Annotated in this window: 54 protein-coding genes (1 of these 54 running past the window's edge); 37 read left to right on the top strand and 17 right to left on the bottom strand. The window is 60.5% G+C overall.

Translation table 11 applies throughout. The annotated features are described in order from the left end of the window. The 3 genes from PY649_RS28060 to PY649_RS28050 all read left to right on the top strand — a co-directional run. A protein-coding gene (locus tag PY649_RS28060) for a pseudouridine synthase (protein ID WP_285872170.1) crosses the window boundary here: on the top strand, positions 1 to 1,190 show its 3' portion. 835 nt of this gene lie to the left of the window's left edge; the window shows 1,190 of its 2,025 coding nt (coding positions 836–2,025); the start codon falls outside the window, past its left edge; its stop codon occupies positions 1,188 to 1,190. A 6-nt stretch (positions 1,191 to 1,196) separates the two neighbouring features. Continuing rightward, complete coding sequence (gene rsmD / locus PY649_RS28055) at positions 1,197 to 1,763, top strand: 16S rRNA (guanine(966)-N(2))-methyltransferase RsmD (RefSeq protein WP_285872169.1); 567 nt, start codon at positions 1,197 to 1,199, stop codon at positions 1,761 to 1,763. 131 nt (positions 1,764 to 1,894) lie between these two features. Further along, entirely contained in the window at positions 1,895 to 2,761 is an 867-nt protein-coding gene (locus PY649_RS28050) for a patatin-like phospholipase family protein (RefSeq protein WP_285872168.1), read from the top strand. On the opposite strand, the gene PY649_RS28045 is transcribed toward PY649_RS28050, so the two are convergent. After that, positions 2,758 to 4,578 (bottom strand): monovalent cation:proton antiporter-2 (CPA2) family protein, encoded by a 1,821-nt coding sequence (locus PY649_RS28045; RefSeq protein WP_285872167.1) that lies wholly within the window; start codon positions 4,576 to 4,578, stop codon positions 2,758 to 2,760. The genes PY649_RS28050 and PY649_RS28045 overlap by 4 nt on opposite strands. Before the next feature lie 149 nt (positions 4,579 to 4,727). On the opposite strand from PY649_RS28045, the gene PY649_RS28040 reads away from it, so the two are divergent. From PY649_RS28040 to lpxK, 6 genes are all read left to right on the top strand, one after another. Continuing rightward, positions 4,728 to 6,077, top strand: a complete 1,350-nt coding sequence (locus tag PY649_RS28040) for a TldD/PmbA family protein (RefSeq protein WP_285872166.1) — start codon at positions 4,728 to 4,730, stop codon at positions 6,075 to 6,077. A gap of 21 nt (positions 6,078 to 6,098) precedes the next feature. Next, on the top strand, positions 6,099 to 6,908 hold the full coding sequence (locus PY649_RS28035; RefSeq protein ID WP_285872165.1) for a 3'(2'),5'-bisphosphate nucleotidase CysQ: 810 nt from the start codon (positions 6,099 to 6,101) through the stop codon (positions 6,906 to 6,908). 61 nt (positions 6,909 to 6,969) lie between these two features. Then, on the top strand, positions 6,970 to 7,215 hold the full coding sequence (locus tag PY649_RS28030) for a DUF4170 domain-containing protein (protein ID WP_285872164.1): 246 nt from the start codon (positions 6,970 to 6,972) through the stop codon (positions 7,213 to 7,215). Between the two features lie 179 nt (positions 7,216 to 7,394). Then, complete coding sequence (gene waaA / locus PY649_RS28025) at positions 7,395 to 8,714, top strand: lipid IV(A) 3-deoxy-D-manno-octulosonic acid transferase (protein WP_285872163.1); 1,320 nt, start codon at positions 7,395 to 7,397, stop codon at positions 8,712 to 8,714. Between the two features lie 13 nt (positions 8,715 to 8,727). Next, entirely contained in the window at positions 8,728 to 9,456 is a 729-nt protein-coding gene (locus PY649_RS28020; protein ID WP_285872161.1) for an HAD family hydrolase, read from the top strand. A 195-nt stretch (positions 9,457 to 9,651) separates the two neighbouring features. After that, positions 9,652 to 10,695: a tetraacyldisaccharide 4'-kinase gene (lpxK, locus tag PY649_RS28015; protein ID WP_285872160.1), complete on the top strand. Its 1,044-nt coding sequence runs from the start codon at positions 9,652 to 9,654 to the stop codon at positions 10,693 to 10,695. A 12-nt stretch (positions 10,696 to 10,707) separates the two neighbouring features. On the opposite strand, the gene PY649_RS28010 is transcribed toward lpxK, so the two are convergent. After that, positions 10,708 to 10,938 (bottom strand): DUF2093 domain-containing protein, encoded by a 231-nt coding sequence (locus tag PY649_RS28010; protein WP_104822141.1) that lies wholly within the window; start codon positions 10,936 to 10,938, stop codon positions 10,708 to 10,710. Positions 10,939 to 11,021: 83 nt separating this feature from the next. Further along, entirely contained in the window at positions 11,022 to 12,848 is a 1,827-nt protein-coding gene (mutL, locus tag PY649_RS28005) for a DNA mismatch repair endonuclease MutL (RefSeq protein WP_285872159.1), read from the bottom strand. A gap of 342 nt (positions 12,849 to 13,190) precedes the next feature. Between mutL and PY649_RS28000 the strand changes: the two genes are divergently transcribed. Next, a complete protein-coding gene (locus PY649_RS28000; protein WP_285872158.1) occupies positions 13,191 to 14,924 on the top strand; it encodes a response regulator in 1,734 nt (577 codons plus the stop codon). Between the two features lie 109 nt (positions 14,925 to 15,033). Next, a complete protein-coding gene (locus PY649_RS27995; RefSeq protein ID WP_285872255.1) occupies positions 15,034 to 16,392 on the top strand; it encodes a putative bifunctional diguanylate cyclase/phosphodiesterase in 1,359 nt (452 codons plus the stop codon). A 104-nt stretch (positions 16,393 to 16,496) separates the two neighbouring features. On the opposite strand, the gene PY649_RS27990 is transcribed toward PY649_RS27995, so the two are convergent. From PY649_RS27990 to PY649_RS27970, 5 genes are all read right to left on the bottom strand, one after another. Beyond that, a complete protein-coding gene (locus PY649_RS27990; RefSeq protein ID WP_285872157.1) occupies positions 16,497 to 17,111 on the bottom strand; it encodes a PRC-barrel domain-containing protein in 615 nt (204 codons plus the stop codon). 352 nt (positions 17,112 to 17,463) lie between these two features. Continuing rightward, complete coding sequence (locus PY649_RS27985) at positions 17,464 to 18,351, bottom strand: SMP-30/gluconolactonase/LRE family protein (RefSeq protein ID WP_285872156.1); 888 nt, start codon at positions 18,349 to 18,351, stop codon at positions 17,464 to 17,466. Between the two features lie 5 nt (positions 18,352 to 18,356). Next, positions 18,357 to 18,992 carry a 2-dehydro-3-deoxy-6-phosphogalactonate aldolase gene (locus PY649_RS27980; RefSeq protein ID WP_285872155.1) on the bottom strand — a complete coding sequence of 212 codons (636 nt, stop codon included), beginning with the start codon at positions 18,990 to 18,992 and terminating at the stop codon, positions 18,357 to 18,359. Further along, on the bottom strand, positions 18,992 to 19,924 hold the full coding sequence (locus PY649_RS27975; RefSeq protein ID WP_285872153.1) for a 2-dehydro-3-deoxygalactonokinase: 933 nt from the start codon (positions 19,922 to 19,924) through the stop codon (positions 18,992 to 18,994). Before PY649_RS27975 ends, PY649_RS27980 begins: the two co-directional genes overlap by 1 nt. Beyond that, the gene (locus PY649_RS27970) at positions 19,924 to 20,694 is read right to left on the bottom strand and encodes an SDR family NAD(P)-dependent oxidoreductase (protein ID WP_285872151.1); all 771 of its coding nucleotides are present in this window, start codon (positions 20,692 to 20,694) and stop codon (positions 19,924 to 19,926) included. The genes PY649_RS27975 and PY649_RS27970 overlap by 1 nt, the downstream gene beginning before the upstream one ends. A 153-nt stretch (positions 20,695 to 20,847) precedes the next feature. Between PY649_RS27970 and PY649_RS27965 the strand changes: the two genes are divergently transcribed. The 12 genes from PY649_RS27965 to PY649_RS27910 all read left to right on the top strand — a co-directional run bounded on the left by PY649_RS27965 (position 20,848) and on the right by PY649_RS27910 (position 33,070). Further along, positions 20,848 to 21,633 carry an IclR family transcriptional regulator gene (locus tag PY649_RS27965; protein WP_285872254.1) on the top strand — a complete coding sequence of 262 codons (786 nt, stop codon included), beginning with the start codon at positions 20,848 to 20,850 and terminating at the stop codon, positions 21,631 to 21,633. A 322-nt stretch (positions 21,634 to 21,955) separates the two neighbouring features. Further along, positions 21,956 to 22,696, top strand: a complete 741-nt coding sequence (locus tag PY649_RS27960) for a helix-turn-helix transcriptional regulator (protein WP_432761420.1) — start codon at positions 21,956 to 21,958, stop codon at positions 22,694 to 22,696. Positions 22,697 to 23,410: 714 nt separating this feature from the next. Continuing rightward, a complete protein-coding gene (locus PY649_RS27955; RefSeq protein WP_285872149.1) occupies positions 23,411 to 24,559 on the top strand; it encodes an Mrp/NBP35 family ATP-binding protein in 1,149 nt (382 codons plus the stop codon). A 411-nt stretch (positions 24,560 to 24,970) separates the two neighbouring features. Next, the gene (locus PY649_RS27950; protein ID WP_285872148.1) at positions 24,971 to 25,948 is read left to right on the top strand and encodes a magnesium transporter CorA family protein; all 978 of its coding nucleotides are present in this window, start codon (positions 24,971 to 24,973) and stop codon (positions 25,946 to 25,948) included. A gap of 17 nt (positions 25,949 to 25,965) precedes the next feature. Beyond that, positions 25,966 to 27,867, top strand: a complete 1,902-nt coding sequence (locus PY649_RS27945; RefSeq protein WP_285872147.1) for a potassium transporter Kup — start codon at positions 25,966 to 25,968, stop codon at positions 27,865 to 27,867. 169 nt (positions 27,868 to 28,036) lie between these two features. Further along, complete coding sequence (locus PY649_RS27940; RefSeq protein WP_285872146.1) at positions 28,037 to 29,215, top strand: cell wall hydrolase; 1,179 nt, start codon at positions 28,037 to 28,039, stop codon at positions 29,213 to 29,215. Between the two features lie 305 nt (positions 29,216 to 29,520). Next, entirely contained in the window at positions 29,521 to 29,865 is a 345-nt protein-coding gene (locus PY649_RS27935) for an AtpZ/AtpI family protein (RefSeq protein WP_285872145.1), read from the top strand. Between the two features lie 78 nt (positions 29,866 to 29,943). Further along, a complete protein-coding gene (locus PY649_RS27930) occupies positions 29,944 to 30,696 on the top strand; it encodes a F0F1 ATP synthase subunit A (protein WP_285872144.1) in 753 nt (250 codons plus the stop codon). A 69-nt stretch (positions 30,697 to 30,765) separates the two neighbouring features. Further along, complete coding sequence (locus PY649_RS27925; protein WP_028750571.1) at positions 30,766 to 30,993, top strand: F0F1 ATP synthase subunit C; 228 nt, start codon at positions 30,766 to 30,768, stop codon at positions 30,991 to 30,993. Between the two features lie 79 nt (positions 30,994 to 31,072). After that, positions 31,073 to 31,666, top strand: a complete 594-nt coding sequence (locus tag PY649_RS27920) for a F0F1 ATP synthase subunit B (protein WP_285872143.1) — start codon at positions 31,073 to 31,075, stop codon at positions 31,664 to 31,666. A gap of 3 nt (positions 31,667 to 31,669) precedes the next feature. Next, complete coding sequence (locus PY649_RS27915) at positions 31,670 to 32,161, top strand: F0F1 ATP synthase subunit B (RefSeq protein WP_285872142.1); 492 nt, start codon at positions 31,670 to 31,672, stop codon at positions 32,159 to 32,161. 135 nt (positions 32,162 to 32,296) lie between these two features. Beyond that, on the top strand, positions 32,297 to 33,070 hold the full coding sequence (locus tag PY649_RS27910; RefSeq protein WP_490385308.1) for a phosphotransferase enzyme family protein: 774 nt from the start codon (positions 32,297 to 32,299) through the stop codon (positions 33,068 to 33,070). 16 nt (positions 33,071 to 33,086) lie between these two features. Here PY649_RS27910 and rnhB read toward each other — a convergent pair whose 3' ends face one another. Then, positions 33,087 to 33,746, bottom strand: a complete 660-nt coding sequence (gene rnhB, locus PY649_RS27905) for a ribonuclease HII (RefSeq protein WP_285872140.1) — start codon at positions 33,744 to 33,746, stop codon at positions 33,087 to 33,089. 202 nt (positions 33,747 to 33,948) lie between these two features. Beyond that, on the bottom strand, positions 33,949 to 35,106 hold the full coding sequence (locus tag PY649_RS27900) for a PA0069 family radical SAM protein (protein WP_285872139.1): 1,158 nt from the start codon (positions 35,104 to 35,106) through the stop codon (positions 33,949 to 33,951). A gap of 239 nt (positions 35,107 to 35,345) precedes the next feature. Here PY649_RS27900 and PY649_RS27895 point away from each other — a divergent pair, with 239 nt between their 5' ends. Together PY649_RS27895 and PY649_RS27890 are read left to right on the top strand one after the other, a co-directional pair. Further along, positions 35,346 to 35,864 carry a glycosyltransferase family protein gene (locus PY649_RS27895; protein ID WP_285872138.1) on the top strand — a complete coding sequence of 173 codons (519 nt, stop codon included), beginning with the start codon at positions 35,346 to 35,348 and terminating at the stop codon, positions 35,862 to 35,864. Positions 35,865 to 36,045: 181 nt separating this feature from the next. Continuing rightward, positions 36,046 to 36,360, top strand: coding sequence for a hypothetical protein (locus PY649_RS27890; protein WP_285872137.1), 315 nt, complete (start codon positions 36,046 to 36,048; stop codon positions 36,358 to 36,360). Positions 36,361 to 36,403: 43 nt separating this feature from the next. Here PY649_RS27890 and moaB read toward each other — a convergent pair whose 3' ends face one another. From moaB to PY649_RS27870, 4 genes are all read right to left on the bottom strand, one after another. After that, positions 36,404 to 36,958, bottom strand: a complete 555-nt coding sequence (gene moaB / locus PY649_RS27885; protein ID WP_285872136.1) for a molybdenum cofactor biosynthesis protein B — start codon at positions 36,956 to 36,958, stop codon at positions 36,404 to 36,406. Then, a complete protein-coding gene (locus PY649_RS27880) occupies positions 36,958 to 37,869 on the bottom strand; it encodes a 4-(cytidine 5'-diphospho)-2-C-methyl-D-erythritol kinase (protein ID WP_285872135.1) in 912 nt (303 codons plus the stop codon). The genes moaB and PY649_RS27880 overlap by 1 nt, the downstream gene beginning before the upstream one ends. Before the next feature lie 8 nt (positions 37,870 to 37,877). After that, positions 37,878 to 39,737, bottom strand: a complete 1,860-nt coding sequence (locus PY649_RS27875) for a tetratricopeptide repeat protein (protein ID WP_285872253.1) — start codon at positions 39,735 to 39,737, stop codon at positions 37,878 to 37,880. 121 nt (positions 39,738 to 39,858) lie between these two features. Next, entirely contained in the window at positions 39,859 to 40,875 is a 1,017-nt protein-coding gene (locus PY649_RS27870; protein WP_285872134.1) for a polyprenyl synthetase family protein, read from the bottom strand. Positions 40,876 to 40,983: 108 nt separating this feature from the next. Here PY649_RS27870 and PY649_RS27865 point away from each other — a divergent pair, with 108 nt between their 5' ends. Further along, entirely contained in the window at positions 40,984 to 41,214 is a 231-nt protein-coding gene (locus PY649_RS27865; RefSeq protein ID WP_285872132.1) for a putative signal transducing protein, read from the top strand. A gap of 8 nt (positions 41,215 to 41,222) precedes the next feature. Beyond that, entirely contained in the window at positions 41,223 to 41,999 is a 777-nt protein-coding gene (locus PY649_RS27860; protein WP_285872131.1) for a tRNA1(Val) (adenine(37)-N6)-methyltransferase, read from the top strand. Between the two features lie 8 nt (positions 42,000 to 42,007). Here the strand turns inward: PY649_RS27860 and PY649_RS27855 are convergent, their stop codons facing one another. Together PY649_RS27855 and gltS are read right to left on the bottom strand one after the other, a co-directional pair. Continuing rightward, positions 42,008 to 43,342: an Nramp family divalent metal transporter gene (locus tag PY649_RS27855; protein ID WP_285872130.1), complete on the bottom strand. Its 1,335-nt coding sequence runs from the start codon at positions 43,340 to 43,342 to the stop codon at positions 42,008 to 42,010. 483 nt (positions 43,343 to 43,825) lie between these two features. After that, complete coding sequence (gltS, locus tag PY649_RS27850) at positions 43,826 to 45,031, bottom strand: sodium/glutamate symporter (RefSeq protein WP_285872129.1); 1,206 nt, start codon at positions 45,029 to 45,031, stop codon at positions 43,826 to 43,828. Between the two features lie 362 nt (positions 45,032 to 45,393). On the opposite strand from gltS, the gene PY649_RS27845 reads away from it, so the two are divergent. From PY649_RS27845 to PY649_RS27800, 10 genes are all read left to right on the top strand, one after another. Next, on the top strand, positions 45,394 to 46,485 hold the full coding sequence (locus PY649_RS27845; RefSeq protein WP_432761419.1) for a helix-turn-helix domain-containing protein: 1,092 nt from the start codon (positions 45,394 to 45,396) through the stop codon (positions 46,483 to 46,485). Positions 46,486 to 46,678: 193 nt separating this feature from the next. After that, positions 46,679 to 47,728 (top strand): alpha/beta hydrolase family protein, encoded by a 1,050-nt coding sequence (locus PY649_RS27840; protein ID WP_285872127.1) that lies wholly within the window; start codon positions 46,679 to 46,681, stop codon positions 47,726 to 47,728. 188 nt (positions 47,729 to 47,916) lie between these two features. Beyond that, positions 47,917 to 48,777, top strand: coding sequence for a S49 family peptidase (locus PY649_RS27835; protein ID WP_285872126.1), 861 nt, complete (start codon positions 47,917 to 47,919; stop codon positions 48,775 to 48,777). A 16-nt stretch (positions 48,778 to 48,793) separates the two neighbouring features. Next, positions 48,794 to 48,985 (top strand): NfeD family protein, encoded by a 192-nt coding sequence (locus tag PY649_RS27830; RefSeq protein ID WP_285872125.1) that lies wholly within the window; start codon positions 48,794 to 48,796, stop codon positions 48,983 to 48,985. A gap of 123 nt (positions 48,986 to 49,108) precedes the next feature. After that, positions 49,109 to 50,068, top strand: coding sequence for a glycine--tRNA ligase subunit alpha (locus PY649_RS27825; protein ID WP_285872124.1), 960 nt, complete (start codon positions 49,109 to 49,111; stop codon positions 50,066 to 50,068). A gap of 107 nt (positions 50,069 to 50,175) precedes the next feature. After that, a complete protein-coding gene (locus PY649_RS27820; protein WP_285872123.1) occupies positions 50,176 to 50,727 on the top strand; it encodes a LemA family protein in 552 nt (183 codons plus the stop codon). 83 nt (positions 50,728 to 50,810) lie between these two features. Next, entirely contained in the window at positions 50,811 to 52,067 is a 1,257-nt protein-coding gene (gene aroA / locus PY649_RS27815) for a 3-phosphoshikimate 1-carboxyvinyltransferase (protein WP_285872122.1), read from the top strand. A gap of 81 nt (positions 52,068 to 52,148) precedes the next feature. Then, on the top strand, positions 52,149 to 54,089 hold the full coding sequence (locus PY649_RS27810) for a DUF2207 domain-containing protein (RefSeq protein ID WP_285872121.1): 1,941 nt from the start codon (positions 52,149 to 52,151) through the stop codon (positions 54,087 to 54,089). 86 nt (positions 54,090 to 54,175) lie between these two features. Continuing rightward, positions 54,176 to 56,290, top strand: a complete 2,115-nt coding sequence (gene glyS / locus PY649_RS27805; protein WP_285872120.1) for a glycine--tRNA ligase subunit beta — start codon at positions 54,176 to 54,178, stop codon at positions 56,288 to 56,290. A 14-nt stretch (positions 56,291 to 56,304) separates the two neighbouring features. Further along, positions 56,305 to 56,799: a 2-thiouracil desulfurase family protein gene (locus PY649_RS27800; protein ID WP_285872119.1), complete on the top strand. Its 495-nt coding sequence runs from the start codon at positions 56,305 to 56,307 to the stop codon at positions 56,797 to 56,799. Between the two features lie 76 nt (positions 56,800 to 56,875). On the opposite strand, the gene PY649_RS27795 is transcribed toward PY649_RS27800, so the two are convergent. Continuing rightward, positions 56,876 to 57,671 (bottom strand): methyl-accepting chemotaxis protein (locus tag PY649_RS27795; protein ID WP_285872118.1); only part of this gene is annotated, 796 nt, incomplete at its 5' end.

Genomic DNA, 57,671 nt, shown 5'->3' with positions numbered 1-57,671 from the left:
TGCGTGATCAGCTCGGCCCCCGTCTGGTCGAAGACGCAAAGGCGAATTTCGACGCGCCGCTTTACAATACCTCGGCCGCTGCCGCCGACGATGAGATCGACGCCAAGCCGGCACGTGCCGCGAAAGAGGAGCGCCCGCGGCGCGAGCGGCCCGAGGATAAGCGCGAGCGGGCTCTGAGCCGCCTCGACACCAAGCGCGATGATCATCGCGAAGGCGGCCGCCGCGCGGACGACCGTCGGGAAAGTGCTCGCCACGGAGAAGACGACCGTCCGAAGCGACAGCCCCTCGGCCCGCGCCGCAGCGCCAACGTTTGGATGGCGCCCGGTGCCCGGCCGCTCGGCGAAAAGGCTGCGCTGAAGGCTGCCAAGAATGCGAGGACTGCTGCCAAGCGCGGCGAGACCGAGCGCCCGCAGCGCAGCGGCTTCGACCGCCCGGATGAAGGCCCGCGCGTTCGCGTCAATCGCGTCGACGAGGCGGACGGCGAGTGGATTCGCTCGAGCGAGGTTACGCCGCGCAAGTCTCGCGGCGATGACGAGGGTTTCGACCGCAAGCGCTCCCGAGGAGATCGTCCATTTGGCGATCGTCCCCGTGGAGATCAGCCGCAGGGCGATCGTCCCGCTCGTGGGGATCGTCCATTCGGTGACCGTCCCCGCGGCGATCGACCGTTTAGCGATCGTCCCCGCGGCGATCGAGCGTTTAGCGATCGTCCGCGTGGCGAACGTGGTTCGCGCACTGAAGGCGGCGACCGCCCCCGTACGAAATCCTTCCAGGGCGAAGCCCGCTCCGAGCGGCCCCGAGGCGAGCGCCCATTCGGTGATCGTCCGCCGCGCGGTGACAAGCCTTTCGGCAGCAAGCCCCGTGGCGATCGTCCGTATGGCGACCGGCGGCCGCGCGCTGAGGGAGATGAGCGTCCGCGCGCCAGGTCTTTCGATGGCGAGCAACGTTCCGAACGCCCCCGCAGCGACCGTCCGCAAGGCGAGCGTTCCTATGGCGAACGCCCGGCGGGCAAGCCCGCCGGCAAGAAACCGGGTGGCAAGTCCTTTGGCGGCAAGCCGGGTGGAAAGCCCGGTGGGGCACGCGGTTTCTCGGGCAAGCCCGGCGGAGCTGGTCGCCCATCCGGTGGTCCTGGCCGCGGTGGCCCAAATCGCGGCGGTTCCGGCAGGGGTGGCCCAAAGGGCGGAAGGGGTTGATGCGCGGTGCGGATCGTCGGCGGTGAGTTTCGCGGTCGGTCGCTTGCGGTGCCGAAGTCGAACGACATTCGTCCGACGGCGGACCGCACGCGCGAGAGCCTGTTCAATATCGTGAGCCATGCCTATCCCGAGGTCGTCGACGGCACGCGGATGATGGACGTTTTTGCCGGCACCGGCGCCGTTGGCCTGGAGGCTGCCTCCCGCGGCTGCCGTCATGTTCTATTCGTTGAAAGCAGCGTCGAGGGCCGTGGCCTGCTTTGGGAAAATATCGACGCGCTCGGCCTGCACGGCCGCACGCGCATCCTGAGGCGCGACGCCACCGATCTCGGCAGCGTCGGCAATCTGGAGCCCTTCGATTTTCTCTTCGCCGATCCGCCCTATGGCAAAGGTTTGGGCGAGAAAGCCTTCGCGGCTGCCGCAGCCGGCGGCTGGCTTGTGCCGGGAGCCTTGGCTATTCTCGAGGAGCGCGCCGACGTCACCGTTGCCGTTGCGCCGGATTTTCTCTTCCTTGAAGAGCGGACTTTCGGCGATAGCAAAATGCATTTCTTCCGTTATCAACCTCGGCAGGACTAGAGCGGGATGCCGAAAAGTGTGTGCGGTTTTCGGGCGACATCCCGCTCTAACTTTTTGATTTAGAGACGGATTCAGATTTCAGGTCGATTCGACCTGAAATCATCCGGCTCTAGCGGCGGAGGAAGAGAAATATGGGCGACTATGCCGATTTTGTTGGGAGCGATTATCCGCTCGCGACATCCAGCACGCCGAGTGTTGCGGTCGCCTTCGGTTGCGGCGGCGCGCGTGGACTTGCCCATATCCACATCATCGAAGCCTTGGACGAGCTTGGCATTCGCCCGGTCGCGATCGCCGGCGCCTCCATCGGCTCGATCATGGGCGCAGCGATGGCAGCCGGCATGAGCGGTGCGGAAATCCGTGATTACACGCTCGCCACGGTCGGCAACCGCCCGGCTGTGCTGAACAAGATCTGGAGCCTCAGGCCCGCGAACATGCGCAGCTTCCGGATTGGCCAGTTCAATCTCGAACGCATCCTGCGCGCTTTCATGCCTTCAACCTTTCCGCAGGATTTCTCCGAACTGCACATCCCGCTGAAGGTCGTAACGACGGACTACTACGATCAGGCGGAAGTCGTCACCGAAAAAGGCGAGCTTTTCCCGGTGCTTGCGGCCTCCGCGGCCATCCCCGCCGTCTTCATGCCGGTCAAGGTCGGTGAACGCGTGATGATCGACGGCGGCATCATGAATCCGGTCCCCTACGAGCACCTGGCCGGGCTTGCCGATATCGTCATCGGCATCGACGTCGTCGGCGGACCGGAAGGCGACGGCGCCCATATTCCGAACCGCATCGAGAGCCTGTTCGGCGCCGGCCAACTGACGATGCAGTCCAACATCGCCCTGAAGCTGCGGCTGCTGGCGCCGCAAATCTTCTTGAGGCCGTCCATCGGCCGCACTGGCGTGCTCGATTTCCTGAAGGCCCGCGAAATCCTCGCAATGTCCGCAGGCGTCAAGGACGAGCTCAAATTTGCCCTCGACCGTGTGATAACCGCGAAGAACTAAGCCCGTTCCGGTTCCTCTTCCGGCAAGGCAGAGAGATCGTCGTCGTCGCTGAAAACGTCGGCGCTGCGCTTCGGTTTGATCAGCGGTTCCGGCTTGACCGGTCGTGAATAGAGCATGTCGCGGCCGGCCTGCAGCCCTTGGCTCGTCTGCAGCACCAGCCGTTGTTCGTCGCGCTTGCGGATATCTTCGCCGATCTCGAAGGCTTCGGTCTCGCCGACGCCGAGGGCTTCCAAAGTACGGCGGCCGAAGAGCAGGCCAGATTCCAAGGTTTCGCGCAACTCATAATCGACACCCTTGTTGCGCAGTTCGATCGAGTGAACGCGGTCGTAGGAGCGGACGAAAATGCGGGCGTGTGGATAGTCCGTCTGCACCAGCTCGACGATCTTGTCGGTGATTTCGCGCTGATGCGTGCAGACGACGACGACCTTGGCGCGGTCGATGCCGGCCGAGCGCAACACATCCTTGCGGGTGCCGTCGCCGAAATAGATGCGGAAGCCGAAGTTGGAGGCCTGACGGATACGATCGGCGGAAAAGTCGATGACGGTGACGTCGCGGCCGCCGGCAAGCAGGATCTGCGCGGCGATCTGGCCGAAACGCGAGAACCCGATCATCAGCACGTCGGAACCCGCGCCCTCGAAATCCTCGTCCAACTCCTCATGCGCGTCGCCGGTCAGAAGACGTTTCGAAAGTGCCACACCCAACGGGGTTAGCGCCATGGAGAGCGTTACGATCGCGATCAGCAGTGATGCCGTGCTTCCAGGGAACAGCCCGCCGCTGATGGCAGCCGCGCTGAACAGCACGAATCCGAATTCACCGCCTTGGGGTAGCAGGAAGGCGATACGGATAGCGTCGTTATGCGAGGAGCCGGTCACGCGGCAGAGCGCATAGATAATCACGCCCTTGATGACCATGACCACCGGCACAGCGAGCACGATCAGCACCCAATTGTCGACAATAACGTCCAGCTTCAGCGACAGGCCGACGGCGATGAAGAATATGGCGAGAAGCACGCCGCGGAAGGGCTCGATATCCGCCTCCAGCTCATGGCGATAGGACGATTCCGCCAGCATCACGCCGGAGAGGAAGGCCCCCATTGCCATGGAGAGGCCGGCAAGCTGCATCAACGTCGCCGATCCCATGACGACGAGCAGGGCGGCGGCGATCATCGCCTCACGTGCGCCGGTCCGAGCGATGACCTGGAACAGCGGCGTCAGCAGGTAACGTCCGGCAACGATCATCGCCGCGACGGCGCCGACGGCGACGGCAAGGTCCAAGATCGGGTTGGAAGCCTGCGTCGGTCCGCCGAGAACCGTGACCAGGGCGAGCAACGGTACGATCGCCAGGTCCTGCAACAGCAGCATCGAGAAGGAACGCTGTCCGTATTTCGTATTGACGTCGCCGTCCTGCTCCAGGATCTGCATGGCAAATGCTGTCGAAGACAGCGCCAGGCCAAAGCCAACGATGATGCTGCCGCGCCAGCCGGCGATGCCTGCGAAATCGGCGGCGAGCGTCAGTGCCAGTCCGCACAAGATTACCTGCGCCGTGCCGAGACCGAAAATGTCGCGTCGCATCTGCCACAGCCGCGACGGCTTCAGCTCCAGGCCGATAATGAACAGCAGGAAAACAACACCGAGTTCGGCGACGGCAAGCACGGATTCGCCATCGCCGATGCTGTGCAGTATCGGGCCGATGACGACGCCGGCGGCGAGATAGCCGAGCACGGTGCCGAGCCCCAATTTCTTGAAAATTGGTGCCGTGACGACGGCGCCTCCGAGCAGCATCAGGGTTTCGGTAAAGAGAGCATTAGGCGCGGACATCGTCTGTTTCTTTCTTTGGGCAGGCGGTGTTGCAGCGCATAGTCGTCAGAAACGACCATGCGTGAAGACATTCGGACAAGAATCGGCGTAGCCGCCCTTGATGCTTTATGTAGTGCACAATAAATGGAACGCGAAGGAAAGGCCAAATCATGTCCTCAGAAATCGATTCCGCCACTCTGCTTTCCCGTGCCAGCCAGTTGATCGACCTCGCCCGGAAAGCCGGCGCGGATGCGGCCGATGCCGTCGTCGTGCGCTCGCGGGCCCAATCCGTCAGCGTTCGCCTCGGCAAGGTCGAGGGCACAGAATCCTCCGAAAGCGATGATTTTTCGCTGAGGGTATTTGTCGGCAACCGTGTCGCCAACGTCTCGGCCAATCCCGGTTTCGATCTGCAGGCGCTTGCCGAGCGGGCGGTCGCCATGGCCAGGGTCTCGCCGGAAGATCCGTTCGCCTGCCTTGCCGACGAAGCCGATCTCGCCAAGACCTACCCCGATCTCGAACTTTTCGACCCGACCGAGGTCTCGTCGGTTCAATTGCGCGATGCGGCCCTTGCGATGGAAGAGGCAGCACTCGCCGTCCCCGGCGTCAGCAATTCCTCGGGCGCGGGTGCATCCGCCGGTATGGGGGGCATGGTGCTCGTGACGTCACATGGTTTTGCCGGTCACTATATGGGCTCACGCTTCGGCCGCTCCGTCAGCGTCATCGCCGGCGAGGGCACCGGCATGGAGCGGGATTACGATTTCGACAGCCGCCTCTATTTCGCCGAGCTGGACGCCGCCGAGGACATCGGCCGCCGCGCTGGCGAGCGGGTGGTCAAGCGGGTCAATCCGCGTCAGGTTCCGACCGGAAAGGATCTGACCGTCGTTTTCGATCCGCGCGTGGCGCGCGGCTTCGTCGGGCATATCGCGGGGGCCATCAATGGTGCGTCCGTCGCACGCAAGACCAGTTTCCTGCGCGACAAGATGGGCCAGAAGGTGCTGAAGGCCGGCCTGTCGATCACGGATGATCCCTTGATCGTGCGCGGCCCCGCGTCGCGGCCCTTCGACGGCGAAGGCGTTTCGGGCAAGCGGCTGGTGATGATCGAGGACGGCGTGCTGAAGCATTGGTTCCTGTCCACGTCGACGGCGCGTGAAATCGGCGGTGTCAGGACCAACGGCCGGGGATCGCGCGGCGGCACGGCCGTTTCTCCGTCCTCTACCAACCTGGCGCTGGAGCCGGGCGATATGTCGCCGGAAGAGCTGATCCGCAATGTCGGCAACGGCTTTTACGTCACCGAGCTGATCGGCCAGGGCGTCAATATGATCACCGGCGAATACAGCCGTGGCGCCACCGGTTTCTGGATCGAGAACGGCGAGCTGACTTTCCCGGTTTCGGAGGTGACGATCGCCTCCAATCTCAAGGACATGTTCATGCGCGTGACGCCGGCAAACGATATCGACCGCAATTTCGGCGTCGCGGCTCCGACGCTCGCCATCGAGGGCATGACGCTCGCTGGGCGCTGAGTCGGAGATTGGAATTTCGGAATGAGCGATAGAGACGTAGTCGGCCAATTGAGCGATCTCGAATTGATCGTTGAAGCGGCGCGCCAGGCCGGCGAAATCGCTCTGGGTTATTTCCGGCAATCGCCTGAGGTCTGGTGGAAAAACGAGGGCCGCTCCCCTGTCAGCGCCGCCGATTTCGCGGCCAACGAAAAGCTCGCCGCTATCCTGCGTCCCGCACGACCGGATTACGGCTGGCTTTCGGAAGAGACCGACGACGATGCGGCGCGGCTGTCGCATGGCACCCTCTTCGTTGTCGATCCGATCGACGGCACGCGCGGGTTTCTGTCGGGACTCGAGCTGTGGTGTGTCAGTGCCGCAGTGGTGACCGATGGGCGCCCGACCGCGGGCGTACTCTATGCGCCGGCGCTCAACGAGTTGTTCGTTGCGACGGCCGACGGCCCGGCGCTGAAGAACGGCGAGCCGATCACGGTTTCAGCCAGGCCGGATCATGATACCTGTAGGCTTGCCACCGCAGAGGACATGCTGAACGGATTTGAAGGGGATTTCCGCAAGACGATCGAGCGGGTGAAGCATGTGCCGTCGCTCGCCCTTCGCCTTGCCATGGTCGCCGACGGCCGGCTGGAAGGGACGATCGTCAAGCGCAATTCCCACGACTGGGATCTTGCCGCCGCTGACCTCATTCTGGAGCGGGCGGGCGGGGCGCTGGTCGATCTCTCGGGTCATCCGCTCACCTATAATCGCGCCGATGTCTCGCATGGCGAACTCTGCGGCGCGCCAGTGGCGCGGCTGCCGGAATTCCTGCGCCAACTCGCCCACAGACGAGACAGTTGACCTTTTGGTCAAAATCCCGCACAGGAAGAGAAGAGGGGGACGACAGCAGAAAGAGACGAAAATGACTGATACCAGCGGCAAAAAGCAGCTATTGCACCTCGTATTCGGCGGGGAATTGGAAAACCTCGAGGAAGTACAGTTCCGCAATCTGAACGAACTCGATATTGTCGGCATGTATCCCGACTATGCGAGCGCGCTGATTGCCTGGAAGTCGAAGGCGCAGCAGACCGTCGATAATGCCCATATGCGGTATTTCATCGTCCATCTGCATCGTTTGCTTGATCCGCGGGACAAGGCTTCCTCGTAAAGCCGCGTCCGCTTCATTTTACATTTGATATTCCCGTCCGGATGGGCGTTGTCGTTTTCAATCCGGCTATGGCGCGGTATTTTTGACGCAATCAGAACGAAGAATCGGCCGATCTTTCGGCCGTGAGACAAGTAGGACTTGGCATCGATGACGATCAGCTTGGATCGGAGGCAATCGAGATGAGCAGCCTCAGGGCGCGCCTCACTTTGGGTGCTTACCGCCTCGGTGGGATTGCGATCTATCCCCTCATCGGGCCTTATCTCGCCGTCCGCGCCGCCAAGGGCAAGGAGGACCGTTCCCGTCGGCTGGAGCGTTTCGGCTACGCCAGCGCCAATCGCCCGCAGGGACCACTCGTCTGGATTCATGCCGCAAGTGTCGGCGAGACTTCGGCGGTCGTTCCGCTGATCCGAGAAATCCGCCGCCGCGACATCCACGTCATTCTCACCACGGGAACCATCACCTCGGCCAAAGTGACGCAGGAGCGGCTCGGCGACGAAGTCATCCACCAATATGTGCCGCTCGACGTGAAGCCAGCCATCAGCCGTTTCCTCGATTATTGGCAGCCCGATTGCACCATCATCGCCGAATCCGAGATCTGGCCGATGACCATCATGGAGCTTGGCCGCCGGCGCATCCCGCAGATCCTCGTCAACGCCCGTTTATCGGATCGCTCTTTTGCTCGTTGGGGCAGGCATCCTTCGCTCTCGGAAGCGCTGTTCGAAAGTCTTGCGCTGGTCGTCGCCCAGTCCGATCTCGATGCCGAGCGCTATCGCGATCTCGGTGCGCGGCAGGTAATCAAATCCGGCAATCTCAAGGTGGATACCGACGCGCCGCCCTACGATGCGCCGACCCTTGCCCGTTACATGAAGCAGATCGGCGACCGCAAAACCTGGGCCGCCGTCTCGACCTTCGAGGGTGAGGAAGGTGCCGCTGCTGTCGTCCATAAGACGCTGAAAGAGCATAACGGCCAGTTGACCATGATCGTGCCGCGCCATCCCGAGCGCTGCGACGCGATTGAGGCGTTGCTCGTCGAACAGGGACTGAAAGTCGCGCGCCGCACCCGCAACGATATCCTGTCGCCCGATGTCGATGTATTCCTCGGCGATACGATCGGCGAGATGGGGCTTTATCTGCGGATGACCGACGTTGCCTTCATGGGCAAGTCGCTGTTCAACGAAGGCGGACAGAATCCGCTCGAGCCGGCCATGCTCGGTTGCGCGATCCTGTCGGGCGGCCACGTCCAGAATTTCCGCGATGCCTACCAGTTACTCGCCCGCCGCGGCAGCGCCCGCATGGTGCGCGATACCGAGATGCTGGCGAGGGGTGTGCATTACCTGCTGACCAACGATGCGGCGCGGCGCGGCATGATCGACGCCGGCTACGTCGCCGTGCACGAGATGCGCGGAGCGCTCGCGGCGACCGTCAAGGGGTTGGAGCCCTACATCAACCCGCTGACGGTGAAGGCCCGGTTGCTGCCGAAGATGAGCGCGCAGGGATAAAGGGGAGTACTCCATGACGGCAATTAAGCTGGGTACGATCGCGGGCATTCTCTTCGACAAGGACGGCACGCTGCTCGACTATGATGAGAGCTGGCTGCCGGTCAATCGCGAGCTTGCCGGCATTGCCGCCCAGGGAGATGCCGCACTTGCCGATCAGCTGCTTCTGGCTTGTGGCATGGACCCGGTCACCGGCCATATCGTGCCCGACAGCCTGCTCGCCGCCGGCAATACCCGCCAGATTTCCGAGGGCCTCGTTGCTGCCGGCTCCAGGATGGATGTGACCGAGCTGACGGAAAAGCTCGATGCGTTATTTTCCCTTGCGGCGGACTTCTCCGCGCCGGTCACGGATCTCGGCGCCTTCTTCCGCCGCCTTCACGCGCGGGGCTACCGGCTCGGCGTTGCCTCCAGCGACAATGAGCGCTCCATCCGCCAGACGGCGCGCCGTTTTGGTTTCCTCGATTATCTTGATTACATCGCCGGTTACGACAGCGGCTTCGGAACCAAGCCGGAGCCTGGGATGGTGCTCGGCTTCTGCGAAGCGACGGGCCTTTCCCCCGCGCAAATCGCCGTCGTCGGCGACAACAATCATGACCTGCACATGGCACATAATGCCGGTGCAGGCCTGAGGGTCGGCGTACTGACCGGCACCGGATCACGTGAATCGCTCGCGGCCGCTTCCGATTACTGCCTGAACGACATCACGGAATTGGAAAGCCTGCTGCCCGTTGCTCAGACGGTGTGACCAAGGCAAAGGCTTGCTTTTTCATCCGATCTGCCCTTTCTTGCCGCCTTACTAGAGCAATTTCAGGAAAAGTGCGCGGCGGTTTTCCGTCCGGAATTGCGAAAGAACAAAAGATGGAGCGGTTCTTAGATTCAATGAAAAGCTGAACGCTCCAGGATCTTATGGGCAACAGCCGGCGCGAGGCGGGATTAGACTATGGTATCGGAAGCACCGCCTTTCTGGTGGCGGAAGCCGGATTGGCGCGCTTGGGGGCTTTCGCCCTTTTCCTTTCTGTACGGCCGCGTTGCCGGGCATCGCATGCTGCACGGTCGTCGCGCCTCCGTTCCGGTGCCGGTCATCTGTGTTGGCAATTTCACGGTGGGTGGCGCCGGCAAGACGCCGACGGCACTGGCGCTTGCCCGTGTCGCCAAGGCAAAGGGATTGAAGCCGGGCTTCCTCAGCCGCGGCTATGGCGGTTCGCTCGACGTGACGACCGTCGTCGATCCGCATCACCATCATGCCACCGCCGTCGGCGACGAGCCGCTGCTACTCGCTCGCGAGGCATTGACTGTAATCTCGCGCCGACGCTTCGAGGGGGCGCAGCGGCTGGTGCACGAGGGTGCCGACCTCATCATCATGGATGACGGCTTTCAGAGCGCGCAACTTGCCATCGATTACGCCTTGGTCGTCATCGACGCCACAAGAGGCATCGGCAACGGCTATCTCGTTCCCAGCGGACCGGTGCGCGCGCCGTTGCGGACACAGTTGCGCTATGCCTCGGCGCTGCTGAAGGTCGGCGAAGGCAATGCGGCCGATCGGATCGTGCGCATGGCGGCGAGGGCCGGGAAGCCATTCTTCGCCGCGTCGGTCAAGGTGCGCGGGCAGGAGGATTTGCACGGCCGAAACGTGCTTGCCTTCGCAGGTATTGCCGATCCCACCAAATTCTTCCGCACGGTCGAGTCCCTGGGGGCCAATATCGCTGTTAGCCGTACCTTTGGCGATCACGAACATCCGGGCGAGGACGATATAGCCGACATTCTCGATATCGCCGCCCGCGAGAGCCTGGAGATCGTCACCACCTCCAAGGACTATGTCCGCTTGATCGGCCATCACGGCCGTGCCGACGAGCTGCTGGAAGCCTGCCGCGTCATCGAGATCGACATGGTCTTCGATGATCACCGCGCGCCGGGCCTGATCATCGACCGGGCAATCGCAGCCGCCCGCGAACGGCGGTTGCGGGAAGGACAGAAAGCAAAATAGGAATTGCGGTCGTCAGCGCTTCTGGTTCGGGAGCGCGCCGGCGCGTTTTTCGGCTTCCAGCGACGATATCACGTCGGCATAGGGCTCCTGCCGGGCGACGCTCCAGTAGCGCAGCTCATCGAGCGCGATGTGCTTGCCGGTCATGGCGCAGACGACATAGGAACCGGGCATGAGGATTTGGAAATCGCCGTCGAGATAGCGAATCTTCGCCTCGCGGTTTCCATGTCCCTCAAAAAGATTCATCTGATGCCGTCCTCAATCTTTGTCATCTGTTTGCCATACCCCGGCAAGCTGGACTTTTCCAGTTCTTTCGACCGTATCTGCTGTCAGCTCCGTCCGAACAGCCGTTCAATATCCGAAAGCTTCAATTCTATATAGGTAGGCCGGCCGTGATTGCACTGGCCCGAGCCGGGCGTTGCCTCCATTTGACGCAGCAGCGCGTTCATTTCCTCTGGCCTCAGCCGTCGGCCAGAGCGCACCGAGCCGTGGCAAGCCATTGTGGCTGCGACATATTCCAACTTGGCGGCAAGGCCGGAAGCTGTGTCCCACTCGGCGATCTCGTCGGCCAATTGCCGGACAAGCCCTTGCGCATCCACTTCGCCGAGCATCGCCGGCGTCTCGCGCACCGCAATCGCGCCAGGACCGAAACGCTCGATCGCAAGGCCGAGTTCGGCAAGCTCGTCGGCAAATACCATCAGCCGGTCGCAATCCTCCTCCGACAGATCGACGATCTCGGGGATCAACAGGACCTGAGAAGACAGCCGCTTCGAATGCAGGGCTTTGCGCATTTCTTCGAACACCAGCCGCTCATGCGCCGCGTGCTGGTCGACGATGACGAGGCCGTCGTCGGTCTGTGCGACGATGTAGTTCTCATGCAGTTGGGCACGCGCTGCGCCCAGGGGAAACCGAGCGGGTTCCTCCATGCGTACAGGCTCGATTGGCGTGGCGGTTTCGGCGCGGGCCGTCGGCACGGCGAGGCCGTCGAAGGCGGCCTGGGGTCGCTCGCCAAAACCATATCCGTTCGTCGAGGGCTGATAGGGCCGCGATAGCGAAGCCTCGGGTGTCCATGGTGCGGTTGGTGCTGAAGGTCGCCACGCGGGCTGGAAACCGGAACCGCCGGGGCTGAACGCGCGAAGCATGCCGTCGGCGCCCGTCGTTGCGGCACGATCGCCCTCGCGCGCCAGGGCCTCGCGGATCGCGCCGATAATCAGGCCGCGCACGAGCCCGGGATCGCGGAAACGGACATCGGATTTCGCCGGATGCACGTTGACGTCGACAAAGGCGGGGTCGAGCGTGATGGAGAGGACGGCAACGGGATAGCGCCCGGAGGGTATCGTCTCGGCATAGGCGCCACGGATCGCCGACAGGATCAGCTTATCCTGCACTGGCCTGCCGTTTACGAAGGCATATTGATGCGCCGAGTTGCCGCGATTGAAAGTCGGCACGCCGGCAAAGCCGGTCAGGCTCACATCCTCCCGTACGGCGTCGAGTTCGATGGCATTATCCTTGAACTCGTTGCCGAGCACCTGCGCCATGCGGGCGAGATGATCATCGCCGGTGGCGGGAAATTCCAGGGTCGCGCGGTCGCTGCCGGACAGCACGAAACGCACGCGTGGGAAAGCGATCGCCATGCGCTTGACGATTTCGGTGATCGCCGCAGCCTCGGCCTTCTCGGTCTTCAGGAATTTCAGCCGCGCCGGCGTCGCGAAGAACAGGTCACGCACCTCGACGATCGTGCCAGGATTGGCAGCCACAGGGCGCAGGTGCAGCACCCTGCCGCCGGAGACCGCAATTTCGGCGCCACCATCGCTGCCGGGTCTCCGGCTGGCGATCGACAGCTTGGCCACCGAGCCGATCGACGGCAGGGCTTCGCCGCGGAAACCGAGGGTGCGGATATCCTCCAGCGTATCGGAAATCTTCGAGGTGCAATGCCGCCTGACGGCCAGTTCCAGATCCGCCTGCGCCATACCAGAACCGTTGTCGCTGACCCTCAGCAGCGCTTTGCCGCCCCCGGCCGTCGCGATTTCGATGCGCGTCGCGCCGGCGTCCAGCGCGTTTTCGATCAGCTCCTTGGCAGCGCTTGCCGGCCGCTCGATGACTTCGCCGGCGGCGATTTGGTTGATCAGGGTTTCGGAGAGTTGCTTGATGGCCATGTCGTCATTTTCGTGGATTCGCGGCGAGGTGGAAAGAGAAAACACAGTCTGCCTTTCGTCATCCACCCAATTCAGGCGAGAGCTTGATTAGAAATTTAATCAATGTTTAAGGGAATAATGACAGGTTGCATTCACAGAACTTGAAATGATTGCAGGTGGCGCGCTTTTGCACGTTAACGGCTTTTGGCGGCAGGCTGGTGACCGTCATATCCATGAGCCGACTTCCGCCTGTTTCAAGTGTTCAGGCCAGCATGATATCTTCATAAATTTGCCTTGAGAGCTATCTCCACCGCTCTCAACCTTAGCGTGCCGTGATATCGGATAGATGTAGGAATCGGACGAATGACTGCCGAGATTGATAAGGCAGCTTTTGCAGCAATTACGGAAGATGTTCCGTCTGACGGCAATCTGCAGGCGGCCCTGTTCGATGCTGTCTGTGATGGGCTCTCCAGCGCCTTCCTTATCTACGACAAGAACGATCTACTGCTGTTTGCCAGTCGTCAGGTCCTGAATTTTTTCCCGATCCCGCCGCAATTCCTGCAACCGTCAACACGGCTGCGCGATTTTCTCGGCGCTGTCTTTGATACCGGCGTCCGGCATCGCGATGTCCATACGAACTCGGCGGCAACGCGTGACGATTGGGTCTCACAGCGGATTGCCAGGCATTGGCGCGAGCGTTTCGAGGCGACGGAGCGATTGGGTGAGGATCGTTGGGTTCGCTTCGTCAAGCGCCGGCTGCCCTCGGGGTTCGGCGTCTGCATCCTCTCGGATATTTCGGAGGTGAAGAAGCGGGAGGAGCAGTGGCGCCTCGACATGGAGCGGGTGCAGCTTACGGAAGATATTCTCGACAACCTGCCATTTCCGCTCTTCGTCAAGGACCGCAACATGGTCTATGTCGCGGTCAACAAAGCGTTCTGCGACAAATATCAGACCTCGGCGGATGAGGTGTTGGGCCGTAAGGGTGTCGACCTCTTCTCCACAGACGTTGCCAACCGCTTCGAGGAGAGCGACCGGCATGTCATGGAGACCGGCGAAATGTCCATCTCGCGCCAGCGGCAGATTTCCCGCGATGGCGTCGAGCGCGAAGTGGTCACCAGGAAACAGCGCATAGGCAAGCCTGGCCGCTATTTCCTCGTTGCCACCATGCAGGATCTGCCGAAAGAGGGCGCGGATTTCGATGAGTTCGCTCTTGCCTCGCAGATCAAGGAGAACAACGACCGGTCCTATCGGCGCGCCTATGTGCCGATAACAGCACTTCAGACTGCCTCGCGCCGACCGCACGCCATGGAGACGTTTGTTCCCGAGAATTTCTCCGGTCGCAAGATCCTTGTGGTTACGGGCGATCTTGCTGCTGAATCGGCGGCATTGAAGATGCTTGCCAAATATGGCTTTGAGGCTTGTTCGGTTCACAACGAAAGCGAGGAGGCGGCATTCCTGGATGTCGCAAGCTCCCTCGGCATCAAGATTGATCTCGTCATCGTCGACAACCAGCTTGGCAAACGCGGCCTGGAACTGGCCGAGCGGCAGAATGTACCGGCGTTGTTGCTGGACGGCTCGCAGCTCGCCACCGAACTGACTTTCTTGATCGCTCGGCATTTCAACCGCAACATCCGCGGCAAGGCCGGCGAGCTTGCTGAAGGCGGAGCGGAGGATTGGCAGATCGCAACCCGCGGCGAGGATCGTGGTTTCCAGATCCTGGTTGCAGAAGACAATGACATCAATCAGATCGTCTTTTCGCAGATATTGGAGGGGCTCGGCTATCGTTACGTGATTGCCGCCAGCGGCGACGAAGCGGTGCGACTGTGGGGCGAGCATCGCCCCGAGCTGATCCTGATGGATATCTCCCTGCCGGGTCTCAACGGTTTCGAAGCCGCAAGGCTGATCCGCCGTACAGAAAACGGCAGCGGAGCGCGCACCCCGATCATCGGCGTGCTCACCCAGGCTTTCGAGCGTGACCGCAACCAGTGCGTCGACGCCGGCATGGACGATGTCATCATGAAGCCTGTCAGCCCGGATATTCTTGAGACTGTATTTCAGAAATACATGCGCGGCAGCCGTAAAGCGCAAATTAAGTAAGTCTTCCTGATAGATATCGCTCACATCGAATGACCGCCATCCCGCCATCCTTTGTTAAGACTTCGCCGTCATGCTCCTTCGCGGTCGGAGGAAAATGTCGGGACTGAATATGAAATCGGCTGAAATATCGCTCGCGCCAGTCAGTCAGAATGAATTGCAGGCGATGGCTTACACCGATCCCCTGACGGGGTTGGGGAATCGCTATCGCATGCGCGATCGCGCGCGCCTGCTTTCGGTCGAGCGCGCCAGCGATCCTGCGCCCTTCACCATCGGCATTGCCAATCTCGATTCCTTTAAGCCGATCAACGACCTCTTCGGTGTCGAAGCCGGTGACGAGATCCTTTGCCAGGTCGCCCATCGCCTGAAAGCCTGCATTCCCGATGGCGCCACCGTCACCCGCCATGACGGCGACGAATTTGCCTTTGTGCTGCCGCTGGTCTTTGAGCGTGTCGGTGCGGAAAAGTTCGGGCAGATGATCCGCGAGGTATTGTCGGCGCCCTATGATCTCGGCGACCGCAACGTTCGTCTTTCCGCCTCCTTCGGCTTTGCCATCTATCCATTCGCCGGCGAGGAATTCGAAGATCTGCTGAAGAGCGCCGAGACGGCCCTTTATCGCTCCAAGCGGCGCGGCCGTGGCCAGATCACCGTCTATTCCAAAGAGATCGCCCAGGAGATGAAGCGCGCGACGCAGCTCGAACAGGCGCTGCGCAACGCCATCATTTCAAATACCATCGACGTGCATTTCCAACCGATCGTATCGCTCGCCAATAATCTGATCGTTGGCTTCGAGGCCTTGGCCCGCTGGAACGACGCCGATCTCGGCTTCGTCTCGCCCGCCGTCTTCGTCCCGCTTGCGGAAGAGCGCGGTTTTATCGACGCGCTCTCCGAGACCCTACTGCGCAAGGCGGCGGAGGCTGCGCTTTCCTGGCCGCGCGAGCTTTTCCTTTCTTTCAATCTGTCTTCGGCACAATTGATGGATCCCGGCACGAGCAGCAGCATTCTCGCCATTCTCGGCCGCGTCGGCTTCGATCCGCATCGGCTGGAATTGGAAATCACCGAGACGGCCGTCATGAGCTCGGCCGACACGGCACACCGCATCATCGCCGATCTCAGAGCGGCGGGCGTGCGCATCTCGCTCGATGATTTCGGCACCGGCCAATCCAGCCTCGGCCGTCTGCGCGATTTCATTTTTGACAAGGTGAAGATCGATCGCGCCTTTGTCTCGCGCATCAATTCCGACCGGGCCTCTGAACATATCGTCAAGGCGATCCTTGCGATGTGCGAGGGACTTGACCTGGAGGTGGTCGCCGAGGGGATCGAGGATTGCGCCGAGGCGGTAAAGCTCAGGTCGCTCGGCTGCGCCATGGGGCAGGGCTATTATTACGGCAAGCCTGCCGACAGCGTCGCGACGCTGCGATATCTCCACGAGAATTACTACGAACTAGCTGGCGAGCGCGAAACCGCCTAGGGTCGCCCGGCTCAAGTAATTACAGGATCGTACCGCTGCTGCCGCAGATATGAAAAACGACGACCGCATGGATCGCCGTTTTTCAATGTTATGCGACATTATCGTCATTTGCTGGTCGACGAGGTCGTCGTGGTGTCGGTTCCAGGCACCGCGGCCGTTGCCGGGGTCTTTGCAGCCTTTTCGGAGGCCTGCATAGCAAGTGTCTTGAACTCCGGTGCGGCCTTCAGCGAGTCAGCCGTTTCCGTGGTCGTCAGCTTGATGCTGCCGTCCTGGGCATTCTGCGTCGCGGTGACCTTGTCGAAGGGAACGGCGACATTCTTCTGGCCGATGCCAAGGAAACCGCCGACGCCAACAACTGCGGCGATAACACCGCCCTGTTTCTGCAGGATGAGGTCGTTGATGCTGCCGATGCTTTCATTCTGACCATTATAGACCGACTGGCCCATATAGGTCCTGGCGCTGATTTGATCCGCCGACTGCTCGGTCAGATATGTACCGGCCTGCGCCGTGTTTGTCGTCGGTGCCGGGGCCGGAGCCTGGGCGTTGTTTTGCGGCTTAGCCGTCTTGGTGTCTGGCGTTGCCGGGGCGGTCTGCGTCATCGGCGCGGCGTTGTTGCCGGTTGACGGCTGCTGCGCTTGGGCGAAAGCCATCGGTGAAAGAACCGATGCTGTGGCAAAGATCGCGCCAACAGCGGCGGAAGTGAACAATTTGCCGGTCATCGTGAACCTACCTTTCATTCTGATGGGGGCACGTTAACCGGCTCGGGCGGGGCCACTCTTTTGGCTGACCATCACCGTGCCGGTTCGTTAGGAAAATGGTCGAAAAGGGCTTTAGTTCCGGCAGGTGTTGCGCGAGACGGCTGTCCGCTACCTCCGCGAGGTCAATATAACGCGAAAAATCAAAGGGGAACGCACAGTTTAATGCAACCTAAGCAATTGATTTCACGAATGGGTTGCGGCGATGAGCAAGTTGAATTCGACGCACAAATCTCCTCTATCCGCGGTCCGTTGCGCTCACAAAATTTTGCCGTCGGGGAGTCACCTTCTCCCGATTGAGAGAAGGCAAATGCAATCAAATCTTGTAGATCGGATCAAAAACGCCCTTGACCGTAGGGCCGAGTTCCAAGAGCGCGCCAGCTTGCGGCTGCATCGAGCGGGCGTCCTCGTCGAGGCCTTCCCAGGCGGTCGTTACCGCAAGACGATCGGCATTCTGGCCGATGAAGGCCGGGCAGGAGGGCTGCATGGCGGGTACGCGATAGCGCTCGATGCGCAAGCCGTCCGGGCTGTAACGATCGACGAAACCGGAGCCCCAGCGGGCGTTCCAGATGTAGCCGTCGGCATCGCAGACCGAGCCGTCGAGGCCGCCTGGGTCCTCCATGCTGTCGACCATGACAATCGGCTCGCCAACAGGCATCCCGGTCAGCGGATCGACCAGCACCCGCATCAACTGGCTGAGGCGAGTATCGGTGAAATATCCGATCGTGCCGTCGGGTGAAAAGCAGATGGAGTTCGGAATGCTGAGCTGATCGAAGATCTTCGTCACCTTGCCGCCGGCGACATGATAGATCGCGCCAGCCTGCATTTCCGCCCGCTTGCCCATGGTGCTGATCCACAACGACCCGGAAATATGGGTACGCCCGTCATTGGAGCGGTTCTCCGGCTTGTCCGCCTCGATCGCGGCATAAAAGGTCAGTTCGCCGGATCCGATATCGCGAAGAAACAGTCCTTCTTCGGTGGCGAGCAATTGCCGTCGGTCGTCGACGCGGGCGAGTACGCTTGCCATCATCGGCAGAGCGTGAACTTCCTTCTTGCCGGTCGACAGATGCAGTTCATGAAGTTCCTTGCCGATAATGTTGAACCACCAGACCGTATCCGTATCCGGATCATAGGTCGGTCCTTCGCCCAGAACCGATGCGGTGTTGCAAAGAATATTGCCATGAAAATCATGAATGTCGGTCATATGGGTCAGGCTCCTACGGCAGCATCATAGGCGTAAATGGTTACCTTGGCGCGTTCGGCAACCTCTGCTGTCGTCATTCCCGGCTTGTAAAGGCTGGTGCCCAGACCGAAAGCCAGGATGCCGGCCTTGGTGTAGTCGGCGAAATTCTTGTCGGAAACGCCGCCGACGGCCGCGATAACGAGCTCGGGCGGCAGCACGGCGCGGATGGCGGTGATGCCGGAGGCGCCGAGCACGCCGGCCGGGAAAAATTTAAGACCCGTCGCGCCCGCGCGCGCAGCCGAAAGGGCTTCCGTCGCGGTGAATACGCCAGGCATCGTCACCATGCTCTTATCGCGTGCGCGGCTGATGACGGCAGGTTCGACATTCGGCGTCACCAGCAGTTTGCCACCTGCGGCATCCAGCCGATCGACGTCTTCAACGCTCAGCACAGTGCCGGCGCCGATCAGGCAGTCGGCGGGCGCCATCTTGGCGGCGATCTCGATCGAGCGGAAGGGCTCCGGCGAGTTCAGCGGGATTTCGATCGCCGTCAGGCCGGCGTCGATCAGAGCGCCGACGATATCAGCCGTCTCTTCGGGTTTGATGCCGCGGAGAATGGCGATAAGCGGGCGTTTCATGGGAGGGAAGGGGATGCGGGTCGTCATCAGCATTTTCTTTCGTTATGCGGCCAGATCGCCTTCGCTGCGGCGGAAAGCCCGCGGCGGACGGCGGTATCGGCGTCAACAGTCGTATAGGTGAGGCCCAAGGTGCGGAATGCATCTTCGTAGAGCGTCTGCAGGCGTCCGGAGGCAACGAGAGTAATCGCAGCCCCTTGTCGGGCAGATGACAGCGCGCCGGCGATTTCGGCACCGATCAGCGTGCCCGAGATCAAGGCGTGCGCCCCGGCGGCCGTCAGGCCATGCAGAAGTTGGCCGGCACGAGCGGTAAAGAGCAGGTTCGTGGCGAGGGCCGGCTTGTTGAAGGACGCTTTGATCGCGGACTCGAAAGCGGTACTGTCCGCAGACATGTCGGCCGCGCCGGCAACGGCATGCGACAGGATGCTGTGCTTGGTGACGACGTCGAAGAGTTCGCCGGTCATGAAGGTCGAAAAGCCGGTGACTTGGCCATCGACGACACGCACCCATTTCGAATGCGTGCCAGGCATGCAGACGACCTGCTCGCCCTTGGCATCAGCCGCGATCGCGCCGAGCAATTGCGTTTCCTCGCCGCGCATGACGTCAGGCGCTTGCCTGTCGCGTTGCGCCAGGCCCGGCAGAATGCGGACATCGCGCGATTGGCCGGGCACGGAGACGGCGCCGGTAAGGATGGCAGAGAGCGAGGTCGGCGTGTCGATATAGCCGGCTTCCACCCAGCCTTGACGCGCCCCGGCCATGCCGCAGACGATGACGGGAAGATTTGCAGGCGCGGCGAGGGCATCGAGATGCGATTGCAGCACCTGGGCAAAGCCTGTCTGAGCCGCCGATGTCATACCTTCGCCGCTGCGGCGCTCGCCGAGAATGCTGTCATCTTCGCCGATCAGCCACAGCCGGAAACTGCTGGTGCCCCAATCGACCGCGATATATGCGGGACTCGCCACTAGAAAATACCTCCGTCGACAATGATAGACTGCGCAGTGATGCTGCCTGCGCTATTGGATGCGAGAAATAGTGTCGGGCCGACCAGATCGGCAGCCTTTAGAATATGCTTGAGGCATTGGCGCTCGATCGTCTTGGCGATGCTATCCTCAGTCAGCCAAAGCTCCATCTGCCGCTCGGTGACGACCATGCCCGGCAAAATGGCGTTGACGCGGATATTCTCCGGTCCAAAGCGGCCCGCGAGGCTCTTGGTCAGGCCAATGACGCCCGCCTTTGCGGTTGCGTAGGCGGAAAGATGCGGCGGGTTCATCTTGAAGACGATCGAGGAGAAATTGATAATCGCCCCGCCGCCGGCCGCGCGCATGCCCGGCGCTGCCGCCTGCGAGACGAAGAAGACCTGCTTGAGGTTGATCGCCTGATTGTTATCCCAATATTCCTCCGTCGTCGTGTCGATCTCGTGCCGGTCGTCCCAGGCGGCGTTGTTGACGAGGACGCGGATCGCGCCAAGATCGGATTCGACGGCAGCGACCGTGCTTTTAATGGTGCTGACGTCGCGGAGGTCAGCATGATAGAAGGCAACCGGATGGGCCGATTGCGCCGAGAGCCTTGCGGCAAGCGCCTTGCTCGGCTCTTCCGCTATATCAATGAAGGCGACCTTGGCGCCCTGCTGAGCGAAGCCCTCGACAAGGGCCGCGCCTATACCGGAGCCGCCGCCGGTAATCAGGACTGTGCGATCCTTAAGATCGGGAAATTTTGCTTGTGTCTCGGTCAAGTCCATCTCCCTCCCGGAAAAACATGTTGTTCCATTATTTGGAACTGAATTTGACTATATGGAATTATCGGATTACCCTTCAGCCCTGTCAAGGATGTGATGGAACGCCGCAGACGTGGCGAGGCAGTCGTGGGTTCGAAACGGGGCGAACATATGGGGGATATCCGCCGCGGCCGGGAGACCGGTACGCTCGGTAAGCTCATGGCGCTCATCGATCTCGTTGCGCTGGCGGACGACCCGATGCGCTTCACCGATATCCTGTCGCAGTCCGACCAGCCACGCGGGACCCTGCATAGGCAATTGTCGCATCTCGTCGAGGAGGGGCTGCTGGAGACTGATCGCGACGGACGCTATCTGCCCGGCATCAGGCTCTTGAACCTTGCCTCGCGCAGTTGGGCGCGCAACGAATTTCGGACCGTCGCCGAGCCGCATCTGCGCCTTCTGCAGGCGCAGACCGGCGAGACCGTGCACCTCGGCGTCCTGCGCGGCACCGAGGTCATCTATCTCGACAAGGTCGAGGGCCGGCAATCCGTGCGCATGTATTCGGAGATCGGCAATGCCTCACCGGCCTACTGCACCGGCGTCGGCAAGGCGGCTTTGTCGGCGCTGGATGATATCAGCCTCGAAGCCCGAGTCTCCGGCCTTCAGTTTCATGCCTATACCGAGCATACCCACCGCAGTGTCGCAGATCTTCAGGCCGATATCGCGGCTATCAGGGCGCGCGGTTGCGCTTTCGACCGTGAAGAGCATGAAAACGGCATATGCTGCGTTGCCGCGCCTATTCGTTCAGACGATGGCGATATACTGGCCGGCGTCTCGGTAACCGGCCCGGCCTATCGGGTTACGCCGGAAAAATTGCAGGAATGGGCGCCTTTAGTAAGGGCTGCAGCGGCTGCAATCATGCAGGATATACGCAGTCGGCTCGGCCCGAGGCGTTAATCTCGCCGATTTTTTCGACTGTCATGCGAAATTCACCAATTTTGCCTTTCATGTGCTGGACCTAGGCCAACTTAAACGTTTATTCTAAGTCGCTTGCTGGGAATCGTGGATGAGCTGCCATTCTCGTTGAGTACCTGCCGCTGCGCTTCGAGGAGATAGGCGAACTTATTGCCGGGCGCAGTAGTATGAGTGTCGCAGCGTGCGAGATTTTTTAGAAATTTATATTTGATCAATCGCCGGCTTGTCGGCGTTCATGCAATGACCCGGAGGCCTGGAGGCGGCGATTTTGCGTTTGCGCCCCTCCATTACATGAAGAAGACTAATGATGGCAGCATTGGTGCAGGCGGGAAGGCCCCCTCGGGGCGAGGACTATATTGATGAAATTACCGGTCTGAAGACACAGTTCGATGTTTTTCGCTTTATGAAGCGGCTGACGGAAGCCTATCGCTGCCGCGCATTCATGGTCCTGAACCTGCCGCCGGTTACATCTTTCGAACTGCAGAGCAATTCGGTCATCAACAACTGGCCCGCCGAACTCCTTGCAACCTACGATCAGGAAGGGCTGATGACGAACAGCCCGGTGCTGCGGCGTTTACGCAATTCCACGTTGCCTTTCATTCACGAGACAACCGCAAGCATCAATCGCGATGATGGCAGATCCCAACTCGTCACCGCCTTGTTCGAACGCTTTCGCATGACGCGCTGCATCTATCTGCCGACCCATGACGCATCCGGCCTTCGCGGCGCGGTGTCGCTTGCCGGCGATCGCGAACTCTTCACACCCGAGGAGATTAAGGATCTCTGCTACGTCGCGCTCTACGTCTTTGACCGCTTGGCGGAAATCCGCAACATGGACATCCGGGTCACCGACGCGCTGACGGATCGGGAGATCGATTGCCTGAATTGGACGGCCGCGGGCAAAACCAGCGCCGAAATCGCAGAAATCCTGACGCTCTCCGAACACACGGTCAATCACTACCTGAACCGGGCAACCAAGAAGCTGGACACGGTCAATCGCACCCAGGCAGTCGCCAAAGCGCTCCGTGTCGGGTTGATCAAGTAATGCATGAACCTAAAAAGTGCGCGGCGGTTTTTGGAAAAGATTATGCCCAGAAGGGACCATGATCCCAAAAAGTGCGCGACGGTTTTGGCGCGGATTCTGCTCGGATGAAGAGTGAGAGCGAGTGAAATCCGGGCAATTTGCTGCGCTAATTTTGTGCGTTGCACATAAATATTGCTGGCAACTTCTGCACCGATTTCCGGGTTGAATCTGGATACGTCCGTAATGGCTTGAAAACTATATAGTTTTCTGACTTCGCGGAACTGGCACGCTTTCTGCATTTCAATGGACAGAGGTCCAGAGGGGGCTTTGATACCAGCGCCGGCTAACGCGCGCGGATTCGGCAGCCGCTGCCGATACTGTTTTCGTGGCTTCTCCCCCACGGCAAGGTATCGGCGGCGGCTGTTGCTTATTTGGCACGTCGTCAGAATCAAGGCGGTTTGTTGCGCGATTTTTCGCGCGCTCGCCCTAGTCCTTTCAAAGCTTTGCTTTATGTGCCCCGCTAATATCGCGTTCCTAGCGATCGTTGCGGCTGGTGGGGCTCTAAGCCCGGCGGACCTGCCGGCCGCAACGCACTCAGCCGTTTTGTCCATATTCCCCTTAATTTCGTTTGGCGAAGTTCCGCTACTCCACTATCTAATCCTGAAGAGATCCGGAGCATTTGCCGCGGGCGGCCGCGCGCCGCGATCCGGATGGAAATCGTGCAGTGAGGATGGAATGGCAGACATCACCAAGGAACAGGTTCTGGAAACGCTGAGAACCGTTCGCGGCCCGGACCTAGAGCACAATATCGTCGAGCTCGGCATGGTATCGGATGTCTTCATTTCCGATGCCAAGGTGTATTTCTCGATTACGGTTCCGGCCGAACGTGCCAAGGAATTGGAGCCGATGCGCCTCGCTGCCGAGCGCGTCATCAAGGAGTTGCCCGGCGTGAGGGGCGCTTTGGTCGCGCTAACTGCGGACAAGAAGGCTGGCACCGGCGCGCCTGCCGCGCGCCCGGCTCCCGCTCAGCCGGCTGCGCATTCCCATGCACATGCACCGCAACAGCCGCCCCGTGCCGGCAAGATCGGCGTTCCCGGCATTGGCGCCATTATTGCCGTAGCCTCCGGCAAGGGCGGCGTCGGCAAGTCGACCACAGCCGTCAATCTCGCGCTCGGCCTGCTCGCCAACGGCCTGCGCGTCGGCATCCTGGATGCCGACATCTACGGCCCGTCCATGCCGCGTCTCCTGAAGATTTCCGGCCGGCCGACCCAGATCGATGGCCGCATCATCAACCCCATGCAGAATTACGGCCTCAAGGTCATGTCCATGGGCTTCCTCGTCGACGAGGAGACGGCGATGATCTGGCGCGGGCCGATGGTGCAGTCGGCGCTGTTGCAGATGTTGCGCGAAGTCGCCTGGGGTGAACTCGACGTGCTCGTCGTCGACATGCCGCCAGGTACCGGCGATGCCCAACTGACCATGGCGCAGCAGGTGCCGCTCGCCGGCGCCATCATCGTCTCGACACCGCAGGATCTGGCACTGATTGACGCCCGAAAGGGCCTCAACATGTTCCGCAAGGTGGAAGTGCCGGTGCTCGGCATCGTCGAAAACATGAGCTATTTCATCGCTCCGGACACCGGCGCACGTTACGATATCTTCGGCCATGGCGGCGCGCGGAAGGAAGCGGAGCGTATCGGCGTACCTTTCCTCGGCGAAGTGCCGCTGACCATGGGTATCCGTGAGACTTCCGATGCCGGTACGCCGCTCGTCGCTTCCGAGCCGAATGGCACCGTCGCCGGCATCTATCGCGATATTGCCTCCAAGGTCTGGGCGCAGATAAGCAACACGCCTCAGCGCGCAGCGCCATCCATCGTCTTCGAGTAGTTTACAAGATGGGTGCCGATCAGCAGTCGGCACGATTGCCTTGCCCGCGCCGTGTGCTATGACTTCCCACGATCGTGAATCTGCGGTGAAAGCGCGCATCGAAGGGGTTATGACTTGATTCTTTGCGAGCTTTGCTGCATATGCGCCGCCGGCGTGAGTTTGGTCGGGCATTTCCGATGACGGCCATCTGCCAAATGGTGACTTCGTCTCGCCTGAGCAATCAGCGTTCTCATGACGGACGAAGGATTGGTACAGCAGCGCAATGGAGCATGGACACGGATTCTCAGCCGGACCGGCGGGATACGCCGGGAGTTTTATGAGCTTTTTTTACTGGCCATCGGCAGAGTCGCGGCAAGAGCGCAAAAAGCGCCACGGCTACAGCTTTGTCTCTGACTCGCCGAGGGCGATCCGTTGATCACGGCCTACAGCTCCGACTGCAAGGCTCTCGAATTGGCGGATATTTCGAGCATTGCTCGACTGCCGGAGAGTGCCGTCTGGATCGACATGGTCGAGCCGTCGCGTGAAGAGGAAACGAATATCGAGCGCCTGCTAGGGCTCGAAGTGCCGACCCGCGATGATATGAAGGATATCGAGCCCTCGAGCCGGCTCTATGTTGAAGACGGTTCGGTCTTCCTGACGGCTTCGCTGCTATGGAAGGTCGACACCAATCTGCCGACGCTGACCGATGTCGCCTTCATCCTGACGGACCATCGCCTGGTCACGATCCGCTATGCGCAGCCGAAATCCTTTGCGCTGTTCATCGCAGCGCTGCAGCGCATTCCGAAGGAGCGGCGCACGGGTGTCGCCCTTCTGGCGAAGCTCCTGGAAACAATTGTCGACCGCACGGCGGAAGTCCTTGAACAGACGATCTCCGGCATCGATATATTGTCGGTGCATGTTTTCGGCGATCGCGTGAAGAAAATCCGCCGTCCGTCGAACTATCTGGAAGAGAAGCTGAAGGACATTGCAGGGTACCATCGCACGGTCAGCAAGGTGCGCGATAGCCTGAGTTCATTGTCGCGGCTTCTGACCTTCCTTCATACCATCCCCGCTATGCAGCAGGATCATGAGGCCAAGGAATTGTGCCGCAATGTCTCGCGGGATGTGCAATCTCTATCCGAACATGCGTCCTTCGTCGCCGGTAATATTACGTTCCTGCTCGATGCGTCGCTCGGCCTGATCAATATCGAGCAGAACGCCATCATCAAGATTTTCTCGATCGCCTCCGTAGTCTTCCTGCCGCCGACGCTTGTGGCGTCGATTTATGGTATGAATTTCGAATTCATACCCGAGCTGCATTTTGCCTTCGGTTATCCGGCATCGTTGCTGTTGATGGTGGTGTCTGCCGTCGTTCCGTTCTTCTTTTTTCGCTGGAAAGGCTGGCTCTGAGAGTCTAGTGATCCTGAATGTCTGACGAAACCCATCATTCTCCCGACGGGAAAATGAACGCTGGCAAGCTTGCATACCTCGCCCTCGGTTCGATTGGCGTGGTGTACGGCGATATCGGCACGAGCCCGCTCTATGCCTTTCGCGAAGCATTGAAGCCGGTAGCCGCTGACGGCTTGACACGCGGCGAAGTCATCAGCGTCGTCTCGCTGATGTTCTGGACGCTGACGATCATCGTCACGATCAAATACGTCCTTTTTCTGCTCCGGGCAGACAACGACGGCGAAGGCGGCACATTGTCGCTGCTGGCGCTATTGATGAAGACGGCCAACGGCCACACGGCCATCCTGATGCTGTTGGGATTGATGGGCGCCGCACTCTTCCTCGGCGACGCGATGATCACTCCGGCGCTTTCGGTTCTCTCCGCCGTCGAAGGTCTGAAGCTCGTCACACCATCACTGACGGACTACATCGTACCCATATCGGTCGCGATCATGGCGCTGCTTTTCGCGATCCAGTCGCACGGCACCGGCGCGGTTGCCCGCTTCTTCGGTCCGATCATGGCGCTCTGGTTCATCGTTATGGGCCTTGCCGGCATCATGCACATCTCCGATGATTTCAGCATTCTGGCTGCACTCAATCCCTATTACGCGGTGAGCTTCCTCGTGCGGGAAGGCTTTCTCGGCGTCGTTGTCCTGGGCGCGGTGTTCCTGACCGTGACGGGCGCGGAAGCCCTTTATGCCGACCTCGGCCATTTCGGCCGGCGCCCGATCCAGTGGGCCTGGTTTGCGCTTGTGTTTCCGTCGCTGACTTTGAATTACTTCGGTCAGGGCGCACTGGTGCTGCGCGACCCGATGGCCATGTCCGACCCGTTCTTCCTGATATTTCCGCATTGGGCCATCCTGCCGGTGGTCATTCTCGCCACTCTGGCGACGATCATTGCCAGCCAGGCGGTCATCACCGGTGCCTTCTCGCTCACGCGCCAGGCAATCCACCTCGGTTTCCTGCCACGCATGGAGATCCTCTTCACGTCCGAAACCAATACCGGCCAGATCTTCCTGCCGTCGGTCAATGCCGTGCTGTTTTTCGGCGTCATCTTCCTCGTATTGAGCTTCAAGACCTCGGATGCGCTGGCGATTGCTTACGGTATCTCCGTGACCGGCGCGATGGTTGTCACCTCGATCATGGCCTTCGAGTTCGTCCGCGTTCGCTGGAACTGGACGCTGCCCATGGCGGTCGGCGTGCTGGCGCCGCTGGTGCTGCTGGAATTCGTCTTCCTCGGCGCAAACCTCCTGAAAATCCGCGATGGCGGCTATGTTCCGGTGCTGATGGCGACCGCCTTTACGGTGATCATGTGGACCTGGCGCCGTGGCACGGCTCTCCTGATGGAGAAGACGCGACACACCGATATTCCGTTGTCGTCCTTCGTCAGTTCGATCGAGCGCAAGAGCGACCACTCGCCGGCCCACGTCCCTGGAACGGCGATCTTCCTCACCAGCGACCCGGAATCTGCACCCGCCGCGCTGCTGCATAATCTGAAGCACAACCACGTTCTGCACGACAAGAACGTCATCCTGACGATCCGCACCATCAACAAGCCGCGTGTCGCCCAGGAGGACCGTTACTCGGTAGAGAAAGTCTCCGACCGCTTCTCGATTGTCGAGCTGCGCTTCGGCTTCATGGAATCGCAGAACGTCTCGCAGGCATTGGCGACTTTGCGCAAGACCGGGTTGAAGTTCGACATCATGTCAACCTCCTTCTACCTCGGGCGCCGCAAGCTGGTGCCCGACGCCAAATCCGGCATGCCGCACTGGCAGGACCGGCTTTACATCGCCCTCGCCAATGCCGCGACCGATCCTTCCGACTACTTCCGCCTGCCGGCTAACCGCGTGGTGGAACTGGGATCGCACGTCATCATTTGAGGTCGACGCCATCGTTATGTGTTCAAAGGCCCGGTGGATATTCGCCGGGCCTTTTGTACGTCGGCATTTCCAAATGTATTCGTGAATGCGCGAACGTCCGAATTAACCATCCATCAAGGTTAATCAGAGATTATTCCGGCTCCTAGTCCAGTGCCGTTGGAGTCCGGTGTTGCTTCGTCCGAGTCGTGTCCCCCGCAAGCTTGGTTTCTTGCCGAAAAACTGGACTTCGCCAGCGGTCTTCGGGTTTTGCGCATGGCTGATCTTTCCGTCCACAGTGGCCTATGCCGATCTTGCCGGCTTGCTGGCGGGTATCGACAGGGGTAGCAGCAACTGGCGCATGGTAATTACCAAATCGCCGGCCGGTTCCACCCACCAGGAAGAGCTTGCTTTCGGCGATGCGTCCACCGCAGCTGCCATCGGCGACGGCGGTTTGGTCATGCCCGACGGCCGTCGCGTCGCCTTCGTGTCGCAGAAGAAGGGCAGCGATCCGAGGCCCGATGAAGATCGCATCAATCGCCAGGACAAAAAGAGCCGGGTGGTAGCCGTCGCGCCGATGCAGCCGCCCAAGGATTTTTCCGCCGGCTCAGTACTGCAGCGCGACAGCATGCTGTTCCGCCCTGAGCTGGATACCAAGGACAAGACCGCTTTCCTGAAGCCGAAGATCGGCGGCAAGGAGATTCAAATCGCCACGGCGTTCTATAAGAAAGAGCCGCCGAAGCCGGACAATAGCGTGCCGTCCTACCTTGCAAGCCTGGTGACGAGCCAGGACGCAGATGTTCTTGCCGCCGCTTATGCGTCGCCGCCGCCAGACTACGCCCGCATCTCGCCCTTCGATTCGATTCTCGCCAAGGATCAAGACAATGAAGGCCGTTTCGTGCCGCAGATTGGTCCCGAAGATCACGCCTGGGCCGCAAATGTCCTGCCGCCTTCCGTCTTTTCTTCCGACGAACAGCAATGCCTTGCCACCGGCATCTATTTCGAGGCGCGCGGGGAATCGGTGAAGGGGCAGGCGGCTGTCGCCCAGGTTATCCTCAATCGCGTCCGCAACCCGGCCTATCCGAAGACCATCTGCGGCGTCGTTTATCAAAACGACGATTGGCACAACGCGTGCCAGTTTTCCTTTGCCTGCGACAGCGTCAAAGACCGAGTGAATTCGCCCGAGCACTGGAAGATCGCCCGCCAGGTGGCCATGGCTGTGACCGCCGGCAGGATCTGGCTGCCGGAAGTCGGCTCCGCCACGCACTATCACGCCGTCTACGTCCGGCCGAAATGGGCGGCCGAAATGGTGAAGGTCGGCCGCATCGGCATGCATATCTTCTACCGGACCTATGGCGGCGGCTGGAGCTGACGACGACGGGATTGACGCTGTGCGGCAGGCGATAAATGGTCGGCAAAAAGGCTACAGAAAAGAGCGGCCCGAAGAGGATTCTTTGGCCCAGTTTCCCACCAGCATTGCCTATTCGCCCTAAGATCATGATTTATTTCGGCTAATTTATGGCTGGACAGATGACGTCTACGCCTTGACTATGCTTTTTCCTAAAACTATGTTGCGCGCGACTTCAAACGGGCCGAAAAGGTGACGAAACCTGCCGTTCGTTTACGCGTTGACCGGGGTAATGGGGCTGCGCGCAGCGAAAATGGGAGGACATCACCATGGCGGATGACCGCGACGAAGGTCTGGAAAAGCGACGGGAGCAATTGGAAGCCGAACTGGCGAGCAAGCGCTCTGCGTTGGGAGAGGATGAACGAGGGGAGGTTCGCGCCGAGGAGAGCCGCAAGGGCTACGCCGAGGCGATGAAGCTTTCCAGCGAATTCATTGCTGCCATCATTGTCGGCGCTGTTCTGGGCTATCTCTTCGACCGTTTTGTCGGCACGGCGCCGTGGGGCATGATTGTACTTCTGCTTCTCGGATTTTGTGCCGGCGTGCTGAATGTTCTGCGCTCTGCAGGCAAGGTGGCGACACCGATGCTTGAAAAGCACGGGCTTGACAAGAAATGAGCTGGAAGCGGCGCTGCGGCGTGGTTTCCTGGTGAGAGGCATCCGCTCTGACAAGCGGGAAAATGAAAGAGAACAGCGGTGGCAAACGGACCTACCCATCAGTTCCTGATCTTCAAGATTATACCGATTGATATCGGCGGGATTGATTTTTCGTTCACCAATGCTTCGCTGTTCATGGTCGCCTCGGCAGTGATCTCTGCCGGCTTCCTTTATTTTGCCACCTCGCCGCGCAGCGTCATTCCGGGCCGCGCCCAATCGGTAGCGGAGATGGCTTACGAGTTCATCGCCTCGATGCTGAAAGAAGGGGCGGGAACCAAGGGGATGCAGTTCTTCCCGCTGGTCTTCTCGCTCTTCATGTTCGTGCTGACGGCGAACCTGCTCGGCCTGGTTCCCTATTTCTTCACCGTCACCGCCCAGATCATCGTTACCTTCGCGCTGGCGCTTTTGGTCATACTGACGGTCATTATCTACGGCGCCATCAAGCATGGCTTCGGCTTTCTGAAGCTCTTCGTGCCGGAAGGCGTGCCCGGCATTCTGTTGCCGCTGGTGGTGTCGATCGAGATTATCTCCTTCCTTTCCCGCCCGGTTTCACTCTCCGTTCGTCTTTTTGCCAACATGTTGGCAGGCCATATCACGCTCAAGGTGTTCGCAGGCTTCGTCGCCTCGCTCGGAGCCCTTGGCGCGCTTGGCATCGGCGGCGCTATTCTTCCCCTGGCTATGACCGTCGCCCTGACCGGTCTCGAGCTACTCGTCGCCTTCCTTCAGGCTTACGTCTTTGCGGTGCTGACTTGCATGTACATCAATGACGCAATCCATCCGGGTGGCCACTAGGGATTACCGACATTGACGTCCGCAGGGCGTCAGTCATTCGCCGCAACAACCATTTCAAAGGAGTTCAACATGGAAGCGGAAGCAGCAAAGTTCATCGGCGCAGGTCTGGCTTGCTTTGGTATGGCCGGTACGGCTCTCGGCCTCGGCAACATCTTCGGCAGCTACCTGTCCGGCGCACTTCGCAATCCGTCTGCCGCTGACAGCCAGTTCGGCCGTCTGGTATTCGGCTTCGCCGTTACGGAAGCTCTGGGCATCTTCTCGCTGCTCATCGCTCTCCTTCTGCTCTTCGCCGTCTGATATCAGTGGCGTGATAGATCACGGTTCGCGGGACAGCGGGCCGTGATCCTTTGTATTTGCAGACCACCTGGAGGTGAGCATGTTTGTGACCCCGGCTTATGCTGAAGAAGCACCGCCGGCAGCCGGCGCGGTGCATACGGAGACGGGTGCGCCCGATCAGGGCCATCACGCAGGCGTATTTCCGCCGTTTGACCATACGACGTATCCGTCACAGCTCCTTTGGCTGGTGATCACATTCGTGATCTTCTACGTGACCATGCAGAAGATCGTCGTTCCGCGCGTTGGCGGCATTCTGGAAAGCCGCCACGAGCGCATCGCTCAGGATATCGAAGAAGCCTCGCGCCTGAAGGCCGAAGCTGATGCTGCCGTTGCGACCTATGAAAGCGAGTTGGCCGTGGCACGCGCCAAGGCGAATTCGATCGGCGCCACCGCCCGCGACGCCGCCAAGGCAAAGGCTGAGGAAGATCGCAAGGCGATCGAGGCAAGCCTTTCGGAGAAGTTGAAGGCCGCGGAGGCCCGCATCAGCGAGATCAAGGCAAAAGCCTTTGGCGATGTCGGCGCCATAGCCGAAGAGACGGCCTCCGCCGTCGTTGAGCAGCTTGTCGGCAACGTTGCCGGTCAGGCTGACGTCGTCTCGGCTGTAGCCGAAGCATCCGCCAAGCGGGAGGGTTGATCCATGGAATTCGGTTTGGACGAAACTTTCTTTGCCTTCGTCGCTCTCATCATCTTCCTCGGTATCGTCGTCTACCTGAAGGTTCCGGGCATGATGGCAAAGTCGCTGGACGACCGCGCCGATCAGATCCGCAACGATCTGGCCGAAGCCAAGCGCCTGCGCGAAGAGGCCCAGCATCTACTGGCCGAATACCAGCGCAAGCGTAAGGAAGCTGAAGCTGAAGCCGCGCATATCGTTGCCGCGGCTGAGCGCGAAGCTGAAATGCTGACGACGGAAGCTCGCAAGAAGACGGAGGAATTCGTCGCCAACCGCACGGCGCTGTCCGAGCAGAAGATCAAGCAGGCGGAAGCCGATGCGATGAAGGCGGTTCGTTCCGCCGCAGTCGACCTGGCCATTGCCGCTGCCGAATCCGTGCTCGCCAAGAAGGCCGACGGCCGCGTTCAATCCGAACTCTTTAGCAACGCCGTCGGCGAAGTGAAGACTCGGCTGAACTGAGCGCACACGCGATCGCTTTTTGGAAAAGCCCGGCTTCGGCCGGGTTTTTTGTTTTGAGGGTGACACCCGACCGTGGCGACATTTGACGATGGCTCTGGATCGAAACTAGATTTCGGCCCCGCTTGAAGGAGTGAGATGGTGATACCGACCGAGGACATCGGCGAAGGCCCAGTTCGCCATGATGATCTCGTCTGTCGGCGCACCCGTCCCTGGACTGCGAGTATTCACGCCCTGCTCATTGCACTTCAAACATATGGCTTTGCGAACGCGCCATTGTCCGCCGGATATGACGCGACGTGGGAGAGGGTGAGCTTTCTTCCAGGTGAGACGGGTGACCTGGATGACAATGAGAATATGAGGTCCATGAAAGCTCTGCGGTCGGCTGCGCGCTTGCTGCGGCGTTATCATGATTGCACTGCGCTATTTATGCAGCCAATGTTGAAGGACCAAAAGTGGCAATTGCCGCCGAGGCCACCGCTCGAGGTGATCTGCCATGGCGATTTCGCCCCCTATAATGTTGTTCTCAACGGCGGCGAGGTGACTGGCATCATCGACTTCGAGACGGCGCATCCTGGCGCGCGTTGCTGGGATCTTGCTTACGCTATCTATCGCTGGGCGCCTCTGTCCGCGGACGTCGCGGCCAAGGATCTCGGAGAGCTCGATATACAAATTCTCCGCGCTTGCAGCTTCCTTAATGCTTACGACCTGCCCACCGAGCAACGATCGGCATTGCCGGGCATGATCATTGACCGTCTCAATGCCTTGGTCGGCTTTATGGAAAGCGAGGCGGCCGATGGTGTGGAAAGATATCGCCGCAACGTCGAAGAAGGCCATGCTGACATCTACCGGCGTGATATCGCCTATATCGCAGAACACCGAAGCAAGATCATAGCCGGCCTCACAGGATAAGGAGCGCTGACGCCTGTCAGGCCTCGTCCCGTCGAAGCGGCCGGAAGCTCATGCGATGGAGCGAGCAGGGGCCGTGTTTTTCGATGCCGGCGCGATGCTGGGGCGTTGCGTAGCCGGCATGGGCGGCGAAGCCGTAGGCAGGGAAGACGTCGCCTGCGCGAGCCATCATGCGGTCGCGCGTCACCTTGGCGACGATCGAAGCGGCGGCGATGGAGAAGGAGCGGCTATCGCCCTTGACCACGGCTTTTCCCGGGCAGCCGAGTCCGGCGGGCACATCCAGCCCATCGGTCAGGACATAACTTGCCGGCACGGCAAGGCCGCAGATGGCGCGGCGCATGGCGTCGAGGCTCGCCTTGCGGATATCGGTGATGTCGATACGGGCAGCACTCGAGGAAGCAATGGAGACGGTCGCGGTCGCGAGGATCTCGACAAACAGCGCCTCGCGTTTGGCGGCCGAAAGCTGCTTGGAATCGTTCAATCCCTCCGGAATGCGCTCCGGGTCGAGAATGACCGCGGCCGCGACGACCGGGCCTGCAAGGGGGCCCCGTCCCACCTCATCGGCACCAGCAACGGGCCAGTGTCCGGCACGGCGGGCAATCAGCTCCAACTCAAAGGTCGGAACGATCGGCTCCACGTCAAAAAGCATGGGAGAATCGGGTGGTGTGCTGCGTGGCATGCGGCAAGCTCGCACACCACCCGATCTCCTGCAAGCCCCCGGTGGATCATGGCGGCGAACCGGGGGCTCTTCCGGCGGGCAGGGAAACCCGCGGGTAGGGGTTCAGAGCAATTCCAGGAAAAGTGCGAAGCGGTTTTCCGTCCGGAATTGCGAAAAACAAAAAGAGAGAGCGGTTCTAAGATTCCGCGAAAAGCTGAACCGCTCAGAGCAATGAAAGCTGCACGCCGCTGCCATCCGGCGGCACGAACAGGTCGTCGCGTATCGCAATGCTGCGGCGGGTGAGCTCCAGGCGCTTGGTCGCCATTTCGAAACGGCGGCTGATCTGCCATGCATAAGGACCTGCACCCTTCATGCGTTTGCCGAACTCGGCGTCATAATCCTTGCCGCCGCGCATCGAGCGGATCAGCGACATCACATGACGGTATCGATCCGGATAGTTCTGCAGCAGCCAGTCGCGGAAGAGCGGGCTGACCTCCAGCGGCAGGCGCAGGATGACATAGCTCGCCTCCATCGCGCCGGCGGCCTTGCCGGCATCGAGGATGCGCTCAATCTCATGATCGTTGAGGGCGGGGATGATCGGCGCGACCATCACAGCGGTCTGGATACCGGCCTCGCTGAGCGCGCGGATCGCCTCCAGGCGCCGCTGGGGCGTGGCAGCGCGCGGTTCCATGGTGCGCGCCAGCTTGCGGTCGAGGGTCGTCACCGAGATACCGACTCGCACAAGGCTCTTGGCCGCCATCTCCTTCAAGATGTCGATATCGCGCATGATCAGTGCCGACTTGGTGACGATCGCGACCGGATGGTTCGCCTTGTTCAGCACTTCGAGAATTTGGCGCATGATCCGCCATTCCTTCTCGATCGGCTGATAGGGATCGGTATTGGTGCCGATGGCTATGACGCGCGGCTTGTAGCCCGGCTTGGCCAGTTCTCGTTCCAGCAGTCGCGCAGCATCGGGTTTGGCAAAGAGCTTCGATTCGAAATCGAGCCCTGCCGACAGGCCCATATAGGCATGTGTCGGCCGTGCGAAACAATAGATGCAGCCATGCTCACAGCCGCGATAGGGGTTGATGGAACGATCGAAGGGGATATCGGGAGACTCGTTGCGCGTGATCGCCGTGCGCGGTTTTTCCACCTGCACTTCGGTTTTGAACGGCGGCAGCTCTTCCAGCGTCTGCCAGCCGTCATCGAATGTCTCACGCCGCAGCGGCTCGAACCGGCCGCTCGGGTTCAGCCCGGCGCCGCGACCGCGCCTGCGATCGATCTCGACTCTGAGACCGGTGTCGGCGATCAAAGCATTGGCAACATCTGCCGTATTGGCAGGCGCAAATGCGGCCTGCCCTGCAAGGGACTGCTCGTTCATCGGTAACTCCGGGGCGGTTTGTGGTATGGCACGCCGCGTCTAAGATGATTAAATTCCTATCCGACAAATGAGAACATTGCAAGAACAAAAATGCGGAATTGAGCTCCGCCGCCCAATGTACCGGGGCATGCGCGCAAGGTTGAAGGGCATTTTTGAGCTGCGCATAAGCCCTATCTAAACCTTGTAGTTTGAGGGGTTATGCGCTGGCAATAAATTGTGCGGCGCTTTATAAATGGGCAATGTTAACGGTAATCATTGAATGCCAGGATCAGGAATCTGAGCTGGCGCAGACATTGACGGTATTGGTGGCGGGCGCGATCGAAGGTCTTGTGTGCGACGTCGTCGTACTCGACCACGGCTCGCGTGACGGTACTTCGCACGTCGCTGACGCGGCCGGCTGCCGCTTCTATTCGCAGTGGGATATCAAGGACATATTGCGTTCGGCTCGTGGCGAGTGGCTACTGTTCGTCGAGCCGGGGGCGCGTCCGCAGGCGGGCTGGATCGATGAGATCGCCGAATATGTCTCGCTCAATAAGACGCCGGCTCGCTTCACCGCTTCGCGCGGCTATCGCCGCCCTTTGCTGCAGCGCATCGGCCGCAGCGTGCCGCCGCTGGAATTGGGCTTGCTTCTCTCCAAAGGCCAGGCCGTTGCCGCCGCCAAAACGGGTATGCGGCTTGCCGAGTTCGCGAAGGGCCAGAAAAGCCGCCAACTGTCCAGCGAACTGATTCCCTCTTGGGTCGCGCGCGCGGCACGGTAGCGTGGCTGTGTGAGCAATCCAGATTCCATTTGAAAATAAGACAATAGATGTCATAATTTTCCTATGGCGGCACCTCTCGCGTGTCGCGTCGGGCGGCCGACCATGAAGATGCCGGTATGCGGCAGAGCAGGTCAGCAGAACTCTCCTCTTCTGCCGGGTTTCCGGCGAAAGGAGGTGCGTCATGGGACGCACGATGTTCTGCCGCCTCATCGGAACGGCCCTTTTGGCAACGGCAATCCTTCATCCGGGTTCAGCGGCCTCGCAGGCGATGCTCGCTTGTGCCCAGCGAGTCGATATTGTCGCTTTCCTTGATGCGGAATATTCCGAAAAGCTCTCGGCCATTGGTCAGCTTGACCCGAAGAGGATCGTCGAAATCTTCGCCGCCGAAAGCGGCAGTTGGACCATGATGATCACCGATGTCTCTGGTCGGAGCTGCGTCATTCTCAGCGGCCAGAATTGGGAATCAATTCCTGTTTTGCCGGGATCGAAGGCATAAGGTTTGGAAAAGTCGAGGAATATTCCTCGTTGAGGCGCCAATCTTATTTTGAGCCGGCGCCACGCTTCAAATGTTCGTCGAGCCGCGGCATGATCTCCACAAAATTGCAGGGTATGTGTCGGTAATCGAGCTGCGCCTTCAAGATGCCGTCCCAGGCATCTTTGCAGGCGCCCGGAGAGCCGGGCAGCACGAAGATGAAAGTGGCGTTGGCGACACCGCCAGTTGCCCGCGACTGGATCGTTGCCGTGCCGATCTTGTCGTAGGAGATGCGATGGAACACCTCGGAAAACCCGTCCATCCGCTTTTCGAACAAGGGTTCCAGCGCTTCTGGTGTAACGTCTCGGCCGGTAAAGCCGGTACCGCCGGTGGTGATGACGACGTCGATGGTTTCGTCGTGCGTCCAGGCTTCCACCTGGCTTCGGATACGCTCCTTGTCGTCGGGAACGATGGCGCGGGCGGCCAGCCTATGGCCGGCTTCCGCGATGCGGCCAACCAATGTGTCGCCGGATTTGTCATCGGCGAGCGTCCGTGTGTCGGAAACTGTCAGCACGGCGATACCGACTGGGATGAAAGGCCTTGCGTCACTTGAACCGGCCATCATGCGCCTCCCCTTATCGTTTCTGTCGCCTGGAAATACCAGTCCGGCCTTAACCTGTGAAGTGATGCCGCCGCAGCCTTCGCCTGCTCGAGATGATCGAACAGGCCAAAGCAGGTGGCGCCGGAGCCAGACATGCGCGCGGCGACCGCGCCTTGGCTTTCGATCAATTGCGAGAGCGTGGCGATCTCGTTGCAGAGCGTCCGCGCCGGCGGCTCCAGATCGTTGCGCAGCCTCTTGATCGCCTCGATCCATTGTGCGTGGTCGTTCGGCATCTGCGAAGAAAGCGCGAGCGGCGGATTGTCCTTCCGGGCGAGCCGGCGAAACACCTCCGGCGTCGAAACGCCGACGAGGGGATTGCCGAGCACCATGGCGAAAGACGGAAAGTTCGGTAGCAGTTTGATGGTTTCGCCAATGCCGCGCGCGATCAGCGGCCGGCTGACGAGGCACATCGGCACATCGGCACCGAGTTTCAGCGCAATCCCCATCACCGCGTCGGAAGGCAGGGCAAGCCGCCAGATCCGCATCAGCCCCCGGAGGGTCGCTGCCGCATCCGCTGAGCCGCCGCCGATACCGGAGGCGACCGGCAGGTTCTTTTCGAGATGGATATAGACCGGCGGTGCCTCGAAACCCGCGGCATGAGCCTCCTGTCGCAAGAGATCGCGCGCTTGCAGCACCAGATTGCCGCCGGCATCCGCCTCGGCAAGAAGAGGGGAGAAGCGCCCGGAAAGGCTGAACTTATCGTACTCGCTCGTCCGAAAACCGAGGCGATCGCAGTGCCGCGTGAAGGTTACCAGCATGTCGAGCAGGTGGTAGCCATCGACCCGCAGTCCCGTCACATGCAGGGCCAAGTTGATCTTGGCGGGCGCTTCCTCCAAGAAGTCGAAATCGCCCGCTGACAAGACCACGCTCATTGAAGGTCTTAGGACTTCTTGTCGGCTGGCGGCGGCGTGGTCGTGTTCGGTGCCGGCGTTACCGCCGGAGCCGGATCAGGCAGCTTGGTCTTGTCGACCGTCCTTGGGTCGGTGTCGAGCGCCGGCAGACCGTTGGCGATCTTTTCCTTGATCCTCGGAATATCCGCATCCTCTGGCTTCGACGCCAGCGCACGGTTCCACTGGTAGACCGCTTCCAGCTTGCGGTTCACACGCCAGTAGGCGTCGCCCAGGTGGTCGTTGATCGTCGGATCGCCCGCCTTAAGCTGAGCGGCGCGCTCCAGCTCGTTCACCGCATCGTCGAAGCGGTTGAGGCGGAAATAGGCCCAGCCGAGCGAGTCGACGATATAGCCATCATCCGGCTTCAGATCGACGGCCTTCTTGATCATGTCCAGGCCCTGGTCGAGATTCATGTTCATGTCGACCCAGGAATAGCCGAGATAGTTCAGGACTTGCGGCTGGTCGGGGTTCAGCTCCAGGGCTTTCTTGAAGTTCGGCTCGGCCTTGTCCCACTTCTTCAGCCGCTCATAGGCGATACCGCGCTGGAAGAACACGGCCCAGTCGCCACGATTCGGCACAGAGCCGATAACCTGCACGGCCTTGTCATAGTTGTCAGCCATGCCCTGGAAGTCCTTGGCGTCCGAGAGAACGCTGCCATATGCAAGATAGCTGCGGATATCGTTCGGGTCGGAATCGATCAGCGCCTTCAGATGCTTGCGCGCATCATCGACCTTGCCGGCCTGGGCGAGCGCAAGGCCGAGCTGCAGCTCGGAGATGCGGGCCATCGGCGAATCATTGGGGACCTTCTTGTAGAGGGCGATGGCACGGTCGATCTGCTCCTGCTTTTCGGCAAGTCCCCCAAGCAGAACCAGCGTGTCGGCGCTCCTGGGATCGAGTGTGTTGGCGATCTGTAGATAAAGCGAGACGACGTCTTCGGCGCCATCACGGTTGAGCGCCGCGCCAATGGTAAAGAGCACCGAGGCTGCACCCTGCGCGGTGTCGGTCACCTCCTGATCAGGCACTTGACCCTTGTTGATGCTGTCGCGCAGCGCGTTCAGCGGTGCGTAATTATTGATGAGGTTGTCGCCGACCGAAACGGCATCCAGCGCCTTCTGCTTGTCTCCGGCCTTGGCTTCAAGCGCCGCAAGCGCCATCACAGCGCGCATGAATGTATCGGGAGCGGTTGCTCCGCCCGCCTTGTCGAGGATGGCGTCGTTCAGATGCGAGCGGGCGGACTTCGTATCACCGATGGTGATGGCAATCGCGCCGGCATGGTAGTTCTTGAAGATGTTGAACCAGTCCGGTCCTTTCATCTTGTCGACCATGCCGATCGCTTCTTTGCCATGGCCGGAGCCGGCACGGGCCCAGGCGAGCAGAAGACTGTTCATCATCCGATCGAGATCGTTCGGACCATCATATTTGAGAATGTCCTGCGCGGCCTTGTATTCATGCCGACGGATGGCGTCCATGCCGCGTACGATTGTGGTGACGCGTTCGACCGAGGAATCGTTCTTCAGCTCGTTGGCGTATTTCACGCCCTCTTCGAGATTGCCGTTGAGCAGCAGCGAAATCATCAGTCGCTGACGGATCTCCGGATTGCCCGGCTCGATCATCAGCGCCTTCTTATAGAGCGAAATCGCGGTGTCGTAGTCATGGTCAACATCGGCGGTGCGGGCAGCAAGGAAGGCGCCTGCGAAGGTGTCGACGCCTTCCGCGTCGAAGGTCACTGGGGCACTGGCCTCCGGCGTTGCCGGAGCATCCTCGGCGCGCGCGCTGTTCAGCGCCGACATCGAAAGGATCGCCGCCAGGGCTGCGCCCGAGAGGAAACGAATGGCAAGTCTCTGCCGCATTAGAAAGCCTTTCATCAAGGGATTGCCGGTGAGCGTGCCGGCGGCACAATCGTTCATGTCAATGATTCACAACAGGATGGCTTTTTTGAAGCGGTCCTGCAAGAAATTCGGCCGGCTGCGATTAGTTCACGCGTTCGATGCAGAAATCGATCACTTCCATGAGAGCGGATTTCCACGGCGTTTCCGGTAGCGGCGCCAGTGCGTCGCGGGCGATGGTGCCATAGTGAACGGCGCGGGCGATGGTGTCGGTGAGCGCCCCATATTTGGTGATCAGACCGAGTGCCTTTTCCAGGTTCTCGTCACTATTGTTTCCGGCCTCGATGGCGTTGCGCCAGAATGCGCGCTCCTTTTCGGTGCCGCGGCGATAGGCGAGAATGACGGGAAGGGTGATCTTGCCTTCGCGGAAATCATCGCCGACATTCTTGCCGAGATCGGCGGCCTTGCCACCGTAATCCAGCGCATCGTCGACCAATTGGAAGGCGAGGCCAAGATTGGTGCCGTAGGACTTCAAAGCGTTACGCTCGGCCTTGCCGGCATTGGCAACGATCGGGCCGACTTCGGCGGCCGCGGCGAAAAGCGCTGCTGTCTTGGCGCGGATGACGGAGAGGTAATCGTCTTCGGTGGTCTCCATGTTCTTGGAGACGGAGAGCTGCAGCACCTCGCCCTCGGCGATGACGCAGGCAGCCGATGAAAGAACGTCGAGCGCCTCCAGCGAACCGACCTCGACCATCATGCGGAAAGCCTGGCCGAGCAGGAAGTCGCCAACCAGAACACTTGCCTGATTGCCCCAGATCATGCGGGCCGTGGACTTCCCGCGGCGCAAATCGCTTTCGTCCACCACGTCATCGTGCAACAATGTCGCGGTGTGCAGAAATTCGACCGATGTCGCGAGCTTGATGTGGTTGTCACCTTGATAGCCGTAGAGCGCGGCGGAGGAGATGGTCAGCATCGGCCGCAGGCGCTTGCCGCCGGAAGAGATCAGATGCTCGGCAACTTCCGGGATCATCTGCACATCGGAGCCGGCTTTCGACAGGATCAGCTGGTTGACGCGCTCCATATCCGCCTTGGTCAGATCCACCAAGGGCTTGATGGATGCCAGTTTATTCTTGCTTTCTTCAAGCGGTATCACGACGCCCAACGATCCGGACTCCTGTTCATTTTCTGCAAAGCACAATAAGAAGGGGCGAAAGAGGCGGCAAGAGGCGATTTGTCTCGTCTCGCAAATTTGACAGGAAACCCAAGGCTTATGCACGAGTTGATCCGCACCAATGATCCCGTTCTCCTCTCCTTCGCCGAGAGCCTGATGAAGGACGCGGGAATTCATTGCTTCATCGCGGATCAGGGCATGAGCATTCTCGAAGGCTCGCTCGGCATGCTGCCACGCCGCTTTCTGGTCGATGACGAGCGTGCCGATCAGGCCCGGCGCATTCTGACCGACGCCGGCCTCGGCGACGAGTTGCGTCCGGTGCGCAACTGAGGTCCGCCATGGCCGACAACCTTTCCGAGACCATCGATGCCTTCCATCGCGGCGCGTTCCATATCGTCCAGCCAAGGGGCAGGGGCCATCGTTCCGGCATGGACGCCATGTTGCTTGCGGCGCTGGTGGCTGATGAGCGCGCCATCAGGGTGGCCGACCTCGGCGCAGGCGCTGGGGCGGCCGGCATGGCTGTGGCCTCCCGGCTGGAGCAGGCGAAGGTGGTGCTGTTCGAGCGCTCGCCGGAAATGGCCGAATTTGCGCGCAAGAGCCTGGTGCTTCCGGAAAATGCCCGTTTCGCCGACCGTGTCGCTGTTGTCGAAGCCGATGTGAGCCTGACCGGAAATGCGCGCAATGACGCCGGTCTCATCGATGACAGCTTTCATCATGTCATCATGAACCCACCTTTCAACGATGCCAGCGACCGGTTGACGCCGGATGCGTTGAAAGCGCAGGCCCACGCCATGACCGACGGCCTGTTCGAAAGCTGGGTGCGAACGGCGGGCGCGATCATGATCCCGGGCGGGCAACTGTCGCTGATCGCCCGGCCGCAATCGATCGGCGAGATCATCGCCGCCTGCGGCCGCCGTTTCGGCGGCATCGAGATCACGCCCATCCATCCGCGCGAGCGTGAAAATGCCGTTCGCATCCTGGTGACGGCGATCAAGGGCTCACGCGCACGGCTGGCGCTTCGGGCGCCGCTGATCATGCACGGCGAGGGAACGCACAAATTCTCCGACTTTGTCGATGACCTCAATAATGGCCGCGCCGCCTATTCCCGGAAGTAAAGCACGCTTTAAAACGCGTCGAAGATCAGCTTGATGTTCAGAACGGCGATGATGACGGCGATAATATAGGCGACGGTACTCAGCCAGCGCGGTGCGACCAGCTCGCCCATCTTGGTCTTGTCGGCAGTGAACATGACCAGCGGGAAGACAGCGAAGGAAAGTTGCAGGCTGAGCACGACCTGGGTCAGGATCAGCAATTCCGCCGTGCCGGAGTCCCCGAACCAGATGGTGACGATCCCGGCGGGCATGATCGCCAGCCCGCGCGTCACGAGGCGTCGCAGCCAGGGTTTCACCTTCAGCCGCAGAAAACCTTCCATGACGATCTGCCCGGCAAGTGTCGCCGTTACCGTCGAGTTGAGGCCGCAACAGAGAAGCGCGATCCCGAACAGCGTCGGCGCGATCGCCAGGCCCAGAAGAGGCGCAAGCAGCGATTCGGCTTGGGCGAGCTCCACCACATCGGTATGGCCGCGCGCGTGAAACGCCGCCCCGGCGAGAATGAGGATGGAGGCGTTGATGAGCAGCGCAAAGGTCAGCGCCACGGTCGAATCGATCGTGGCATAGGTCAGCGCCTCTTTCTTTTCCGGCAGCGTATGACCGAAAGCGCGGGTCTGCACGATGCCGGAATGCAGATAGAGATTGTGCGGCATGACCGTCGCGCCGAGGATGCCGAGCGCGAGATAGAGCATGTTGGGATCCCTGACGATCGCCGTCGTCGGGAAAAAGCCCTTGATGACCTCGCCCCAATTGGGATCGGCGAGGAAGACCTGAATGCCGAAACAGAAGGCGATGACACCGAGCAAGGTGATGATCAGCGCTTCCACCCAGCGAAAGCCCAGGCGCTGCAGGAAAAGGATGAGAAACACATCGAATGCGGTGACCAGCACGCCGAATTCGAGCGGCAGCCCGAAGACCAGATTGAGGCCGATGGCGGTGCCGACGACTTCTGCGATATCCGTCGCGATGATGGCGATTTCCGCCATCGCCCAGAGCGGCACGGAGACGAAGCGCGGAAAGGCATCTCGGCATGCTTGCGCTAGGTCGCGGCCGGTAGCGATCGCTAGCCGTGCGCAGAGCGCCTGCAGCACCACCGCCATGATGTTGGACAACAGCGCGACGGTGAGCAGCGCATAGCCGAATCTCGATCCGCCCGCGAGCGAGGTCGCCCAGTTGCCTGGGTCCATGTAGCCGACAGCGACGAGATAGCCCGGACCGGCGAAGGCGGCGATGCGGCGCAGCGTCGAGCCGCCCTTGGCGGTTTCGACGGAGCGGTAGACATCGGAAAGAGTGCCCTCTTGCCGATCGTGACGCCAGCCAGCATCGGGCTCGGGTTTCATGATATCCATAGGGATTCCGCAGGCTTCGATCCTGCAAGAGGTAAGCGGTTTAGAATGATAATGCAATTCATTCGCAACAAGAGAAACCATTCCCGGCCACATTCGCCGCGGCTGTGACTTTCGTGCAATCCACGATAACGGAGGAAAATTCGCGATAACGAATTTGCTCGATATCAGGCGGACGAGCCTTCAATCTGATTTAGAAAAGAGTGTTGGAACGTTTTTTTATATCGGGCGTTATTTTTGGTCGTTCTATCCGAATCCTCACCGAGAGCCGAAATGCGGCTGAGCGGCGGAGATGATCAAGATGAATCCCGCCATGAATATGATGCCGATGTTGATGTGCGGCACGGTGGAAGCCACCTGATCCGTCGGGCAGCCGCAATCCCGGAATAACAAGCAGACCTCCATCTGCCTCTGGCCGCCCGCAAGGGCGGCCCTTTTTTGTTCGCTGACGGGCTTAGCCGTGGACTACAGATGACGCAGGATCAATCACCGAACAAGGAACCCAAGCACGGCTGCGTTTGCCAGATCGATGAAGAATGCGGAGACGAGCGGCAGAATGATGAAGGCGATGGTTGCTGCCCCATGAGTTTTGGTCACCGCCGTCATGTTGGCGATTGCAGTCGGGGTCGCTCCAAGCGAGATACCAAAGAAGCCTGCAGAAATCACCGCCGCATCATACGTACGGCCCATCGCGGGGAACACAACGAACAGGACATAAACGACGACCGCAATCGTCTGCACGACGAGGACGATCACAAGCGCTAAGCCGAGTCCGCTGAGAGCCCACAACTGCATGCTCATCAGCGACATTGCGAGAAAGACGTTCAACGAGAGATCGGAGATGAGCGAAAGCGCTCGCGTGCGTGTCGGCCAAGGGAGGCGCGGTGCGAGCAGCGGAACGGTGTTCGTCATCACGATCGCGACCAGTAGGCAGACGACGAACAGCGGAAGATTGACGCCAGCCTCCACGATGATCTCATGCAAGGCGTACCCGATGAGAATGGCGATATTGGTCACGAGCAAGGCTCGCAGCAGGCTGACATAGCTGACATCATCTTCATGGCTGCTTTCTGCAGCGCGCGATACACCGATCACCAATTCTTCCGTGGCGGGGCCGCTCAGGCCATAGCGTTTGATCAGGAATTGCGCGGTCGGTCCACCGATGAGGCTGGCGATAACAAGGCCAAGCGTTGCGCTGGCAATGCCGATTTCAAGCGCATTCGTCAGTCCGAAACGGCTGGTGATAATCGGCGCCCAGGCAATCGTCGTGCCGTGACCGCCGATCAGCGACGTGGAGCCGAGCAAGATTGCCATGCCATCTGGGAGGCCGAGTATGTCGCTGACTCCGATGGCGATTACGTTCTGGATGACCAGAAATACAAGCGTGATAGCCAACAAGATAAGAAATGGCTTGCCTCCAGCCAGGAGGTCGGAGAGCCTGGCGTTGAGGCCCACCCCGGTGAAGAAATAGAGAAGAAGCATGTCGCGTGCGGCGAGCGTAAAACTGATCTCCAAACCGAAGAACTCATACGCGACCAGCGTTATCAGGGCGGCGAGCAGGCCACCAGTCACCGCTTCGGGTATGCTCCACCGAGCAAGAACGGGAATGAAACGGTTGAGGTTTGCACCAGCGAAGAACACGAGGATTGCAATGGTGAACGATAGCAGTCCCGGGATCTGCATTACCGACATGGACCACCTTCACCTTGGTTGCAGCCGAACGCACCTTTGTTCGTCACCTTGACATGCGCCAGACGAATAGACGAGCGGAAAAGAGGCTCGGTACTCTCGTTCAAGAGCATTAAAGTGGCCGTACATCGGCGCGCAATTGAACGTGGCACCCTGGGGGCCGAATTCGGTGATTGCCAGTGTCTAGGGCAACGGCCGCCGTTGGCCGCGATTGGCGCAGGAGCGGTCATCGCGCACGTTGCATGATTCGCTATTGTGCGACGGTGCGAAACCGGCGAAACAAGTGTCGCTTTAATCGGTATTTTTTGCGAATTCCAGATGGCGCACGGATACGACCAAGAGACCTTACGTGATAATGGTCATCCATGCCTTCGATACCGCTGCCGTTCGTTGTTTCCCTTCTTCTTTGCCTGATCCTTGTGCGGATGATCCGACAGGGAGAGCGAAAGCTTGGGCTGTTTCCGCTACTCGTCGCAACCCTCGCCGTTCAAGCGATTTTGTCGGGACTGAACTGGAACGCTGGTTGGTATTCGGCACGAATTATCCAGCCCATCGGCGCGGCGGTGGTGCCAGCGCTGTGCTTCGCAGCTTTCGATCAGCTTCGTCGCAATAGCGTTGCAAGGCCCTTAGACCTGTTGCTGCATCTGATACCGGTGAGTCTCGTTGCGGCTCTGGTTGTCTTCTGGCGCGCGCCAATCGATGTCGCTCTTTTTGCGATCTATCTTGGATACGGTATTGCGCTCCTGCGCGTTGCGCGACAGGGGCCGGGCGCACTTGCCGCCGTGCGTATCAGCGATGAGTGGACCGCGCATAAGGCGCTCGTCGCGGTAGCGATTTTGCTTGTTATGACGGCCTTTATTGACGCAGCGGTGTCGCTCGACCTCTCCTTTGCTAACGGTCAGCAGGCCCGAACGCTCCTGACCGTTGCGAGCGTGCTGTGGTTGACCGTTGCAGGTTATGCCGCGACGGTCGCAGACGATACTCGCCCCCAAACGGAACCCAACGCTCCGGAGCGGAGCGTCGTCTTGGCCGCTCCTGAAGCTCTATCTTCTCTTCCATCCTCTTCAGGCAGCGAGGAGGACGCAGCCATAGTGCAGCGGATCGATGCCCTGATGAGCGCGCAACATCTCTATCGCGACCCCGACCTGACGTTGGAACGCCTCGCGCGGCGCGTTGGCATACCTGCGCGGCAGATTTCTGGCGCTCTGAACCGAGTTCACGGTCGCAACGTCTCTCAGATCGTGAACGAGTACAGGGTCGATGATGCGAAGCGACGGCTGGTCGCCACGCGAGATCCGGTGACGGTCATCATGCTGGAATCGGGTTTTGGCACGAAGTCGAACTTCAATCGCGAGTTCCTGCGCATCATGGGCATGACCCCCAGCGCCTATCGCCGCGTCGGTAGCGAAACACCTGCTGCACCTGAGGGGCAGGCTGAGGCCCCCGTCTCTTCCTAATTCTCCGCCTCGGGCAACAATCATCGCACGAAACGACCTAAATCACGATCTCGGACGTCCAAGATCGCGTTCGAGGGCGAGTCGGTCTGTTTTCCCGCCGATCTTAAGCCTGAGCATACGCCGCCCCAATCCGCCATCAATCCGAGTGCGGCAGAGAAGGTATGTCGAGGATAAAGACGGCAAGAGGAAAACAATGAAATTCTTGATGATAATTGCGCTTATGCTTTGCGTCATCGTGATAACGGAGCAGTCAGCCTCTGCTAGCGAAAATGTCGGCGTGCGTCAGATTGCGGCTCCCTCCAAGGAGCGGGGCAGCGATCTCGCCGTGACTGTTTGGTATCCGGCAGACTCAGGTGGCAAACCCGTCTCGCTTGGTGAGAGCCTCTTTTTTGTGGGGACGCCCGCCATGTTCGACGCGCCAATCGCACACGGAAAATTTCCCCTGGTATTGCTTTCTCATGGCGCTGGATTGGCAGGAAACGCACAAGCCTTGAGCTGGATTGCTATGCCCTTGGCGAAGCAGGGGTTCGTTGTGGCCGCTCCCACCCATCCCGGAAATGCGGGTGCAAATCGATCCGCAGCGGAAACGATGAAGCTTTGGTTGAGGCCAGCGGATATCACCGAGACCCTGAACGCGATGAGCAAAAGCGCCTTTTTTAAAGAGCACCTTGAACTTAGCGAGGTAGGAGTGCTCGGGCTTTCAATGGGCGGCAGCACGGCACTTGCAATAGCGGGCGCTCGCATCGACCCCAAGCGCTTGGCAAGCTATTGCGATACGGACGCGCTCAATGCTTCGCTTTGTGAATGGGTCAAGCAAAGCGGCGTCGATTTACATGCCATGGACATGGCGTTGGCCGGTCGCGACAATGAAGATGCGCGCATCAGGTTTGCGATGGCGATTGATCCCGCACCCGTCGATGTCTTTGAATTCAACACCTTTTCCCGAATTTCAGTTCCTGTTGATCTCGTAAATCTAGGCCAACCCGGAAAGATCCCTCAGACCGTGCAGGCTACCAAGATTGCAGAAGCCATTCCACATGCGACGTATTCCACGATCGAAGATGCGAGCCACTTCAGCATGTTTCCCGAATGCAAGCCCGGTGCAGCCGAGATCGCTGAATCCGAAAAGATAGGTGATCCGATCTGCTCGGATGGCGGAGGACGCTCACGTAACGAAATCCACACGCGGCTGATCGACATGGTCGTTGCTGCTTTCGCTCGCGCGCTGAAACCAAGCCCCTAAGCTGAGCCTGGCGAAGCGAGCTGCCGCGGCGCGAAAGCCAGTCCTCTCGTCTTCCTCATCCTCTCTTCATGTTGACGAAAACTATGCCGGCTGAAGGAATCCGGGCGCGAAATGCAATGATTGATGTTGCGTTTGCCGTTTCCATGCATACATCACCTGCAGCAAACATCATGAATCAGGAACGACGAATGGCTGGATTTTTCAGGCGCATGCTTCCGAAGCGATTTCGCAAGGATTTAATGGTTGTTCCTGTCGTCCGGCTGAGCGGCGTCATCGCGTCCGGCGGCGGGCCTCTCCGGCAGTCGCTGAACCTTGCGGGTGTCTCACTGGCGCTGGAAAGGGCCTTCAGTATGAAGGCTGCCCCGGCCGTTGCGATCGTCATCAATTCGCCGGGCGGTTCGCCGGTGCAATCGCGGATGATCTATAATCGCATCCGCGATCTTGCTCGTGAGAAACAGAAGAAGGTGCTGGTCTTCGTCGAAGATGTCGCGGCATCCGGCGGTTACATGATCGCGCTCGCCGGCGACGAGATCATTGCCGATGCCACCTCCATCGTCGGTTCCATCGGCGTCGTCTCCGGCGGGTTCGGTTTTCCGGAGCTCTTGAAGAAGCTCGGGGTCGAGCGTCGCGTCTATACCGCCGGCGAAAACAAGGTGATCCTCGATCCGTTCCAGCCGGAGAAGGAAAAGGACATCGAATATCTGAAGAGCCTGCAACTAGAAATCCACAAGGTTTTCATCGACATGGTGCGCGAGCGTCGGGCGGGTAAACTTGCCAGCGACGAGGACGTGTTTTCCGGCCTCTTCTGGACCGGCGGGCGCGGTCTGGAACTCGGCCTGATCGACGGGCTCGGCGATATGCGCCAGGAACTGAGGAAGCGTTTCGGCGACAAGGTCAAGCTCGAGCTGGTCACCACGCCGCGCAGCCTCTTCGGCCGCCGTGCGCCCGGCATTTCCCTTTCGGGCATGGACGGCATCGGCGCCGGCCTTGCCTCCGGACTTGCAGAGGTGGCAGAGGAAAAGGCATTGTGGGGGCGGTACGGATTGTAACCGGGAGTGCCGCGAGATGCCGCAGATCATCTTCTTCATCGTCGCCGTCGGCGGTATTTGGTTTCTTTATCGACGCTTCGTGCGCGACGCCCAAAAACTCACCGAGAAATCCCGCCGTGCCGAAAGCGAACGGCGCACTGGCGCTATCGGAACGCTGGTAAAGGACCCGAAGACAGGGGAATATCGGGTGAAACGGGATGATGAATAGCCCCAGATAGCCGGCGGAAACAGGAAAGGTGACCGCGACGGTTTGGCGCGAAAGCCTTGACCCTCCCGTCCTGCCGTGGCACCTGTCCGCCAAACAATCCATTACCTGAAGAAATCGATCTCCATGACCGCGACCCCGCCCGACAATATGAATCCGAAGCGCTCGTTCCAGGCGCTGATCCTGACCCTGCACAATTACTGGGCTGACAAGGGTTGCGCGGTTCTGCAACCCTACGACATGGAAGTCGGCGCCGGCACGTTCCATCCGGCGACCACGCTGCGCGCGCTCGGCCCGAAGCCGTGGAAGGCTGCCTATGTGCAGCCATCCCGCCGGCCATCGGACGGGCGTTACGGCGAAAACCCCAATCGCATGCAGCACTATTACCAATATCAGGTCATTCTGAAGCCGAACCCGCCGAACCTGCAGGAGCTTTACCTCGGCTCGCTCGCAGCGATAGGCCTCGATCCATTGGTGCATGATATCCGCTTCGTCGAGGATGATTGGGAAAGCCCGACACTTGGCGCCTGGGGTCTTGGTTGGGAATGCTGGTGCGACGGTATGGAAGTGTCGCAGTTCACCTATTTCCAGCAGATCTGCGGCATCGAATGCGCACCGGTCGCCGGCGAATTGACCTATGGGCTCGAACGTCTGGCAACCTATGTCCAGGGCGTCGACAGTGTCTACGATCTGAATTTCAACGGTCTCGAAGGCGACGAGAAGATCACCTACGGTGATGTCTTCCTGCAGGCAGAGCAGGAATATTCCCGGCATAATTTCGAGTACGCCAACACCGAGATGCTGCACCGCCACTTCATCGACGCGGAGAGGGAATGCCGGGCGCTGCTCGCTGCCGGTGCGCCGGGCGACAATGCCAACCAACTCCTGCATAAATGCGTCTTCCCGGCTTACGACCAGTGCATCAAGGCCAGCCACGTCTTCAACCTGCTGGACGCCCGCGGCGTGATTTCGGTCACCGAACGGCAGAGCTATATCCTGCGCGTGCGCACGCTGGCGAAAGCCTGCGGCGAAGCTTTCCTGCTGACGGATGCAGGCGGGGCGAACTGGGACAAGCAGGCGGCTTGAGGTACATTTCGCGTCTCTAAGGTATTGGCCTGACGGCGAAAAGCGGATGACAATATCCGCGAAGCCACATAGTCTCCCCGCGGTTACATTCGCCACGGGGGTTCGCGATGTATATTATTTTGGCGGTCATCATCCTGGCCGCGCTTTATGTCGTTTTCATCTATAACGGTCTCGTTCGCGCCAGACAGGTAGCGGAGGAGGCCTGGTCCGGCATTGACGTGCAGTTGAAGCGCCGCGCCGATTTGATCCCTAATCTGATCGAAACCGTGAAGGGTTACGCTGCCCACGAGCGGCAGACTTTGGAAGAGGTCGTGGAACTGCGCAACAAGGCGCAGGCCGTGCCGCCAGGCGATGTCGCCGCGCGCGGCCAGGTCGAAGGCCTGCTTTCGCAAGCCCTCGGCCGTGTGATCGCACTTGCCGAAGCCTATCCCGATCTGAAAGCCAATACGAATTTCCTCGAATTGCAGCGCTCTCTCGAAGGTATCGAGGACGAAATCCAGATGTCGCGGCGCTATTACAACGGCGCAGCCCGCGATCTGAACGTCAAGGTCGAGAGCTTTCCCAACAACCTTCTCGCGGGTTCCTTCGGTTTCACCAAGCGTGCCTTCTTCGAAATCACCAATGAGGCCGATCGCGCCGTTCCATCCGTCAAGTTCTGAGAATTCGGCTATCGGTTTTGCATTCCAGGCGGTAAAGGAAGCCACAGGCCATTGGCCGCTTTCCTGATTGACCAAAGAGATTGATGATGGGTAGAGCCAAACTCACGATTATCCCCCCCGGCAAGCCGCTTGTTGGACGCGCCATGCCGCCGGGATCGAAGTCGATCACCAACCGCGCGCTGCTGCTCGCAGGCCTCGCCAAGGGAACCAGCCGCCTGACCGGCGCGCTGAAGAGCGACGACACGCGCTATATGGCCGAGGCGCTGCGGGCCATGGGAGTCACGATCGATGAGCCCGACAACACCACGTTCATCGTCACCGGCAGCAGCAAGCTCAAATCGCCCGCTGCGCCTCTGTTTCTCGGCAACGCCGGCACCGCAACGCGCTTCCTGACGGCTGCCGCCGCGCTCGTCGACGGCAAGGTGGTGGTCGATGGTGACGCCCATATGCGCAAGCGGCCGATCGGCCCGCTGGTCGACGCTCTGCGCTCCCTCGGCATCGACGCGACCGCCGAGACCGGCTGCCCGCCCGTGACCGTCAACGGTACTGGTCGCTTCGAGGCGAGCCGGGTGCAGATCGATGGCGGCCTCTCCAGCCAATATGTTTCCGCCCTTTTGATGATGGCCGCCGGCGGCGACCGCCCGGTCGATATTGAGCTGCTCGGCGAGCATATCGGCGCGCTCGGCTATATCGATCTCACAGTCGCCGCAATGCGCGCCTTCGGCGCCAGGGTCGAGCGCACGAGCCCGGTGACCTGGCGCGTCGAGCCGACCGGCTACCATGCGACCGACTTTCTCATCGAACCCGACGCGTCGGCCGCGACCTATCTCTGGGCGGCGGAAGTGCTGACCGGCGGCAAGATCGATCTCGGCACGCCGGCAACCGAATTCTCGCAGCCGGACGCCCGCGCCTACGACATGATCTCGCAGTTTCCGCATCTGCCTCCCGTCATCGACGGATCGCAGATGCAGGATGCCATTCCGACGCTCGCCGTGCTGGCCGCCTTCAACGAAACGCCGGTGCGTTTCGTCGGTATCGCCAATCTCCGCGTCAAGGAGTGCGATCGCGTCCGTGCGCTGTCGAGCGGCCTGTCGCGCATCGTTCCCGGCCTCGGCACCGAGGAAGGCGACGACCTGATCGTCGCATCCGACCCTAGCCTTGCCGGCAAGACCCTGCCGGCCGAGATCGACAGCTTTGCCGATCACCGCATCGCGATGAGCTTCGCACTTGCCGGGCTTAAAATTGGCGGCATCACGATCCTTGATCCCGATTGCGTCGCCAAGACCTTTCCGGCCTACTGGGATGTCCTTGCGTCACTGGGGGTTGCCTACCGCGACTAATACAGCCCAAAGGGCAGGCGGATAAAGATTTCAGCATTGCGGCGCCCTGAACAGAGTGCCGTCGGATCACATGGGGGTGTGATGACGCGTTGGCTTTCCGGACTCTTTGCCGCCTTGCTACTGCTGTTTTCCGCATCAATCGCGTCGGCCGCCGAAGTCATCAACGCCTTCGATCAGGCGATTATCCCCAATCGCGACGGCTCGATGCGGGTCGCCGAGACGATTGTGGTGAATGCGGAAGGCCGCGCCATCCGTCGCGGTATATTCCGGGATTTTCCGCTGACTTTTGTTGATTCCGCAGGCCGCCAGGCGCAGGTGGATTTTGACGTTGTCTCTGTCGAACGCGACGGGGCGCCGGAGGATTGGCGCAAGGAACGCATCGAAGGTGGGGAGCGCATCTATATCGGAAATGCCGATCGGATCATAAGCCGCGGTCCGCACACCTTCCGCATCACCTATAACACTAACAGACAGATCCGTTATTTTGACGATCACGACGAGCTCTATTGGAACGTCACCGGCAATGGCTGGCAATTCCCGATCCTTCGCGCTTCGGCCACGGTTATATTGCCGGATGGCGTAAAGCCGCTCCAGCTTGCCTATTATACCGGCCCGATCGGGGCGACGGGCCAGGACGCGAGCACCAGCACGCAGGCGGACAAGATCTCCTTCGTCACGACGCGGCCCCTGGCCCCAGGCGAGGGCCTGACGATCGCCATCAAGCTGCCGAAGGGCGCGATCGCGGCGCCGAGCAGCAGCCAGCAATGGCGCTGGTTCATCACCGACCATCTCGACGCGATCATCGCCGTCGGCGGCTTGGTTTTGGTGTTCGCCTACTATCTCCGCAGTTGGATCGCCGTCGGGCGCGATCCCCCGCGGGGCGTGATGGTTCCGCGCTGGGATCCGCCCGATGGTATATCGCCGGCCTTGGTCAACTATATCGACAACAGAGGTTTTTCCGGTGCGGGATGGACGGCTCTGTCGGCAACCGCGATCGATCTTGCTGTGCGCGGCTATGTCGTCCTCGACGATTTGAAGAACAGGGTCGTCATCCGCCCGACTGGTAAAGCAGGCAGCAATCTCAGCGGCGGCGACAAGGTGCTCATGCAGGCCGTCGGGCCATTCTCCCCGCTAGTCATCGACAGGGAAAATGGCGAGGCGGTGCAGCAGCTCGGCTCGAAATTCCGCAGCGCCATCGAGCGCGACCATCGCGGCGAATATTACAAGGCCAATTCGCTCTATGTCATTGCCGGCATTGCCCTCTCGGTGCTGATCCTGGCTGCTATCGTTATCTTCGGCCGCCTGCATGAAAATGCGCTGCCGCTCATCGTGGTGCCGGGCTTCCTCTCGATCGTCGTCACTGTCCTTGCCGGCGCGATAGGTCGGACATTCCTTCGCCATGATGCCGGTCTGGGACGGCGCATCTTTTCCGTGCTGGTCTTCGCCTTCATCGGCTTCGTCATGGTGTCGGCCATCGCCAGTGTTTTCGCGGCGGTCGTGGTGCCGCTGATGGAAGCGGGTGAGCTGCCGCTGGTGGCGGGCATCGTCGGCATCGTCGCCCTCAATGTCGTGTTCTTCTTCCTGATGGGAGCGCCGACACCGCTCGGGCGGAAGATGACGGATGGCATCGATGGCCTGAGGCAATATCTGACGCTTGCCGAACGTGACCGGATGAACATGGAGGGTGCGCCGCAGATGTCGCCGCAGCACTTCGAGAAACTGCTGCCCTATGCGGTTGCCCTCGGCGTCGAAAAGCCCTGGTCACGCGCTTTCGAAGCCTGGCTGGCCACAGCCGCCGGAGCGGCCGTAGCGGCCTATGCGCCAGTCTGGTATTCCGGCGATTTCCGCTCCGGCAATATCGGCGGCACGATCGGCGATTTCTCCTCCTCCATGGCATCCACCATCGCTTCTACCATTCCAGCACCGGTATCGACCTCTTCCTCCGCATTTTCCGGAGGAGGCGGTGGTGGCGGAGGCTTCTCCGGCGGCGGGGGAGGAGGCGGTGGCGGCGGCGGGTGGTAAATTCGCGGTTTGCCTTGGTGACTTTTGCTGCCGGGCTTGCTAAGTCCGCCCGGACCCTTTTTGCCTCAACATAAAAGACAGTTCTCATGCCCGATCTCCTTCTCGAACTCCGCTCCGAGGAAATTCCCGCCCGCATGCAGCGCAAGGCTGCCGGCGATCTGAAGAAGCTCGTCACCGACGCGCTGGTCGAGGCCGGTCTTTCCTATGAGGGTGCGCGCGAATATTGGACACCGCGGCGCCTGACGCTGGATATTCGCGGCCTGACCGCCCGTTCCGCCGATGTGCGCGAGGAGCGCAAGGGACCGCGCACCGACGCCAATGAAAAGGCGATCGACGGTTTTCTGCGCGGCGCCGGCCTGTCTTCCATCTCGGAAGCGCAGGTGCAAAGCGACCCGAAGAAGGGCGATTTTTACGTTGCGGTCATTTCCAAGCCCGGCCGCGCCGCTGAGGAAATCATCGCGGACGTCATGCCGGGGATCATCAAGGATTTTCCCTGGCCGAAATCGATGCGTTGGGGCAAGGCGTCAGCCAAGCCCGGCTCGCTGCGCTGGGTGCGCCCGCTACAGTCGATCGTCTGCATGTTCGGCACGGAACATGAAGAAACCGCCGTCATCCCTTTCGAGATCGACGGCATCGTCGCTTCGAACGTGACCTATGGCCACCGTTTCCACGCGCCGCAGGCGATTATCGTCAAGCGCTTCGATGACTACGCAGCCAGCCTGGAAAAGGCGAAGGTCATTCTCGATGCCGAACGCCGCAAGGACATCATCCTGCATGATGCCCGCGATATCGCCTTTGCCAACGGCCTGGAACTGGTCGAGGATGAGGGTCTGCTGGAAGAGGTTTCCGGCTTGGTGGAATGGCCACAGGTGCTGATGGGCTCCTTCGAAGAGGATTACCTGTCGATCCCGTCCGAGATCATCCGTCTGACGATCAAGACCAATCAGAAGTGCTTCGTCACCCGCCCGCAGGTCGGCGAGACGCTTTCCAACCGTTTCATCCTTGTGGCCAATATCCAGGCGACGGACGGCGGCAAGGAGATCATCCATGGTAACGGCAAGGTCGTGCGCGCCCGTCTTTCCGACGCGCTGCATTTCTGGAAGCGCGACCAAGGCGATCTGCCGGACCTTGAAACACTGGAAGCCTCGGCCGCAAAATTCGGCCTCGACCTGAAGAAGCCGCTCGACCAGCGCATGGCGAAGCTCGACACGCTGAACGTCACTTTCCACGCCAAGCTCGGCAGCCAGGGCGAACGCGTTTCCCGCATTCGTGCTTTGGCCGCGGACCTCGCCAAGATCACCGGCGCCGATCTGGCAAAGGTCGATCGTGCCGCCGTGCTCGCCAAGGCCGATCTGCGCACCGAAGCTGTGGGCGAATTCCCGGAACTGCAGGGCCTGATGGGCCGTAAATATGCGGTGCTGCAAGGCGAAGACGCTTCCGTCGCCGCTGCGATCGAGGATCACTACAAGCCTCAAGGCCCATCCGACCGCGTGCCGGAGGACAAGGTGGCGATCACCGTCGCGCTGTCCGACAAGCTGGATACGCTCGTTGGTTTCTGGGCGATCGATGAGAAGCCGACCGGCTCGAAGGACCCTTACGCGCTGCGCCGTGCGGCTTTGGGCGTTGTGAGAATCCTGCTCGAACGCAAGGTTCGGCTGCCGCTGTTGGCAACGACGAAAGACGTCGACCTGCTCGCCTTCTTCCACGATCGCCTGAAGGTCTATCTCCGCGATCAGGGCGCCCGCTACGACCTCATCGACTCCGTGCTGACGCCGGAAGCCGACGACCTGTTGATGGTCGCCCGTCGTGTCGAGGCACTGACCGCTTTCATCACCTCCGAAGACGGCAAGAACCTGCTCGCCGGCACCAAGCGCGCGACGCAGCTTCTCGCCGCCGAGGAAAAGAAGGGCACCGTGATCGCTGATGGCGTTTCGGAAGCGCTATTGAAGCTTGATGTGGAAAAGGACCTCTTCGCCGCCATCAAGGCGGCCTCCGCCGAGGCGTCCGATGCGATCGCCAAAGAAGATTTCCGCTCGGCCATGGCGGCCCTTTCGAAGCTGCGCGCGCCGGTCGACCGCTTCTTCGAGGATGTCCTTGTCAACGACGAAGACGCCGCCATCCGCGCCAACCGTTTGGCGCTGCTGCGCCTGATCCGCGAGGCAACGGGCACGGTCGCGGATTTCTCGAAGATTTCGGGGTAAGGCATGGAGGCGCGATGACTGGAAAAATCCTCGTCAGCGCCTGCCTCATGGGCCACGCCATCCGTTATGACGGCCGTTCCAAGCCACTCATCCACCCAGCCATCGACCGCTGGCGCGAAGAGGGGCGGCTGGTCACAATCTGTCCGGAAATGTCTGCCGGCATGGTCGTGCCGCGACCGCCGGCCGAAATTGCGAATGGCGCCACCGGCGCGGATGTGCTCGCCGGCACGGCACGCGTGATGGAGATCACCGGCGGCGATGTCACGGCCGAGTTTCGTCAGGCGGCTGAAAATGCCTTGGCGCTCGCACAGGAAACCGGCTGCCAATACGCTCTTCTGATCGACGGCAGCCCGTCCTGCGGTTCCGGCTTCATCTATGATGGCACCTTCTCCGGCGGGCGGCACGCAGGCCATGGCGTTACGGCTGCACTACTGAAACAGGCGGGCATCGAAGTCTATTCCGATCGCGAAATCGATATATTGGCCGCGCGGATTGCGGCCGCCAGCTGAGCTTCTCGAACATCCCGACAAAGCAAAACCGCCGGGTTTGCGCCCGGCGGTTCGGTGTGCCTGTTGCGTTGCGGCTTTAAGCGGCGCGACGGTTTTGTGCGAGCGGGCGGCCGTCGTTGACGCGGAAGCCGCGGATGAGCCCGAGCAGGTCCTCGGTGTCGGCGGCGAGCGTTTCGGCGGACGCCGTGGTTTCTTCCGCCATGGCGGCGTTCTGCTGCGTGGCGGCATCGAGCTGGTTCATCGACGAGGAGATCGAGCGCAGCGTCGTGTCCTGTTCGGAGGCGCTGTGGGCGATCTTCGAGACGATCTCGTTGGCGGCCTTGATCTGGTCGGAGATGCGCTTCAAGGCTTCACCGGCTTCGCCGACCAGGCGGACACCCTCGTCGACCTGACCGGAGGAGCGGGCGATCTGATCCTTGATCTCCTTGGCGGCGGCCGCCGAGCGCTGCGCCAGTTCGCGCACTTCCTGGGCGACGACGGCAAAACCCTTGCCGGATTCGCCGGCCCGGGCCGCCTCGACGCCGGCATTCAGTGCCAGAAGGTTGGTCTGGAAGGCGATCTCGTCGATGACGCCGATGATCTTGCCGATCTCCTCGGATGATTTTTCGATGCCGCTCATCGCTTCGATTGCCTGGGCGACGACGGCGTCGGAGCGCGAGGCTTCGGTCGAGACCGCATGCACGCGCTTGCTGGCCTCATGCGCGCCTTCGGCGGTCTGGCGCACGGCAACGGTAAGCTCGTCAAGCGCGGCGGAGGTTTCCTCCAGGCTGGCAGCCTGGCGCTCGGTGCGCTGCGACAGCTCGTTGGAGGCGCGGCGGATCTCTTCCTTGGAGACGCCGATGTCGTTGCCCTTGGCATTGACCCGGCCCATG

Origin of the sequence: Rhizobium mayense, from assembly GCF_030272705.1 — a bacterium.
GTDB lineage: Bacteria > Pseudomonadota > Alphaproteobacteria > Rhizobiales > Rhizobiaceae > Rhizobium > Rhizobium mayense.
Note: the sequence above shows the minus strand (reverse complement) of the source record. Positions and strands in the feature narration are given on the sequence as shown.

Coding starts and splice junctions, on each gene's coding strand:
- PY649_RS28050 (WP_285872168.1), top strand. CDS start 1,895: ATGGGCGACTATGCCGATTTTGTTGGGAGCGATTATCCGCTCGCGACA.
- PY649_RS28045 (WP_285872167.1), bottom strand. CDS start 4,578: ATGTCCGCGCCTAATGCTCTCTTTACCGAAACCCTGATGCTGCTCGGA.
- PY649_RS28040 (WP_285872166.1), top strand. CDS start 4,728: ATGTCCTCAGAAATCGATTCCGCCACTCTGCTTTCCCGTGCCAGCCAG.
- PY649_RS28035 (WP_285872165.1), top strand. CDS start 6,099: ATGAGCGATAGAGACGTAGTCGGCCAATTGAGCGATCTCGAATTGATC.
- PY649_RS28030 (WP_285872164.1), top strand. CDS start 6,970: ATGACTGATACCAGCGGCAAAAAGCAGCTATTGCACCTCGTATTCGGC.
- waaA (WP_285872163.1), top strand. CDS start 7,395: ATGAGCAGCCTCAGGGCGCGCCTCACTTTGGGTGCTTACCGCCTCGGT.
- PY649_RS28020 (WP_285872161.1), top strand. CDS start 8,728: ATGACGGCAATTAAGCTGGGTACGATCGCGGGCATTCTCTTCGACAAG.
- lpxK (WP_285872160.1), top strand. CDS start 9,652: ATGGTATCGGAAGCACCGCCTTTCTGGTGGCGGAAGCCGGATTGGCGC.
- PY649_RS28010 (WP_104822141.1), bottom strand. CDS start 10,938: ATGAATCTTTTTGAGGGACATGGAAACCGCGAGGCGAAGATTCGCTAT.
- mutL (WP_285872159.1), bottom strand. CDS start 12,848: ATGGCCATCAAGCAACTCTCCGAAACCCTGATCAACCAAATCGCCGCC.
- PY649_RS28000 (WP_285872158.1), top strand. CDS start 13,191: ATGACTGCCGAGATTGATAAGGCAGCTTTTGCAGCAATTACGGAAGAT.
- PY649_RS27995 (WP_285872255.1), top strand. CDS start 15,034: ATGAAATCGGCTGAAATATCGCTCGCGCCAGTCAGTCAGAATGAATTG.
- PY649_RS27990 (WP_285872157.1), bottom strand. CDS start 17,111: ATGACCGGCAAATTGTTCACTTCCGCCGCTGTTGGCGCGATCTTTGCC.
- PY649_RS27985 (WP_285872156.1), bottom strand. CDS start 18,351: ATGACCGACATTCATGATTTTCATGGCAATATTCTTTGCAACACCGCA.
- PY649_RS27980 (WP_285872155.1), bottom strand. CDS start 18,992: ATGACGACCCGCATCCCCTTCCCTCCCATGAAACGCCCGCTTATCGCC.
- PY649_RS27965 (WP_285872254.1), top strand. CDS start 20,848: ATGGGGGATATCCGCCGCGGCCGGGAGACCGGTACGCTCGGTAAGCTC.
- PY649_RS27960 (WP_432761420.1), top strand. CDS start 21,956: ATGATGGCAGCATTGGTGCAGGCGGGAAGGCCCCCTCGGGGCGAGGAC.
- PY649_RS27955 (WP_285872149.1), top strand. CDS start 23,411: ATGGCAGACATCACCAAGGAACAGGTTCTGGAAACGCTGAGAACCGTT.
- PY649_RS27945 (WP_285872147.1), top strand. CDS start 25,966: ATGTCTGACGAAACCCATCATTCTCCCGACGGGAAAATGAACGCTGGC.
- PY649_RS27935 (WP_285872145.1), top strand. CDS start 29,521: ATGGCGGATGACCGCGACGAAGGTCTGGAAAAGCGACGGGAGCAATTG.
- PY649_RS27925 (WP_028750571.1), top strand. CDS start 30,766: ATGGAAGCGGAAGCAGCAAAGTTCATCGGCGCAGGTCTGGCTTGCTTT.
- PY649_RS27920 (WP_285872143.1), top strand. CDS start 31,073: ATGTTTGTGACCCCGGCTTATGCTGAAGAAGCACCGCCGGCAGCCGGC.
- PY649_RS27915 (WP_285872142.1), top strand. CDS start 31,670: ATGGAATTCGGTTTGGACGAAACTTTCTTTGCCTTCGTCGCTCTCATC.
- PY649_RS27910 (WP_490385308.1), top strand. CDS start 32,297: ATGGTGATACCGACCGAGGACATCGGCGAAGGCCCAGTTCGCCATGAT.
- rnhB (WP_285872140.1), bottom strand. CDS start 33,746: ATGCCACGCAGCACACCACCCGATTCTCCCATGCTTTTTGACGTGGAG.
- PY649_RS27900 (WP_285872139.1), bottom strand. CDS start 35,106: ATGAACGAGCAGTCCCTTGCAGGGCAGGCCGCATTTGCGCCTGCCAAT.
- PY649_RS27895 (WP_285872138.1), top strand. CDS start 35,346: ATGTTAACGGTAATCATTGAATGCCAGGATCAGGAATCTGAGCTGGCG.
- PY649_RS27890 (WP_285872137.1), top strand. CDS start 36,046: ATGGGACGCACGATGTTCTGCCGCCTCATCGGAACGGCCCTTTTGGCA.
- moaB (WP_285872136.1), bottom strand. CDS start 36,958: ATGGCCGGTTCAAGTGACGCAAGGCCTTTCATCCCAGTCGGTATCGCC.
- PY649_RS27880 (WP_285872135.1), bottom strand. CDS start 37,869: ATGAGCGTGGTCTTGTCAGCGGGCGATTTCGACTTCTTGGAGGAAGCG.
- PY649_RS27875 (WP_285872253.1), bottom strand. CDS start 39,737: ATGCGGCAGAGACTTGCCATTCGTTTCCTCTCGGGCGCAGCCCTGGCG.
- PY649_RS27865 (WP_285872132.1), top strand. CDS start 40,984: ATGCACGAGTTGATCCGCACCAATGATCCCGTTCTCCTCTCCTTCGCC.
- PY649_RS27860 (WP_285872131.1), top strand. CDS start 41,223: ATGGCCGACAACCTTTCCGAGACCATCGATGCCTTCCATCGCGGCGCG.
- PY649_RS27855 (WP_285872130.1), bottom strand. CDS start 43,342: ATGGATATCATGAAACCCGAGCCCGATGCTGGCTGGCGTCACGATCGG.
- gltS (WP_285872129.1), bottom strand. CDS start 45,031: ATGTCGGTAATGCAGATCCCGGGACTGCTATCGTTCACCATTGCAATC.
- PY649_RS27845 (WP_432761419.1), top strand. CDS start 45,394: ATGCCTTCGATACCGCTGCCGTTCGTTGTTTCCCTTCTTCTTTGCCTG.
- PY649_RS27840 (WP_285872127.1), top strand. CDS start 46,679: ATGAAATTCTTGATGATAATTGCGCTTATGCTTTGCGTCATCGTGATA.
- PY649_RS27835 (WP_285872126.1), top strand. CDS start 47,917: ATGGCTGGATTTTTCAGGCGCATGCTTCCGAAGCGATTTCGCAAGGAT.
- PY649_RS27830 (WP_285872125.1), top strand. CDS start 48,794: ATGCCGCAGATCATCTTCTTCATCGTCGCCGTCGGCGGTATTTGGTTT.
- PY649_RS27825 (WP_285872124.1), top strand. CDS start 49,109: ATGACCGCGACCCCGCCCGACAATATGAATCCGAAGCGCTCGTTCCAG.
- PY649_RS27820 (WP_285872123.1), top strand. CDS start 50,176: ATGTATATTATTTTGGCGGTCATCATCCTGGCCGCGCTTTATGTCGTT.
- aroA (WP_285872122.1), top strand. CDS start 50,811: ATGATGGGTAGAGCCAAACTCACGATTATCCCCCCCGGCAAGCCGCTT.
- PY649_RS27810 (WP_285872121.1), top strand. CDS start 52,149: ATGACGCGTTGGCTTTCCGGACTCTTTGCCGCCTTGCTACTGCTGTTT.
- glyS (WP_285872120.1), top strand. CDS start 54,176: ATGCCCGATCTCCTTCTCGAACTCCGCTCCGAGGAAATTCCCGCCCGC.
- PY649_RS27800 (WP_285872119.1), top strand. CDS start 56,305: ATGACTGGAAAAATCCTCGTCAGCGCCTGCCTCATGGGCCACGCCATC.